This window comes from Asticcacaulis sp. W401b, assembly GCF_046503825.1.
Taxonomy (GTDB): Bacteria; Pseudomonadota; Alphaproteobacteria; order Caulobacterales; family Caulobacteraceae; genus Asticcacaulis.
Map to the genome: position 1 here is coordinate 285,626 of NZ_JBKFEE010000002.1, position 56,641 is coordinate 342,266.

The 56,641-nt window shown below is 60.3% G+C and carries 53 protein-coding genes and 1 pseudogene (2 of these 54 cut by a window edge); 29 read left to right on the forward strand and 25 right to left on the reverse strand.

Annotated elements, in window-relative coordinates; translation table 11 throughout:
- Together ACK8OE_RS06025 and ACK8OE_RS06030 are read right to left on the reverse strand one after the other, a co-directional pair.
- Window positions 1–40, reverse strand: partial view of a CDP-alcohol phosphatidyltransferase family protein gene (locus ACK8OE_RS06025; RefSeq protein WP_290794026.1) — the beginning only. Its footprint begins 536 nt before the window's first position; only the first 40 of its 576 coding nucleotides appear in the window; the start codon lies at window positions 38–40; the stop codon falls past the left edge of the window.
- The gene (locus tag ACK8OE_RS06030) at window positions 37–1,368 is read right to left on the reverse strand and encodes a hypothetical protein (RefSeq protein ID WP_410271806.1); all 1,332 of its coding nucleotides are present in this window, start codon (window positions 1,366–1,368) and stop codon (window positions 37–39) included. The genes ACK8OE_RS06025 and ACK8OE_RS06030 overlap by 4 nt, the downstream gene beginning before the upstream one ends.
- Before the next feature lie 258 nt (window positions 1,369–1,626).
- Here ACK8OE_RS06030 and hpf point away from each other — a divergent pair, with 258 nt between their 5' ends.
- A complete protein-coding gene (hpf, locus tag ACK8OE_RS06035; protein WP_013477652.1) occupies window positions 1,627–2,250 on the forward strand; it encodes a ribosome hibernation-promoting factor, HPF/YfiA family in 624 nt (207 codons plus the stop codon).
- Between the two features lie 265 nt (window positions 2,251–2,515).
- Complete coding sequence (locus tag ACK8OE_RS06040) at window positions 2,516–2,989, forward strand: PTS sugar transporter subunit IIA (RefSeq protein WP_410271807.1); 474 nt, start codon at window positions 2,516–2,518, stop codon at window positions 2,987–2,989.
- A 9-nt stretch (window positions 2,990–2,998) separates the two neighbouring features.
- Here the strand turns inward: ACK8OE_RS06040 and ACK8OE_RS06045 are convergent, their stop codons facing one another.
- Together ACK8OE_RS06045 and ACK8OE_RS06050 are read right to left on the reverse strand one after the other, a co-directional pair.
- The gene (locus ACK8OE_RS06045) at window positions 2,999–4,534 is read right to left on the reverse strand and encodes an acetyl-CoA hydrolase/transferase family protein (RefSeq protein ID WP_410271808.1); all 1,536 of its coding nucleotides are present in this window, start codon (window positions 4,532–4,534) and stop codon (window positions 2,999–3,001) included.
- 96 nt (window positions 4,535–4,630) lie between these two features.
- The gene (locus tag ACK8OE_RS06050) at window positions 4,631–5,056 is read right to left on the reverse strand and encodes an Hsp20 family protein (RefSeq protein ID WP_410271809.1); all 426 of its coding nucleotides are present in this window, start codon (window positions 5,054–5,056) and stop codon (window positions 4,631–4,633) included.
- A gap of 105 nt (window positions 5,057–5,161) precedes the next feature.
- Here ACK8OE_RS06050 and ACK8OE_RS06055 point away from each other — a divergent pair, with 105 nt between their 5' ends.
- The gene (locus ACK8OE_RS06055; RefSeq protein WP_410271810.1) at window positions 5,162–5,629 is read left to right on the forward strand and encodes a hypothetical protein; all 468 of its coding nucleotides are present in this window, start codon (window positions 5,162–5,164) and stop codon (window positions 5,627–5,629) included.
- Between the two features lie 113 nt (window positions 5,630–5,742).
- Here the strand turns inward: ACK8OE_RS06055 and rimO are convergent, their stop codons facing one another.
- Window positions 5,743–7,155 carry a 30S ribosomal protein S12 methylthiotransferase RimO gene (gene rimO / locus ACK8OE_RS06060; RefSeq protein ID WP_410271811.1) on the reverse strand — a complete coding sequence of 471 codons (1,413 nt, stop codon included), beginning with the start codon at window positions 7,153–7,155 and terminating at the stop codon, window positions 5,743–5,745.
- 91 nt (window positions 7,156–7,246) lie between these two features.
- Between rimO and fsa the strand changes: the two genes are divergently transcribed.
- The 4 genes from fsa (at window position 7,247) to ACK8OE_RS06080 (ending at window position 9,917) form a co-directional block, all read left to right on the forward strand.
- Window positions 7,247–7,900, forward strand: coding sequence for a fructose-6-phosphate aldolase (gene fsa, locus ACK8OE_RS06065; protein WP_126421968.1), 654 nt, complete (start codon window positions 7,247–7,249; stop codon window positions 7,898–7,900).
- Window positions 7,900–8,436: a ribosome maturation factor RimM gene (rimM, locus tag ACK8OE_RS06070; RefSeq protein WP_410271812.1), complete on the forward strand. Its 537-nt coding sequence runs from the start codon at window positions 7,900–7,902 to the stop codon at window positions 8,434–8,436. The genes fsa and rimM overlap by 1 nt, the downstream gene beginning before the upstream one ends.
- Window positions 8,437–8,605: 169 nt before the next feature.
- On the forward strand, window positions 8,606–9,178 hold the full coding sequence (locus ACK8OE_RS06075) for a PadR family transcriptional regulator (RefSeq protein ID WP_410271813.1): 573 nt from the start codon (window positions 8,606–8,608) through the stop codon (window positions 9,176–9,178).
- Between the two features lies 1 nt (window position 9,179).
- Complete coding sequence (locus tag ACK8OE_RS06080) at window positions 9,180–9,917, forward strand: siderophore-interacting protein (protein ID WP_410271814.1); 738 nt, start codon at window positions 9,180–9,182, stop codon at window positions 9,915–9,917.
- A 118-nt stretch (window positions 9,918–10,035) separates the two neighbouring features.
- Here ACK8OE_RS06080 and ACK8OE_RS06085 read toward each other — a convergent pair whose 3' ends face one another.
- Entirely contained in the window at window positions 10,036–10,785 is a 750-nt protein-coding gene (locus ACK8OE_RS06085) for an SDR family NAD(P)-dependent oxidoreductase (RefSeq protein WP_410271815.1), read from the reverse strand.
- 110 nt (window positions 10,786–10,895) lie between these two features.
- On the opposite strand from ACK8OE_RS06085, the gene ACK8OE_RS06090 reads away from it, so the two are divergent.
- Complete coding sequence (locus tag ACK8OE_RS06090) at window positions 10,896–11,789, forward strand: LysR family transcriptional regulator (protein WP_410271816.1); 894 nt, start codon at window positions 10,896–10,898, stop codon at window positions 11,787–11,789.
- A 122-nt stretch (window positions 11,790–11,911) separates the two neighbouring features.
- The gene (locus tag ACK8OE_RS06095; protein WP_410271817.1) at window positions 11,912–12,454 is read left to right on the forward strand and encodes a CC0125/CC1285 family lipoprotein; all 543 of its coding nucleotides are present in this window, start codon (window positions 11,912–11,914) and stop codon (window positions 12,452–12,454) included.
- A gap of 30 nt (window positions 12,455–12,484) precedes the next feature.
- Here the strand turns inward: ACK8OE_RS06095 and ACK8OE_RS06100 are convergent, their stop codons facing one another.
- Window positions 12,485–13,240: a DUF6065 family protein gene (locus ACK8OE_RS06100; RefSeq protein WP_410271818.1), complete on the reverse strand. Its 756-nt coding sequence runs from the start codon at window positions 13,238–13,240 to the stop codon at window positions 12,485–12,487.
- Between the two features lie 29 nt (window positions 13,241–13,269).
- On the opposite strand from ACK8OE_RS06100, the gene ACK8OE_RS06105 reads away from it, so the two are divergent.
- From ACK8OE_RS06105 to ACK8OE_RS06115, 3 genes are all read left to right on the forward strand, one after another.
- On the forward strand, window positions 13,270–13,779 hold the full coding sequence (locus ACK8OE_RS06105) for a prolyl-tRNA synthetase associated domain-containing protein (RefSeq protein WP_410271819.1): 510 nt from the start codon (window positions 13,270–13,272) through the stop codon (window positions 13,777–13,779).
- The gene (locus tag ACK8OE_RS06110; protein ID WP_410271820.1) at window positions 13,780–14,862 is read left to right on the forward strand and encodes an ROK family transcriptional regulator; all 1,083 of its coding nucleotides are present in this window, start codon (window positions 13,780–13,782) and stop codon (window positions 14,860–14,862) included.
- 128 nt (window positions 14,863–14,990) lie between these two features.
- Complete coding sequence (locus ACK8OE_RS06115) at window positions 14,991–16,694, forward strand: family 78 glycoside hydrolase catalytic domain (protein ID WP_410271821.1); 1,704 nt, start codon at window positions 14,991–14,993, stop codon at window positions 16,692–16,694.
- A 64-nt stretch (window positions 16,695–16,758) separates the two neighbouring features.
- Here ACK8OE_RS06115 and ACK8OE_RS06120 read toward each other — a convergent pair whose 3' ends face one another.
- Window positions 16,759–18,402, reverse strand: coding sequence for an IS1634 family transposase (locus tag ACK8OE_RS06120; RefSeq protein WP_410271822.1), 1,644 nt, complete (start codon window positions 18,400–18,402; stop codon window positions 16,759–16,761).
- Window positions 18,403–18,567: 165 nt separating this feature from the next.
- Between ACK8OE_RS06120 and ACK8OE_RS06125 the strand changes: the two genes are divergently transcribed.
- Window positions 18,568–20,088 (forward strand): family 78 glycoside hydrolase catalytic domain, encoded by a 1,521-nt coding sequence (locus ACK8OE_RS06125; protein WP_410272027.1) that lies wholly within the window; start codon window positions 18,568–18,570, stop codon window positions 20,086–20,088.
- Window positions 20,089–20,179: 91 nt separating this feature from the next.
- On the opposite strand, the gene ACK8OE_RS06130 is transcribed toward ACK8OE_RS06125, so the two are convergent.
- From ACK8OE_RS06130 to glmS, 3 genes are all read right to left on the reverse strand, one after another.
- A complete protein-coding gene (locus ACK8OE_RS06130) occupies window positions 20,180–21,331 on the reverse strand; it encodes a GNAT family N-acetyltransferase (protein ID WP_410271823.1) in 1,152 nt (383 codons plus the stop codon).
- 117 nt (window positions 21,332–21,448) lie between these two features.
- Entirely contained in the window at window positions 21,449–23,101 is a 1,653-nt protein-coding gene (locus ACK8OE_RS06135) for an ankyrin repeat domain-containing protein (protein ID WP_410271824.1), read from the reverse strand.
- A gap of 60 nt (window positions 23,102–23,161) precedes the next feature.
- On the reverse strand, window positions 23,162–25,000 hold the full coding sequence (gene glmS, locus ACK8OE_RS06140; protein ID WP_410271825.1) for a glutamine--fructose-6-phosphate transaminase (isomerizing): 1,839 nt from the start codon (window positions 24,998–25,000) through the stop codon (window positions 23,162–23,164).
- A gap of 226 nt (window positions 25,001–25,226) precedes the next feature.
- Here glmS and glmM point away from each other — a divergent pair, with 226 nt between their 5' ends.
- Window positions 25,227–26,852, forward strand: a complete 1,626-nt coding sequence (gene glmM / locus ACK8OE_RS06145) for a phosphoglucosamine mutase (protein ID WP_290794074.1) — start codon at window positions 25,227–25,229, stop codon at window positions 26,850–26,852.
- Between the two features lie 216 nt (window positions 26,853–27,068).
- Here the strand turns inward: glmM and rpsP are convergent, their stop codons facing one another.
- Window positions 27,069–27,503 (reverse strand): 30S ribosomal protein S16, encoded by a 435-nt coding sequence (rpsP, locus tag ACK8OE_RS06150; protein ID WP_298327095.1) that lies wholly within the window; start codon window positions 27,501–27,503, stop codon window positions 27,069–27,071.
- 39 nt (window positions 27,504–27,542) lie between these two features.
- Entirely contained in the window at window positions 27,543–29,117 is a 1,575-nt protein-coding gene (ffh, locus tag ACK8OE_RS06155; protein ID WP_290794077.1) for a signal recognition particle protein, read from the reverse strand.
- 384 nt (window positions 29,118–29,501) lie between these two features.
- On the opposite strand from ffh, the gene ACK8OE_RS06160 reads away from it, so the two are divergent.
- Window positions 29,502–31,400 (forward strand): methyl-accepting chemotaxis protein, encoded by a 1,899-nt coding sequence (locus tag ACK8OE_RS06160; protein WP_410271826.1) that lies wholly within the window; start codon window positions 29,502–29,504, stop codon window positions 31,398–31,400.
- Here ACK8OE_RS06160 and ACK8OE_RS06165 read toward each other — a convergent pair.
- The 3 genes from ACK8OE_RS06165 to ACK8OE_RS06175 form a co-directional block, all read right to left on the reverse strand.
- On the reverse strand, window positions 31,397–32,623 hold the full coding sequence (locus ACK8OE_RS06165; protein WP_410271827.1) for a glycosyltransferase: 1,227 nt from the start codon (window positions 32,621–32,623) through the stop codon (window positions 31,397–31,399). The two genes, ACK8OE_RS06160 and ACK8OE_RS06165, sit on opposite strands and share 4 nt — an antisense overlap.
- Before the next feature lie 30 nt (window positions 32,624–32,653).
- Window positions 32,654–32,881, reverse strand: coding sequence for a hypothetical protein (locus ACK8OE_RS06170; RefSeq protein WP_290794081.1), 228 nt, complete (start codon window positions 32,879–32,881; stop codon window positions 32,654–32,656).
- Window positions 32,882–33,242: 361 nt separating this feature from the next.
- Window positions 33,243–34,442: an LL-diaminopimelate aminotransferase gene (locus tag ACK8OE_RS06175; protein ID WP_410272028.1), complete on the reverse strand. Its 1,200-nt coding sequence runs from the start codon at window positions 34,440–34,442 to the stop codon at window positions 33,243–33,245.
- Window positions 34,443–34,823: 381 nt separating this feature from the next.
- Between ACK8OE_RS06175 and ACK8OE_RS06180 the strand changes: the two genes are divergently transcribed.
- On the forward strand, window positions 34,824–35,600 hold the full coding sequence (locus tag ACK8OE_RS06180; protein ID WP_410271828.1) for a metallophosphoesterase: 777 nt from the start codon (window positions 34,824–34,826) through the stop codon (window positions 35,598–35,600).
- A 5-nt stretch (window positions 35,601–35,605) separates the two neighbouring features.
- Here ACK8OE_RS06180 and ACK8OE_RS06185 read toward each other — a convergent pair whose 3' ends face one another.
- On the reverse strand, window positions 35,606–36,175 hold the full coding sequence (locus ACK8OE_RS06185) for a GNAT family N-acetyltransferase (RefSeq protein WP_410271829.1): 570 nt from the start codon (window positions 36,173–36,175) through the stop codon (window positions 35,606–35,608).
- A gap of 143 nt (window positions 36,176–36,318) precedes the next feature.
- Between ACK8OE_RS06185 and ACK8OE_RS06190 the strand changes: the two genes are divergently transcribed.
- Window positions 36,319–36,849 (forward strand): hypothetical protein, encoded by a 531-nt coding sequence (locus tag ACK8OE_RS06190; protein WP_410271830.1) that lies wholly within the window; start codon window positions 36,319–36,321, stop codon window positions 36,847–36,849.
- Between the two features lie 169 nt (window positions 36,850–37,018).
- On the opposite strand, the gene mdh is transcribed toward ACK8OE_RS06190, so the two are convergent.
- On the reverse strand, window positions 37,019–37,981 hold the full coding sequence (gene mdh, locus ACK8OE_RS06195; protein ID WP_126421986.1) for a malate dehydrogenase: 963 nt from the start codon (window positions 37,979–37,981) through the stop codon (window positions 37,019–37,021).
- Between the two features lie 183 nt (window positions 37,982–38,164).
- On the opposite strand from mdh, the gene ACK8OE_RS06200 reads away from it, so the two are divergent.
- Complete coding sequence (locus ACK8OE_RS06200; RefSeq protein WP_410271831.1) at window positions 38,165–38,593, forward strand: HIT domain-containing protein; 429 nt, start codon at window positions 38,165–38,167, stop codon at window positions 38,591–38,593.
- Here the strand turns inward: ACK8OE_RS06200 and ACK8OE_RS06205 are convergent.
- Window positions 38,577–40,100, reverse strand: coding sequence for a hypothetical protein (locus tag ACK8OE_RS06205; RefSeq protein ID WP_410271832.1), 1,524 nt, complete (start codon window positions 40,098–40,100; stop codon window positions 38,577–38,579). The two genes, ACK8OE_RS06200 and ACK8OE_RS06205, sit on opposite strands and share 17 nt — an antisense overlap.
- Window positions 40,101–40,490: 390 nt before the next feature.
- Here ACK8OE_RS06205 and sdhC point away from each other — a divergent pair, with 390 nt between their 5' ends.
- From sdhC to creD, 7 genes are all read left to right on the forward strand, one after another.
- Window positions 40,491–40,922, forward strand: a complete 432-nt coding sequence (gene sdhC, locus ACK8OE_RS06210) for a succinate dehydrogenase, cytochrome b556 subunit (RefSeq protein ID WP_410271833.1) — start codon at window positions 40,491–40,493, stop codon at window positions 40,920–40,922.
- Window positions 40,922–41,296: a succinate dehydrogenase, hydrophobic membrane anchor protein gene (sdhD, locus tag ACK8OE_RS06215; RefSeq protein WP_410271834.1), complete on the forward strand. Its 375-nt coding sequence runs from the start codon at window positions 40,922–40,924 to the stop codon at window positions 41,294–41,296. Before sdhC ends, sdhD begins: the two co-directional genes overlap by 1 nt.
- A 3-nt stretch (window positions 41,297–41,299) precedes the next feature.
- A complete protein-coding gene (sdhA, locus tag ACK8OE_RS06220; protein WP_013477744.1) occupies window positions 41,300–43,084 on the forward strand; it encodes a succinate dehydrogenase flavoprotein subunit in 1,785 nt (594 codons plus the stop codon).
- A gap of 14 nt (window positions 43,085–43,098) precedes the next feature.
- Window positions 43,099–43,872, forward strand: coding sequence for a succinate dehydrogenase iron-sulfur subunit (locus ACK8OE_RS06225; protein ID WP_410271835.1), 774 nt, complete (start codon window positions 43,099–43,101; stop codon window positions 43,870–43,872).
- A 204-nt stretch (window positions 43,873–44,076) separates the two neighbouring features.
- Entirely contained in the window at window positions 44,077–44,397 is a 321-nt protein-coding gene (locus ACK8OE_RS06230) for a 2Fe-2S iron-sulfur cluster-binding protein (protein WP_126421976.1), read from the forward strand.
- Between the two features lie 146 nt (window positions 44,398–44,543).
- Window positions 44,544–45,698: an HPP family protein gene (locus tag ACK8OE_RS06235; RefSeq protein WP_410271836.1), complete on the forward strand. Its 1,155-nt coding sequence runs from the start codon at window positions 44,544–44,546 to the stop codon at window positions 45,696–45,698.
- A 56-nt stretch (window positions 45,699–45,754) separates the two neighbouring features.
- A complete protein-coding gene (gene creD / locus ACK8OE_RS06240; protein ID WP_410271837.1) occupies window positions 45,755–47,131 on the forward strand; it encodes a cell envelope integrity protein CreD in 1,377 nt (458 codons plus the stop codon).
- 144 nt (window positions 47,132–47,275) lie between these two features.
- Here the strand turns inward: creD and ACK8OE_RS06245 are convergent, their stop codons facing one another.
- The 3 genes from ACK8OE_RS06245 to ACK8OE_RS06255 all read right to left on the reverse strand — a co-directional run bounded on the left by ACK8OE_RS06245 (window position 47,276) and on the right by ACK8OE_RS06255 (window position 50,895).
- Window positions 47,276–49,849, reverse strand: a complete 2,574-nt coding sequence (locus ACK8OE_RS06245; RefSeq protein ID WP_410271838.1) for an ATP-binding protein — start codon at window positions 49,847–49,849, stop codon at window positions 47,276–47,278.
- An 81-nt stretch (window positions 49,850–49,930) separates the two neighbouring features.
- Window positions 49,931–50,593, reverse strand: coding sequence for an SdpI family protein (locus ACK8OE_RS06250; protein WP_410271839.1), 663 nt, complete (start codon window positions 50,591–50,593; stop codon window positions 49,931–49,933).
- Window positions 50,590–50,895: an autorepressor SdpR family transcription factor gene (locus ACK8OE_RS06255; protein ID WP_410271840.1), complete on the reverse strand. Its 306-nt coding sequence runs from the start codon at window positions 50,893–50,895 to the stop codon at window positions 50,590–50,592. The genes ACK8OE_RS06250 and ACK8OE_RS06255 overlap by 4 nt, the downstream gene beginning before the upstream one ends.
- 138 nt (window positions 50,896–51,033) lie before the next feature.
- Between ACK8OE_RS06255 and ACK8OE_RS06260 the strand changes: the two genes are divergently transcribed.
- On the forward strand, window positions 51,034–51,603 hold the full coding sequence (locus ACK8OE_RS06260) for a hypothetical protein (protein WP_410271841.1): 570 nt from the start codon (window positions 51,034–51,036) through the stop codon (window positions 51,601–51,603).
- Between the two features lie 45 nt (window positions 51,604–51,648).
- Window positions 51,649–52,026: pseudogene (locus ACK8OE_RS06265) on the forward strand (GxxExxY protein).
- A gap of 33 nt (window positions 52,027–52,059) precedes the next feature.
- Here ACK8OE_RS06265 and ACK8OE_RS06270 read toward each other — a convergent pair.
- Together ACK8OE_RS06270 and ACK8OE_RS06275 are read right to left on the reverse strand one after the other, a co-directional pair.
- A complete protein-coding gene (locus ACK8OE_RS06270; protein ID WP_126421925.1) occupies window positions 52,060–52,629 on the reverse strand; it encodes an ActR/PrrA/RegA family redox response regulator transcription factor in 570 nt (189 codons plus the stop codon).
- Window positions 52,630–52,665: 36 nt separating this feature from the next.
- Window positions 52,666–54,108 carry an ActS/PrrB/RegB family redox-sensitive histidine kinase gene (locus tag ACK8OE_RS06275; RefSeq protein WP_410271842.1) on the reverse strand — a complete coding sequence of 481 codons (1,443 nt, stop codon included), beginning with the start codon at window positions 54,106–54,108 and terminating at the stop codon, window positions 52,666–52,668.
- A gap of 106 nt (window positions 54,109–54,214) precedes the next feature.
- On the opposite strand from ACK8OE_RS06275, the gene ACK8OE_RS06280 reads away from it, so the two are divergent.
- Window positions 54,215–54,826 carry an SCO family protein gene (locus ACK8OE_RS06280; protein ID WP_410271843.1) on the forward strand — a complete coding sequence of 204 codons (612 nt, stop codon included), beginning with the start codon at window positions 54,215–54,217 and terminating at the stop codon, window positions 54,824–54,826.
- Between the two features lie 7 nt (window positions 54,827–54,833).
- Here the strand turns inward: ACK8OE_RS06280 and ACK8OE_RS06285 are convergent, their stop codons facing one another.
- Complete coding sequence (locus ACK8OE_RS06285) at window positions 54,834–55,424, reverse strand: YdeI/OmpD-associated family protein (RefSeq protein ID WP_410271844.1); 591 nt, start codon at window positions 55,422–55,424, stop codon at window positions 54,834–54,836.
- A 176-nt stretch (window positions 55,425–55,600) separates the two neighbouring features.
- Here ACK8OE_RS06285 and ACK8OE_RS06290 point away from each other — a divergent pair, with 176 nt between their 5' ends.
- On the forward strand, window positions 55,601–56,641 hold the 5' portion of the coding sequence (locus ACK8OE_RS06290) for a polyhydroxyalkanoate depolymerase (protein ID WP_126421919.1). Its footprint extends 210 nt past the window's final position; 1,041 of the gene's 1,251 nt are visible here — the first part of the coding sequence; the start codon lies at window positions 55,601–55,603; its stop codon lies beyond the right edge, outside the window.

Genomic DNA, 56,641 nt, shown 5'->3' on the forward strand with positions numbered 1-56,641 from the left:
GGACGATCCTCAGTCCGGTAAACAGGTTCGCGATTTTCACAAGGGCCTCTCCGTCTCTGTAATCAGTTGCGCCGCCGTTTCGCCACAGGCGGCCAGAACCGCCGTCTGCTCTGCGCTCATGTGCAGGTTCATGCCGCCTTCATTGCGTTTCAACCGGATGCGGATCATGCGACTGGCGCGGGTGGCGGTCAGCAGGCGGCGACGAATATCGGCTTCGCGCATGGAGGCCAGCAGATTCCACACATAGGCCAGCAGGTTGGGCATCGGATCGGCAGCTATGCGGTTCCCTTCTTGCGCTTCGCTCAACAGACCGACACGACGCGCTTCGTCATCGCCGTCGCGCAGGCTGTCGAAATCTATACCCCAGGTCGGCGCGTCGTCGGTGTCAAAGACGTCAAACGGAAAGTTATTGGCGACACCGCCATCGCTCAGATAGAGGCGCACCCCGCCTTCGGCCTGCGCATAGACGGGAATTTGCGACATCAGGCCGGGACAGGCGAGGCTCATACGCACGGCGACAAGCACGGGCAGCGCCTCAGGCGGCGGCAGAGGCCAGCGCAGGGCGGGGCGTTGGGGTTGCAGCGCGCCAAGCACCTCATACGGAAACAGCCCGGCCCATTCTTTTGGGTCAAACCACAGGGGCGTGTCCAGTTCCGGCAACATGTGCACACGGACGCGCGACAGGTCGGTGGTGACGATGTGCAGCCGGATATGCTGTGCGCTCAGATCACCGAAGGTCAGGGGGGCATCTGCGCCAGAGATGGTTTGCATCGCCTGATGCAGCCAGTCCGTGACGCCCGGCTGATCGCCGCTGCCCAAGCCTGTGCACAGCCCGAAATGGCGGCGGCACACAAGCCTGGCCAGACCGAAGGCGTAAACCATAACCGCCAGAAGCACGAAGACCAGAAAGACGAGCCCGGTTGCCACGACGTGGGCCGCCGCGTGTCCGCCTCCCTGGCTCCATTGGGCGTATTTGGCAGCCCCGCACACCCCAATCAGCAGGGCAACCGATAATGGAAATCCCATGGCCCAAAGGGCCTGCCCCCAGCGCGGTCGCCCAGAACCCGGTGCCAGATGCAACAAGGCGCGCAGTACGGCCCCTGCCGCCCCTTTGGCGTGCAGAAGGCGCGGCAGTTGCGCGGGCAAGGCGGCGCAGGCCGTTTCCAGCCGCGCAAAGCCCGCCGCATCCCCCCGTCTGCGGGCATATTCGGCGGCAGCGCCCAGGGATGCGGCTATGGCCCCGGCTGAGGCTCCCGCCAAACCCGACAGGGCGAAATTCTGTGCCAGTCGCGGCAACAGAGCTGCATAGATCAGGCCGGAGGCGACCCCACCCTTCAGTACCAGATTGATGCGCTTGACCATCCCCATACCCCAACCCCGAGAGGGTTGTACCCCGTATATCCCCCAATCCGTTCGCGGCATAGTTAAACGTAATTAACTCAAAAAATTCAAGGCGAAGGCTGCGATTTACGGTCGCAGTCCCTACACATTTTCTTGATTTTTCATCTGGACCCAGAAGCGTACAGTCGAAGGCGGACCCACGGTCCGTAAACACGGCTGGGGCTCAAGGTCGCCCGCCCTCCAGTGTGGCGACGTCTTTGCAGATTAAAGGAGCGAGTTATCGCCATGCAAATACAGGTTACCGGGAAAAAAGTTGAATTGGGTGCTGCGCTTCAGGAGCGCATCGAAACCGAACTCAATGCGGGTATCACCAAATATTTTGATCGCGGCGGCGCGTCCGCCGAAGTAACGATCTCCAAGCAGGGCCATCAGTTCAAGGCCGACTGCTGGGTGCGCCTTGCCTCCGGTCAGACCCTTGTCGCCCATGCCTTTGGCGGCGACGCCCACGCGGCCTTTGATGGCACGCTCGATCATATGGAAAAGCGTATCCGCCGCTATAAGCGCCGCCTGAAGGACCACTATCCGACCAATACGCCGACCAAGCACGAAATGGCCCCGCTGACCGTCATTCAGGGCAGCGACCTCATCGACGATGAGCCTGAGCTGGACGATGGCATGGACCACGACAGCCCGCCACAGCCGATGATCATTGCCGAAACCGAAGCGGCCATCCGCACGCTGAGCGTCTCTCAGGCGGTGGCTGAGCTTGAGCTTTCCAACTATCCGGTCATCATGTTCCGCAATGCGGGGCATGGCGGGCTGTCGGTGCTTTACCGTCGCCCCGACGGCAATATCGGCTGGATCGATCCGGAACGCACCAAACCGAAACTCAACGGTAAGGCGCATTGAAGCGCATTCCGAAAAGTGGGTCCCACTTTTCGGATAAAATGCGCGCCAAAGCGAAATAACCAGAGCATGTTTCGATTGGATTCAATCGAAACATGCTCTGGCTGGACGCTGTGCCGCGAAAATTTCATAAACAGGCCAAAGAGCCGAAGTTGACTTGAGTGGGTGCTGTCTGTAAGGGCTGGCGCGGTCGCGTACCGCCGTTTGAGCGGCGGATGACCGCGCATGGCTCTATCGGTCCTGTGCCCGCAAACTTGATGGATATGGTATGTTCCTCACCGAAGTGCTTGACCGGAACAGCGTCGCCGGGCCGGTAAGCGCCAATTCCAAGCGCAATGCCTTGCAGATCGTCGCTGATGTGGCGGAACGGACGCTTGGGGCCCATGGGCTTGAGGCCGATACCATCCTTCAGGGCCTGCTGGAGCGCGAAAAGCTGAGTTCGACCGGCGTGGGTCAGGGCGTGGCCGTGCCCCATGCGGCCTTGCCGGGTCTGACCCGTATGCACGGCGTCTTTATCCGTCTGGAAACCCCGGTCAGCTATGAGGCCATCGACGATGTGCCGGTCGATCTGATCTTCGCCCTGTTTGCGCCGGAAGAGGCGGGTTCCGAACATCTGCGGGCTCTGGCCAAGGTGTCGCGCATCCTGCGTCAGAAAGAGCTGCGCGAGCAACTGCGTCAGGTCGATACGGCGGATGCGCTCTATGCGCTGCTCAACCGCACCGAAACCAGCCACGCGGCCTAAGTCACGGGATTAAGGGCGCATATGGCCGGTGCGGACGTAGCGTTCGTGCCAGCTCAAGGCCTCAGACAGCAGGTGCGGGGTCTGTCCGCCGCGCTCGCGGCAGGCGCGCTCGAAATAGTCGCTCAGCAGGTCGCGGTAATCGGCATGGGCGCAGTGGGCGATGACCTGCCGCGCCCGTTCGCGTGGTGCCAGACCGCGCAGATCGGCCAGTCCGTTTTCCGTCACCAGTATATCGACATCGTGCTCCGTATGATCGACGTGGCTGGCCATAGGCACGACGGCGGAGATGGCCCCGTCCTTGGCCTGAGACTTGGCGACAAAGATCGACAGATAGGCATTGCGGGCAAAATCGCCTGAGCCGCCGATGCCGTTCATCATGTGCGTGCCGCCGACATGGGTCGAGTTGACATTGCCGTACAGATCGAATTCCAGCGCCGTATTGATGGCGATGATGCCGAGGCGGCGGATGACTTCCGGATGGTTGGAAATTTCCTGCGGCCGCAGGATGATGCGGTCGCGATAGGTGTCGATGTGATTGAAGACGCGCTCGGCCCAGGGCGCGCTGAGCGTCACCGAACAGCCGGAGGCATAGAGCAGCTTGCCGGAATCGATCAGCTCAAAGGTCGAATCCTGCAAGACCTCGGAATACATGCGCAAATTATGGAAGTCCGAGCGGTTCAGCTCGCTCAAGACCGCATTGGCGATGACGCCGATGCCGGCCTGAATGGGGTTGAGCGACGGCGGCAGACGACCCTGCCTGACTTCGTTTTGCAGAAAATCGACCAGATGCGCACCAATGGCGGTGGTCGCCGGATCGGGCGTCGCGACGCGGGCCGGGCTGTCGGTCTCATGCGTAATGACTATGGCGGCGATCTTGGCGGGGTCGATGGGGATATAGGGCGTGCCGACGCGGCTGTCGCAGGTGACGACCGGCAGGGGCGTGCGTGATGGGCGTTTGGCCGGGATGTAGATGTCGTGCATCCCTTCCATGGCCGCCGAATAGGTGAGGTTCAGCTCGATGATCACCTTGGGCGCCAGTATGGCGAAGGACGCGCTGTTGCCAACCGAGGTGGAGGGCACGATGCCGCCGTCTTCGGTGATGGCCACGGCCTCGATTACCGCCACATCCACCGGGCCGACCTGCCGCGAACGCAGGGCTTCGACCGTTTCGGACAGGTGCTGATCGATGAACATCACCTCGCCGCGATTGATGGCGGCGCGCAGGGTGTCATCCACCTGAAACGGCATCCGCCGCGCCAGCAGTCCGGCCTCATAGAGGAGCTTATCGGTGTTGTGCCCCAGCGACGCCCCGGTAATGACCGTCAGCTTCATCGGGTGGGTTTTGGCGCGCTCAGCCAGAGCCATAGGCACGGCCTTCGCGTCACCGGCACGGGTGAAACCGCTCAGGCCGATGGTCATGCCGTCGTGGATCAGGCTGGCGGCCTGATCCGGCGTGGCGATGCGCGTCAGCAGCTCTGGGCAGCGAATACGCGCAAGGATTTCGCTATCCAGCGCGGGGGCAGGGGTGGCAATCGGGCCGTTCATCAACGCACACTCCGGGTTGTCCGGAAGTAATGACCCGGTGGGTCACGCCCGCGCAAGGCGTTTTTCGCTGGTGCGACTATATGCGCATAGGTGAAATTATCTCGCTGTAATGGGGATGATGCGCACGTCTTCTGGCGCGTGGGGTCGTTTAAGGTCGATATGCAGCAGGCCGTATTCAATTACCGCGCCCTCGACCTCGAACCCTTCGCCGACGACGAAGCTGCGCGTAAAGCCGCGCTGGGCGATGCCACGATGGATAAATTCGTGCTGCGTGGCCTCTGACGGCGCCTTGCCCGGCTCCTTAAACGCCTGAAGCGTCAGTTGCGATCCTTGCAGGCTGAGGCGCAGCGTATCGGGGGTGAAGCCGGCCACCGCCACGGTCAGGCGCAGGTGATTGGCCGAAAGCGCTTCGACATTATAGGGCGGGTAGTTGTCAGAGGCGCGGCTGACGCGTTCGATCAGGCTGCGGGTCTCATCGAACCCCAGCAGGAACGGGCTGTCGAACACTATAAACCGGGACATCGTTTCCTCCGCGTTTTCGATATGCGTGCTTGTTCACGCCCCCGCAAGATGCTGAGGCTAAAATGCGGGTGGAATGCGGCGTCACTTCGGGATATGGCATCAGGTATGAAGTCTGACGAAACGCCTGAAACACCGGTGATAGAGGTGCGCTGGAGCGCCACCCTGCTCAACACCTATACCATTGTCCTGATGCTGATCGCGCCCTTCTGGGCGGCGCTGATGGTGACGCAGGGCAAGGGGATCGGTCTGGTCCTGCTGGGTCTGTTGTTGTTTGGGATGATCAGTCTGAGCGTGCTGAACAAGCCGCTATTCAGTTATGATTCTGAGCGCCGCGAATTTACCGCGCCGGACGGCAAGGTTCTACGCCTCGATCAGATCGACAGCATCGAGATGGACGCCCACGACCTCTACTTCATCCCGAAGTCCCACAGTCAGGACGGCTGGCACCTGTCGCAACGTTGCTGGGTGCTGGCCCCGCGCCGCACGCTGAAGGCCCTGGCGGCACAGCAGGGCTGGCCGCTGAAGGACATTGCCCATCCCATTTCGCGGTTTGGCTTCTGGCTAGTGCCCTGAAATCTCTGGATTTTAGAGCGATGTGCGGAAAAGTGTGAGCGGTTTTCCGCAAAAACATCGCGACAAAACAAAGTTTAGAGCGAAATGACGTTTCCACCTAAAGTCATTTCGCTCTAAATCCGCGAAATCAGGCGGTGCGTGCGGCCTGCCGGGCGTGCCGTTGGCACGCGGTTGAGCTTGATCAGCCCTTCCGGCTCGCCCCACAGGTCGTAGGCATCGGCGCGCGTCACTTTGGCCTTGGCATAGTCCCCGGCGTTCAGGCCCGTAAAGCCTTTCAGGTAGATGTGGCCGTCGATTTCCGGCGCATCGCCCTTGGTGCGGGCCACAGCCACACCATCACTGCGGATCTCGTCCACCAGCACATCGACCACCTGACCGACCTTGTTTTGCAGCTTTTGCGCCGAAATGCGCGAGGCGACGGCCATAAAGCGCGCCAGACGGTCCTGCTTCACCTCTTCCGGCACGTGGTCGGGCAGGTCGCGCGCGGCTGCACCTTCGACGTTTTCGTAGGCAAAGGCCCCGACGCGGTCGATTTGCGCCGCTTCCAGCCAGTCGAGCAGCAGGTTGAAATCGGCCTCGGTCTCACCGGGGAAACCGACTACAAAGGTCGAACGCAGGGTCAGGTCGGGGCAGATTTCGCGCCAGCTTAAGATGCGGTCCAGCGTCTTGTCCTGATTGCCGGGGCGGCGCATGGCCTTCAACACTTTCGGGCTGGCGTGCTGGAACGGAATGTCCAGATAGGGCAGGATCTTGCCTTCGGCCATCAGCGGGATGACGCTGTTCACGTGCGGATAGGGATAGACATAGTGCATCCGCACCCAGATGCCCAGTTCACCCAGTCCCCGCGACAGGTCCTCGAACGAGGCCTTGTAGTAGTCGTTGCGCCAGCGGCCTTCGGCATAGCGGATATCGAGCCCATAGGCCGAGGTGTCCTGCGACACGACCAGCAGCTCCTTGACACCATTGGCGGCCAGAACCTCGGCTTCGCGCAAGACCTCATCGACCGGGCGCGAGGCCAGATCGCCGCGCAGAGAGGGGATGATGCAGAAGGAACAGCGGTGGTCGCAACCTTCGGAAATCTTCAGATAGGCATAGTGTTTGGGCGTCAGTCGCACGCCCGGGTCATTCTCCGGCACTAGCGGACGGAACGGGTCCGGTTTGGCCGGGACGATGCGGCGCACCGCCTCCATCACCTCTTCGTACTGATGCGCGCCGGTAACGGCGGCAACATTGGGGAAGCGTTCGCGGATCAGGTCCGCCTCGGCCCCCAGACAGCCGGTCACAACCACCTTGCCGTTTTCGGCCAGAGCCTCGCCGATGGCGTTCAGGCTTTCGTCGCGCGCCGAATCGAGAAAGCCGCAGGTATTGACCACCACCACATCGGCCCCGGCATATTCGCCGGCCGTGGCATAGCCTTCGCCTTTCAGGCGCGTCAGTATGCGTTCGGAATCGACCAGCGCCTTGGGGCAGCCAAGCGAGACAAAACCAACCTTGGGGGCGTCAGAAGCGGCGGGGGCGTTACTCATGCAAAAAAACTTGAACTTGCTCTGTTATACGGATTAATGCGGCCTCATACACGCAAATGCCGCTAAACACAAAGACGCCCAAGGAAAAACCATGCTGATCTTTGCCGACACCGCCGACACCGCGCTTCTGGCCGAACTCAATGAGACAGGCCTGATCGATGGCGTGACCACCAACCCCACCCTGATCGCCAAGTCGGGCCGCAATATCCTTGAGGTCACCAAGGAAATCTGCGCCATGATCGATGGTCCGGTTTCGGCCGAAGTCGCGGCTACGGAATTCGCACAGATGGTGGCTGAGGGCGAAAAGCTGGCCAAGATCGCCGACAATGTGGTGATCAAGGTGCCGCTGACCGTCGATGGCCTGAAAGCCACGCGCGTCTTTTCCGATCAGGGCCTGATGACCAATGTCACCCTGTGTTTCTCGGTGACGCAGGCGCTTTTGGCCGCCAAGGCCGGGGCCACCTTCGTGTCGCCCTTCGTCGGGCGTCTGGATGACCGCGGCGAAGACGGAATGCAGCTCATCCGCGACATCCGCACCGTGTTCGACAACTATGAATTCGAAACGGCCATTCTGGCCGCGTCCCTGCGCAACACCACCCACGTCGCTCAGGCCGCCATTGCCGGGGCCGATTGCGCCACCCTGCCGCCGGCGGTCATCAAGGCCATGTTCCAGCACGACCTGACCGACAAGGGTCTGGAAACCTTCCTCGCTGACTGGGCCAGCACGGGTCAAAGCATCCTCTGATGACGGAACTGGTTTTCGTGGCCCAGGTCGCCGCCAGCTTCGGCGTGCGCGGCGAATTCAAGCTGATCAGCCATATGGACGATCCGCTGAGCGTACTGGAATATAACCCCCTGTATAACCCGCGCGGCGAACCCGCGCTGGTTATCACGGCGGCGCGCGTTCATAAGGGCGCTCTGGTCGTCAAGGCCGAAGGTATCGCCGACAAGGACAAGGCCGACGCGCTCAAAGGGCTGAAACTCTACGTCCGCCGCGAAGACCTGCCCGAAGTCGAGGACGAGGACGATTTCTACATCACCGACCTGATCGGTCTTGAGGTGCGTGGCACCGATGGATCGGTGATCGGACGGCTGAAAGGCGTTGAGGATTTTGGCGCGGGCGATCTGCTCGATATCCAGCCCAAAGGCGGCGCCAGCTATTTCCTGATGTTCACCCGCGAAAACGTGCCTGAGGTGAATATCGGCGCAGGCTATGTGGTGATCGCGCCGCCGGATGAGGTGATCGTTCCGGCAGAGCCAGACCCTCAGACCGATCATTGATAAGCCATAAGTTGGATGCTTTTTCAGGCCTGTTCGTTGACGCGGACGGGCCTGAAATTTTATCGACCTATTTCAAACATAATTCAGATATATCTAAATACATATCAGAGACACACGGAACTCATCGTGATCCTGATAGGTTATAGACACTCAGAAAGGTATCTGACTCATGAGGGACTTTCCCTTTGGACGTGGGCGGGGCGGTGGTCATCATCGCGGCTGGCCCGAAGAGGGCCGTGGCGGCCCGTTTGGTGAGCGCGGGCCCGGTCGGCACGGCCGGGGTGGACGTGGCGGTCGCGGCTTCGGTCATGGCGGCCTGCGGCTGGTGCTGCTCCGGCTGATCAGCGATAAGCCCAGCCACGGCTATGAACTGATCCGCGCCATCGACGACCATTTCAACGGTCAGTACGCGCCGTCGCCCGGCATTGTCTATCCGGCCCTGAGCTGGCTGGAAGATGGCGGCTTCATCACCATCACCCCCGATGCCGAAGGCCGCAAGGTCGCCACCATCACCGAAGCGGGCACGGCCTTTCTGGCTGAGCGCGCCGAAGAGGTGGAACGCCTGTTTGCCGAGGCCCCGCAAAGCGCGCCGGAAGGTCCGGACTTCGGGCCGATCTTTCGCGCCATGGACAATCTCAAGGCGGCTCTGCGCAACCGCGCGGCGCGACCACTGACGCAGGACGAACTGCACGCCATTGTTGATGGCATCGACGATCTGGCCCGCCGTATCGAGAGGTCGTGAGATGGCCGAAGACAATCGCACACCCCTGCGCGTTCGCTTCGAACTGCGCCGCCGCGAACTGCGGGTGGCTGAGCGTCACCTGCTGACGCCGCATATGCTGCGTCTGGTCCTCAGTGGCGATCTGGAGGGGTTTCAGTCACTGGGCTTCGATGATCATGTGAAGCTCTTGTTTCCCGATCCGCAGGGCGGAGAAACGCCGGTCATGCGCGACTACACGCCGCGCGCCTTTGATGTGAGCGAGGGGCGGTTGACCCTCGACTTTGCCCTGCATGACCCGGCGGGACCGGCCACCCAATGGGCGTTACAAGCGAAGATCGGCGATACGCTCCACATTGGCGGCCCGCGCGGTTCGCAGGTGTGGCCGGATGCGTTCGACCATTATCTCCTGATCGGAGATGAAACAGCCTTGCCGGCCATCGGCCGCCGTCTGGAAAGCGCCCCGGCGGGTCAGGCGATAACCGTGCTGGCCATGGTCGAAAATGCGGCTGAGCGTCAGGCGTGGGTCACTCAGGCCAGGGCGGATATTCACTGGCTTTATCGTGCGGAAGCCGATGATGTGCTGAGCGCCATCGACGCTCTGACCCTGCCTTCCGATCCGCTGGTGTGGATCGCCGGAGAGGCGCAGTGGGCCCGAACGGTGCGGGCGCATCTGCACGACAAAGGCCTCAATCCGAAAGGGATCAAGGCCTCTGGCTACTGGCTGAAGGGCGAAGCGGGCGCGCATCAGGCTCTCGATTAAAGCGATGTGCGGAAACGGAGTTCGGCGAAGCCAAAAGTGTGAGCGGTTTTCCGCAAAAACATCGCGATAAAACAAAAATTTAGAGCGAAATGGCGTTTCCACTTAAAGTCATTTTGCTCTAGAGGAACATGCCGCCCGATACCTCGATCCGCTGCGCATTGATCCAACGGCTGCCGGGCGACAGAATGGCCGCGACGACACCCCCAATATCGTCGGGCAGACCCACACGACCCAGCGCCGTATTCGACGCCACAAAGGCATTCAGTCCCGCATTGTCACGCACAGCCCCGCCGCCGAAATCCGTTTCTATCGCCCCCGGAGCGAGGATATTGACGGCAATGCCGCGGGCTCCCAATTCCTTGGCCTGATAACGCGTCAGCACCTCCATCGCCCCCTTTATCGACGCATAGGCGGCGTAGCCCGGCAGGGCGAAGCGCGCCAGACCTGAGGAGACATTGAGGATGCGCCCACCGTCGCGCATCAGGGGCAGTAGAGCCTGCGTAAGGAAGAACGGGCCTTTGAAGTGCACATTCACCAGTTCGTCGAACTGCGCTTCGGTGGTGTCGGTAAAACTGGCATGAACACCGGTGCCGGCATTGTTGACGAGATAGTCGAAGCGGTCTTCGCCCCAGACGGTCAGGGTTTCCTGAACCTTTGCCACGAAGGGGGCGAATCCTGTCGTATTGCCAACGTCCAGCGGCAAGCCCACGGCGCGGCGGTCCATGGCTTCGATCTCAGCCACAAGGCTCTGAGCCTCTGTGAGGTTTGAGCGATAGGTGAAAATGACGTCCACTCCGTCGCGGGCCAGATGCAGGGCGGCGTTGCGGCCAAGGCCCCGGCTGCCGCCGGTGATGAGTGCGATGGTCATGTAATCTCTCCTGTATGAAAATGGATGACCGATATTTAGTTGACCCGTGAAGCAGGATAAATTCGCGAATTTTGACTAGACTGTTCAAATAAATGAACAATAATGCGCTTATGCTGCGATTAGATGCCCTGCTGATGTTCACCCGCGTGGCGGAATTGTCGTCTTTCACTCAGGCGGCCGAAACGCTTGGCCTGCCTAAGGCCACGGTATCAACGGCGGTGCAAACGCTTGAGGCGCATCTGGGGACGCAGCTCCTCTATCGCACCACGCGACGGGTTCAGCTCACGCACGATGGTCAGCTTTTTTATGAGCGCGCCAAGGACCTGCTGGCTGATGCCGAAGACCTGTCGGGCCTGTTTCAGACGCGTGCGGTAAGTGGGCGCATCCGCGTCGATATGCCGATACCCGTGGCGAAGAACCTTGTCCTGCCCAACTTACCCGCGCTGCTTGAGCGCCATCCGGCCTTGCGCGTTGAACTGTCTTCGACGGATCGCATCGTCGATATTGTTCGCGAAGGCTTTGACTGTGTCATCCGGGTGGGGGCCCTGAGCGATTCCGGTCTGACGGTCCGTTCGCTGGGTAAGCTCTGCATGGGTAATTTTGCCAGCCCTGCCTATCTGGCGCGATGGGGTAGGCCGCGCACGCTGGAGGATCTGAAGGGGCACCGGCTGGTCCATTATGTGACCCAGATGGGGGCGCGCCCGGACGGCTTTGACTATTTCGACGGTAGCCAGTGGCAGACCATTACTATGGAGGGCATGGTGACGGTCAACAATTCAGAAGCCTATCGTCACGCGGCACTGGCGGGTCTGGGTATCGTTCAGGCCCCACATGTCGGCATGATAGAACATGTGGTGCAGGGGCAGCTGATTGAACTATTGCCCGACCATGTGGCTGAGGCCCTGCCAGTATCGCTGATCTACCCGCAGCGACGTCATCTGGCGCGCCGGGTGAGGGTGTTTATAGATTGGGTCGCAACCCTGATGAAAACCTACACGGATTGAAAGGCGTGCCAGATCCGTAACGACCTGTGTGGCGTATTAAAGCCACATTGACGTTTGATAGTGGAGGCTCAATACTCCCTCGCCAATCGGGGCTTTTTCACAGGGAGTTGAGTGTTAAGACCATGCGTAAGATGATGATTGGTGCGGCACTTGGCGTCTCTCTGGTAACGCTCGCCGCCTGCGCGACCCCCACCCCTTATCAGCCTGTGACCGGTGACCCGTCTTCGTCTCTGGCGCGCGGCTATTCCGACCAGCGGATCGAAGCCAATCGCTACCGCCTGAAATTCTCCGGCAACTCCTCGACCTCGCGTGAGACGGTCGAGGACTATATGCTGTACCGCGCCGCCGAACTGGCGCTGGAAAACGGCTATGACTGGTTCAGTCTGGTGGGCCGCAACACCAAGGAAGACCGCACGACGACCACCACCTATCGCGATCCGTTCCCGCGTCTTTATGGCGGGTTCTACTACCGCTATTATCGCGGTGGCTGGGGCTCCTGGGGCGCGTGGGAAGAGGATCAGACGACCTTCTATCGCTATGAAACCTCGGCCGAAGTCATCTTCGGCAAGGGCGAAAAGCCGAGCGATCCCAATGCCTATGACGCGCGCGAGGTGAAACAGAATCTCGACCCGCGTATTGTGCGACCGACCACGGATCGCCGCTGAACTATAAAGGGAGCCGAGAGGCTCCCTTTTTTATTTCGGTTCCTCGATGCCTTCGTAGCGCACAGGGTTCACGCGGCGGCGGTTCATATGCTCCAGCGGGGCTTCCGACTGATCCGGCAGTTCGCCCTTGTGGTAAAACTTCTGCCAGGCCTGTTTGATGGCCGCCGGGTCGCGGTTGACGAGGCTCTCATTAAATTTCGCGCGGCTTTCTGACCACGCCTTGAACTGTTCCAGCAGGTCCGGGTCGGCCTCGATCGGCTTGACCACCGGCTGCACCTCATCCGTTTTGCGATGCTCGATGACATTGATGAAGCAGAAGGGTTCGCCCTTCTGGAAATGCACGACGCCCGGCCGCGTGAAGCGCCAGTTCATCGTAAAGGGAAACGGCAGCCAGTCGGTTTCGATCAGGCCTGTCAGGGGCGCGATACCGTCCTTGACGTGGTTGGGCGCGCCCGTGGCCCACAGCGCAAACCCCGGCGGCGTGCGGAAGAGATAACCCGTATGGAAGGTGACGATGCCCTGGCTGAAATGGCTCTGCACAAAGTGTTCGACGTGCACGCCGGGGCGGTCACCGGTGATGATGATGTCGCTGGCCAGCTTACCGCCGTTCCATTCCATCGTAATGTCTTCGGGAACCAGCAGTTCCCAGCCGGTCGAATTGGCCATGGTGAGCGGCAGGCAGCGATAGGGGAAGCGGTTGGAAAACGCATCCATCCAGTCGCGATCGGTGCGGCCGGGGATGATTTCACGCGGGCCGGCCTGAACGACAAAACATTCCAATTCCATTACGCTTCGGGCTCCTGTAAACGCGACGAATGACCGAAAACAGCTTTTATACGCAAAGCACCCTGCTTCAAGCCCTAAACGGCTGGGGCCTGTTGCCGCGGACCACTGAACATGAGGCGGTGTTTCGCGTCGGTGAAGGCGAAGGGATCAAGGATACTCTCCCCGGTGCCCACAGCAAAAACCTGTTCCTGAAGGACGATAAGGGGCAATTGTGGCTGATCAGCGCCGAGCAGCAGACGCAGATCAATCTAAAAGCCCTGCCGAAAGTCATCGGGTCCGGGCGTCTGAGCTTCGGTTCTGAGGAACGCCTGTATCAGGCGCTGGGCGTGCGACCGGGTTCGGTGACGGCGCTGGCCCTGATCAACGACCCGGAGCACAAGGTCAGATTTATTCTTGATCAGCGGTTGTATGACGCTGAGATCGTCAACTTCCACCCGCTGATCAATACGGCGACCACGGCGCTCGATCAGGCCGATTTCCGGCGTTTTCTGGACAAGCTGGGCCGCAAATACCGGGTTATCGACTTTTCGGACGTGTAGATGTTTCCCCACCTGACCCACGGCCATCGCAAGGTGCTTGAGGCGCTGGTCCGCCACGGGACGGCAGCGCGTGCCGAGCTGGCCGAGGCGTCGGGCTATACGCGACCGGCCGTGACCAATCTGGTGCGCGACCTGATGGATTGGGGACTGGTCGAGGAAGATAACGGGGCCTATGTGCACACCGGACGCCGGGGTCAGCCGCAAAAGCCGGTGTCGCTGCGGTCGGGCGCGGCCTATGCCTTCGGTATCGGCTTTACAGCCGGAGCGCTCGATCTGGTGGCGATGGATCTGGGCGGTCGGGTGGTCGGCCGCACGCGCACGCCGCTGGTCGAACCGACGCCGCGCGCCGTGCTGGAGGCCGTGCAGCAGCAACTGGAAAGCGCCTATGGCAAGAGCCACGTAGTGCGCTGGCGGCAACTGGGCTTCGGTATTGGGGTGCCGGTGGACCTGCCACCCGAACAGGCGCAGGCGTGGACTCTGGCCTATCGCCGCGAGGAGCTGATCAGCTATTTCGCCAACAATCTTGAAGGGCCGGCCTTTATCGAAGCCGAACCTCTGGCCTGCGGCATAGGTGAGCGCGTCTTTGGCATTGGCGCGCGCTATCAGACCTATCTGATCGTGCATATCGGGCTTGAGATCGGTGGGGCGCTGTTTATCGAAGGGCGCCCGTTCCGGGGAGGGCAGGGTATGTCGGGGGCGGGACAGATCGGGCAGTTTTTCAGCGAGGCGGAGTCTCCGGATGGCCGCGACCTGATGAAGGCTCTGACCACCGCCGGGTTCGGGGTGGGCGACCTTAGCGATCTCGATATCCTGCCCGAAACGGCGCAGGGCGTCATTGATGACTGGACACACAGCGCGGCCGCGCGTCTGTCGGCGGGTCTGGCCAAACTCAGCCCGTTCCTCAGCCCCGATGCCATCATCCTGACGGGCCGCCTCAGCCCCTCAATCCTCAAAGCGCTGGCCGAGGCGATGCAGTTGGGCGAGGGCGCGCCGGTGGTCGAAGCCTCGCGGCTGGGTGCGTTTCAAACCGCCATCGGCGCGGCGGCCCTGCCGGTGTTTTGTAACCTGCTTCCGCAGGGGTAAGTCCGTAAGCCTTATCGGAACTTCGGAACAGGGTCGAGTTGTCCACCCCAAAGTCAATGGGCCTTGCCTGACGACAACAGAACCCAGTATGCAAACAAAATAACATTGGAAAATAAAGGAAACGCGCCATGTTGACACGTCGGGGAGCACTCTCAGGTGCATTGAACGGCGCGGGTCTGGCCACTGCTGCACTCGCCGTTCCAGCGTCTGCGGCTGAAAAGCGAGATAGCTTACGCCTGACGCGGTTGAAAGCCAATCTGTGTGACAACCCGTTAGGTGTAGAAAATCAGGATGTTCGCCTCTCATGGCAGTGCGCCTCCGCGCGGCGGGGAACGATGCAGATCGCCTGGCGGATAGAGGTCGCGTCAAGTGACGCAAACCTTCGGGCCGGCCTTGCCGATCTCTGGGACAGCGGCCGTGTTGAAAGCGATCAGACGTTTGATGTCATTTACGCGGGAAAGCCACTCGGCTCGCGCCAGAGGGCGGTCTGGCGGGTTACGGTGTGGGACTGTCACGGACGTGTCGCGACAAGCGCACCCGCCTTCTGGGAGATGGCACTGCTGTCACCAGATGACTGGCAGGCCCAATGGCTGGCAGCGGAAGATGCCGATATGCGCGGGGATCGTGAAGCCGGTCTCTATTGGGTTACGGCTGATGCGCCATCGAAAGCTCCGTCCTGTCAGGTCCGGCTGGTCTTTGGTCTCGAGACGGATGCCGAAACAACCCTGATGACGATTTCCTCGACCTCTTACGAGGCTCGAATTGATGGCAGCCTGATTGATCTGCCGCCTCGGCCTGCCAATGCTTGGGGGCCGCGAGGTGTGGTCGAAACCGTACGGACACTCAAAGCTGGAACGCATGTTCTGACCCTAAGTCTGAAAGGGGAAAAACCCCAGTGTGCCATGTTGGTGCGCGCCCGGTTGCGCGACGGTCGGGTTGTCCGTTTTGACGATCTAACCGCCCGTGCATCCTCAGAGCAACCTGAAGGCTGGACCCGGCCGGATTTTGATGCGTCGGCATGGCGAACGGTGAAGCGTTCGGCGCGTGAAGATCAACCTTTGCAGGGTAAAGGCGCTTTTTTGATGCGCCGCGATTTTTCAGCCACGGATGCGGTGGCTCAGGCTCGGCTGTATGTGACGGCCTTGGGCGCCTACGAGGCCTATATCAATGGCAAGCGGGTCGGAGATGCCCTGCTGGCCCCCGAATCCATGGACTTCTCCAAACGCATCCTTTACCGCGTCTTTGATGTGACAAAGATGGTCGGACGCGGGGCAAATGTTATCGGTGCCATGGTCGCCGATGGCTGGTATGGCAGTTATACGTCACCTCAGGGTCGTTTTGCTTTTGGCAATCCGCCCCTGCGCTTTATGGCTCAGTTGGAACTGACCTACTCAAGCGGTAGGGTTGAGCGCGTCGTCACGGATCAGAGCTGGATGATCAGTGCCTCTCCTATCCTCAAGTCAGATATATATGACGGCGAAGACTATGATGCGCGTCGTGAGCAGCCCGGTTGGGCCGCGCCGGGGTTTCACCCGGACGCGAATTGGTCGCCTGTGGCGATTGCCCCGTCGGTGACCGGAAAGCTTCAGCCGACCGTGAGCCCGCCAATACGACGCATGGGCCTGTTGAAGGCGAAATCCCTTAAAGCTGTTAACGGGAGCTGGGTGGTTGATTTTGGCCAGAACTTTGCGGGCTGGGCGAAAATAAGAGTAAACGGTATCGCCGGGCAAAAGGTGACCCTGAAGTTTGCCGAAATACTCAAACCTGACGGCAGTGTTGATCAGACCAATCTGACCCTACTTAAACACCGTTTTTGGGAAAGATTTGTATAAACAATGGGATATTGGCACTGATTTCGGTGTTTGCACTACATTTTAAGGGTTTGCGGAGGCTGTGTCAGGCGGCCTCAGATTTCAGGTTCGGGGGCAGTGCAATGCCGGCCGCCTGGAAGATGGTTCCGACCTGGCCCCGAACGCTGGTGCGGCCGGTGATACGCTTGCCATCCTTTTCGATGGTGGCCTCCTGAAGGCGATCAAGATCGCGTAGCAGGTCCTGCCATTCGAGCTTCACGCCCTTTGCGGCGCAGAGGTCCGCCAGTTCCTTCTGCAGCAGCAGAGCCAGGAAGGAACAGAAGATGTGCCCGCGGATAGCTTCGTCGGATGAGTGATAGATCGGCCGGGTTTTCATGACCGCCTTGGCGCGGCGGAACAGTTCCTCGACCTTCAGAAGGTCACGATAGCGCAGGACGGCCAGCAGCGGATTAATCTTGGTATTGGTGCGCAGGACGAAGATGCCGTCATAACGGGCCTCCTCTGCAAGCTTGCCGGCATCGATCTCGAAGGCCGGCTTATCATCGCCGCGGTCAGTGACCTTCAGGTATCGGCGATAGCCCTTGTTGCCGACCAGGGCCTTGTCCCCGCGCTTCAACTGGGTCTGCAGGCCCTCGACGATCGCTTGGCGATCCATCCGGTCCTTCTCGGCTTCAGCCTCATTGCGACAGACGATGTAGCGCTCGCCTTCAGCCATGACCTCCTTGATAAACAGTTGTGTCTCGCCCTGAGTGCGTTCGATCAGCAGGGGGACAAAGGGCTGGGTGTCGTCCATCACCGTATCGCGCACGATCTTGCTTGAGCGCTCGCGCGCCCCCAGGATATATTCGAGCTTGCGCGCCTCCAGGGCGGCAATGGTCGCCTTCGAGATCATGCCGCGATCGGCTACCACACAGACACGTCCAATGCCGAAGCGCTTTTGCAACCGGTCGACGATCGGAAGGAGCACGGTGCTGTCGGCGGTATTGCCAGGCATCATCTCCGAACAGATCGGACGGCCAGTGCCATCGATGACCACGGCCAGAACCACCTGCTTCAGATCGGGGCGATAATCCTTGGAATGGCCATGCGCGCCGAGGCTGTCGCCGCCTTCGCCATAGAAGGACAGGGTCGTCGTATCCATGAAGACCAGGGACAGATCTGTAAACAGATCGCGGCGTCGATCGAACAGGGTCTCCTCGATCACGTCCTTCACACAGCGTGGTGCCAGGGCTCCCTCCGCCTTTTCCTCGATCTCTTCCCCCAACCACGCCACCGCACGATAGAGGTGATGCAGTTGCAGGCCGTCTATGCCGTCGATCTTGTAGTCGCTCATCCACTTCTCGCAGGACCGATCCGAACCGGAGACGAACAGGCGGTGCAGAACACTGACGAACACGGCACGTTCAACGGCGAACTCAAAGGCGCGTTTGGCCAGTTGGTCGCGAAGGACGTCGCCAATGCCCAGGCGCTCCCACAACCGGCCGAATAACAATGGGCCGCCGATGCGCGTCGAAGCCAACTCACCGTTATCGATCTCGGATAAGACAAGGTTACGGTCCGAATGTTGAGCCATGGACGCGATCAGGCGATCGAGATCGCCTGACAGCAGTAACTGGTCTTTGCGTCCAAGGGGGCGAATTAGACGCTGACGCACCTTGCCATTCTCGCGGTAGGTCTCCGCGAGATAGAGATATCGATGCCCGCGGGCGACCTTTTCAACGACAAACATGATTCCGTTGTCACCTGAGAATCGCCGGAAATCAATACAAATAAGGGCATTGATGAAAATATGTTTTCACTACACATTATGACGGGGCCAAAACGCGGCTCAATAAATACAACCACTTACGCGAAATGTTCACCGCATGTTCCGCCTGCGCTGTTTAAGTAGGGTCTGAGAGCCGCACTTGCCACAGATACCTATGTGCTGAAGGGCGACCCGGCGGGTGAAGTCTGGGAGCCGCGCTTCACCTATCATGGCTTTCGATATGTCGAAATCTCCGGCTTATCAAACGCGCCGACGCCTGATGACGTTATGGGCGTCGTCATCCACAGCGACACATCAAGAACCGGGCATCTGCGCATCGGCCATCCAATTATTCAGACCCTTTGGCAAAACAGCCTGTGGAGTCAGAAGTCGAATTTTATGGGTATTCCTACGGACTGTCCTCAGCGCGACGAACGCTTGGGATGGATGGGGGATGCGCATGTCTTTTGGGACGCGGCGGCCTTCAATATGGATGTCGGCACCTTTACGCAGCGCTGGATGGCTGACGTCCGTGATGCCCAGTGGCCGAATGGGGCTTTTGCCTTTATCTCGCCTAACAGCATGCGCGATACTGCCCCAAACGAGGCCTCACCCGGGTGGGCGGATGCCGGTGTCATCCTGCCCTGGACCACGTGGCAACGGTACGGCGACACTGAGGTTATCAACCAGAACTGGGAGGCTATGTCCGCCTATACTGGCTATATCGCCACTCTTAGCGATGACGGCATTTGGAGTAAGGGCCACGGATGGGATTTCGGAGACTGGCTGGCGCTCGATTCTCGCTGGCCCGGCGATCATACGACGCCACCCGACCTGATCGGGACGGCCATGTGGAAGCATTCGACGCTGGCCATGATGGATATGGCGAAGGCGACAAAACGGCAGAAGGCTTTAGAGGACTACACGCGTCTGGCGGATAAGATCGACGCGGCCTTTGCCAAAGCCTTTGTCCATTCGGACGGGACCGTCGGCAATGGCTCCCAGACGGGTTACATTCTGGCGCTGCGCTATAATCTTGTGCCGCCGCAATTGCGGGCCGAAGTGGCCGGAAGGCTGCATGATAATATTGTAAGTCGGGGCCGCTTATTGACTACGGGCTTCCTTGGCACACCCCACAGCCTCGACGTACTGGCCGACAATGGCTATGCGTCACTGGTGTATGACCTGTTGCTACGTACAGAATACCCTTCCTGGGGCTATATGGTCATGAAGGGGGCGACAACGACCTGGGAGCGTTGGAATGGAGATGCTGGCGACATCTCAATGAACTCCTTCAACCACTACGCGCTTGGGGCGGTTATTGGTTTTGTCTATCGCCGCATTGCCGGAATTGACCCGATCGAACCGGGCTTCCGTCGTTTCCGCTTCAATCCGGTACTTGATCGCCGCGTCGCTTCCGGAGGCGCGCAGTATGATGCCGTATCCGGGCGTATTTCAACCGACTGGACCCTGAATCCGGAGGGTCAATTCAGGCTCAAGCTCAGTGTGCCGCCCAACACCCGCGCCGAAGTTCATTTACCTGCTACGAATCAAACGAATATACGCGAAAACGGCAAGCCTCTCGCGTCACAGTCATTGGGCATTGTTAATGGCCGAATGGTTATCGAGGTCGGACCGGGAGACTATGATTTCGCCGTAAGGGCGTGAAGCCTTCAGTCTTCAATGTCCCAAAAATCTTGTTAGTTGCGCCTTTCATCAAAGACTTCAGGCGTCCTGCACAGAGTCCTTGATAAACCCATCACATCGCTTCAGCGACCAGCATGGCTGCGGCCATGGCCCCCAGAAGGCTCAGGAAGGTCACAAACCCCACACGTGTCCGCGTCACGAGGCGGCGGCCCAGTTGCCAAACGGCGCGGACCTGACCGGCAAGGTGCACTTCGCAAGCGCGCATGATCATCAGTCGCGGCTTGAGGAAGGGATCAAAGCGCGCAGGCAGCTCTATGGACTTTTGACTGACCACATAGCCGGCATAGCAGGGCGTTTTGTGCGTGGTCATGGACAGCTTGTAAGGCTCATCCGCGCAGCCGAAATCGACGCGCTTGATGCTCTCAGACGCGGCAGCCTTCAGGATATCGAGCGACAAAAGGATACCGGGGCTGTGGCGCGCGGCGCTGCGATCGTAGGCGGGGAACCACAGGTGCAGGTCGTCTGAGGTACACAGGCCGATCTCGGCGGCGATAATGTCCGTGCCATCCCGATAAACGCCCGCCATCAGGCGCAGATCGCTATCCTGGCGCTGCGCCAGTGCGTATAGAACTTCGCGCGTCCAGCCGCAGGCGAACACATCGTGCAGGCCGGTGCGGGCGTACTGATGGCGCTTTCGCGTAATCACCCAATCGATAACGACCGCGGACGCCGCTTCCCACGAAAAGCTCAGTTGCGGATAGGTGGCGTCCAGATTGCGGCGGCAGCGTTCAGCGTTACGGAAGAACTTTTTCTGCTGACTGCGCTGTTCAGTATAATAGCCGTCAAACCCGCCCGACAGATCGGCATACAGCCGCTCACGTACCTCGCCTGCGGTGAAGGCGCTGTCTGCGCCTAACCAGCCAGCCACTTCGAAACGGTGCAGGTCCAGCGCCCGCAACACGGCGCGCAGGTCAATGCTGACATCGGGCAGGGAGATCAGGCTATGGAAATCGGTCAGGGGGGCGCCCAGCGGCTGCGCCACCCGCCCGCGCATCTGAAGCGGCAGAAAGCCCACGGTGCGGCTATGGCGCTGGAGGCGGATAAGGCGCGCCAGAGGCACGACCGGGAACAGCGCTTCGACATAGGCCAGCGTGCAATAGGGGCTGTCGAGGGCCGGATTGAGAGACACGGCCTCGGCCCACAGATGACGATCTGCGTCGGATAGCTGCGCGGGGGTCGTTATCTCTACGCTCAGCCCGTTCATATCGTCTCCCGCACCACGCTCCGCGTCCTTTTGCGTCAAACCTGACACAAAAGGGTTAGCATTCCGATTACAGGGGCGAAAGACCGGGGGCTCTGTGGCCAGGGAGATAAACGGACCCTAATCTTTTTCGTCCGGAGTTGTGAGCAGGATATCCGCATAACCATGCTCAGTCAGCCAGCGGCCAACCTTCAGCCAACCATTACGGTTCACATTGAAACGCAGATAGTCTGCGGTTCTGTTGATGCGTGGATCGGCTCCTTTTTCCAACATCAGAAGGGCCGTGTCCTCAAGAAAGGCCATCATCAGCGGCGTGCTTCCGTCATCGGCAATCGCATTCAATTCTGCGCCATTTTCAATCAGGTAGGCTATAAAATCAGGCGTCAGGGCTATTTCGTGCAGAATAGTCTGTCCCTTTGTATCCCGGCCGTTGATATCCGCCCCTTTTGCCAGCAATAATTTCAGGACAGAGATTTTATCTTCGTCTTTGGCGTTTGAACGTCTGACGTATAGAACGGCATCCGAAGAGATGTCCGGATTATAGGGCAAAATCATTTCGACAAGCGCCAAACAACCCGACTCTACGGCACCCAAAAAAGCATCATTGACCTTGTTATGATCCGTTTTACCGCTCGTTTTCAATGCGCCCAAACCGATCAGCCGATACGCGACGGGTTCCCGACCAGCGGTTAGGCTCATGTCCAGAAGAGATCGCGCCTTGTCGGCATCTTTGTCGTAGAGGACGTGGTCGAGGGGTGTGCCAAGGTCCATCAATGACAGAATGACCGCATTTTCAACGCGGGGGTTCGCCGCTGTTTCGATCAGGAATTGACCCGCTTTCACAGACTGAAAATCGAAGCCATTGATCTTGAGTTGTTCAAGAGTCTCAAGGCCAGGTATTTCCCAAAAATTCAAATTGGCCGCCTGCATAACCTCCTGATGCAGTGTCTCCAGTGCCCTCGGTTTACCGGAATCGTTGTTTGAATAGTCTGTTACGGATTTTTTCTGTCCACCCAAAACTATAGAGAGCGACAGGCTTGAAGAGGCATGGGTGATTGCGTTGGGCGATTTCCTGTATGTATCGCGCAGAGACCAGAAATCTGCCGCTTTCGCCTTTTCAAGCAGGGCCCGAACGCTTGACGCCTCCACCTTGTAGGCCTGTGGACCCAGCGGGTCATTCCTGCGAAAAGATTGATACACCGCACGTCCGTCGCCATGCAATTCCACCCGATAGGGGCTGTAACTGGCAAACCACGGGCGGTTCTCCTGAACGATGACAAGCTGATCCGGGTCGCCTTTCGGGGCAGGTCGATACTGACGCGGTTGTTCTTCTTCATTAATGTTGAACGCAATAGCCACGCGACTGGGTTTGCCTTCGTAAAAATAGGGATCAAAGCGCCAGTTACCGACGTCTTCTAGGAATGCCCGTCGCTGAGGGGTCATGACCGGGTCCTGAGCCCTGTAAGGTGGCGTAATCGTAGCGCAGGCGACACGTCCGTCTTCCGAAACAATGACGGACAGCTCAAACCCATACATTTTCAACCCGTTGTACGGGTAGATGAGGGGAGAGATCGCAAAGTGCGCCCTCAAAGGCGCTTCTTTTATGAGGAAGCTAGGAGCCTGCTTTTCCTCTTCCATGGAAAAGGTAATCGGCGGTTTCGGTAATCCCTCAGTGGCATTTTTTTCACAGGCTGGAGGCGTTGCGAATGCTGAAGATGGCGTCAGTAACGCAGTCAACGTGCCAATCAGTCCAATGACGGACAAGAGTTGCATGGCTATCCCCCTTATACCCTCGCTAAAATCTAGCAGAGGTCGTATCAGAGGGCTACCGCCTCATTCCACCGTCACCGACTTGGCGAGGTTGCGCGGCTGATCTACGTCCGTGCCCTTATGCACGGCGGTATGGTAGGCCAGAAGCTGGATCGGCACCGCATAGACCAGAGGCGCAACGAAGGGGTCACAGGTCGGGCCCTTGACGATTTTCAGCGTTTTGGCGGCGTCACCGGACAGGGCCGGGACCTTTTGCGGGGCGTCTGTGATCATCACCACGCGGCCACCACGCGCGGCGACTTCCTGCACGTTGGAGGCTGTCTTTTCAAACAGTTCGTCGTCCGGCGCGATGACCACCACCGGCGTGTTTTCGTCGATCAGGGCGATGGGGCCGTGCTTAAGTTCGCCGGCCGCGTAGCCCTCGGCGTGGATATAGGAGATTTCCTTGAGTTTCAGCGCGCCTTCCAGCGCCAGCGGATACATGGCCCCGCGCCCCAGATAGATGACGTCGCGCGCCTTCGACAGTTCGTAGGTGATGCGCTGCACGTCCGGGTCCATCAGCAGGGCCTCGGCGATCAGGCCGGAGGTTTCCAGCAGGCATTGCACCAGACGCGCCTCTTCGGTGGCGTCGATACGGCCGCGTTGCGCGGCGGCCGCGACGGCCAGAGACAGGAGCGCGGCGACCTGCGCCGTGAAGGCCTTGGTCGAGGCCACGCCGATTTCCGGCCCGGCGTGGGTGGGCCACATCAGGTCGGCTTCGCGCGCCATGGTCGAGGTGTGCACATTGACGAGGGCGGCGGTTTTCAGACCTTCGGCCTTGCACCAGCGCAGCGCCGCCAGGGTGTCGGCGGTTTCGCCCGATTGCGACACGGCCAGACCCAGCGTGCCGGGCGTCATGGCCGGGGTGCGGTAGCGGAATTCAGAGGCCACTTCGACATCGACGGGCAGGCCCGCGACCTTTTCAAAGGCGTATTTGGCTATGCAGCCGGCATAATAGGCGGTGCCGCAAGCGATGATCTGGATGCGCGCGACGCTGTTGAAGTCGATGGCGGCCTTGATGTCGGCGCGCGCTGACTTGGCCACCGGATCGAGATAGGCCGAGAGGGTGCGCTGCACGCTTTCGGGCTGCTCGTGCACTTCCTTTTCCATGAAGTGACGATAGGCCCCCTTTTCCACCAGCGCCGCCGAAGCCGAAACGGTGGTGATGGGGCGGTTGACGCGGAAACCCCTGGCGTCATGGATGTCGGCGGCGTCCTGGGTGAGCACCACCCAGTCGCCTTCTTCCAGATAGGTGACGCGGTTGGTGAAGGGCCCGACCGCCAGCGCGTCGGAGCCCAGGAACATTTCACCCTCGCCCCAGCCGACGACCAGAGGTGAGCCACGACGCGCGCCAAACAGGGTGCGGTCTTCGCCTTCGACGATAATCGCCAGCGCATAGGCCCCGTTTAGGCGGTCCAGAACGGCCTTGAAGGCGTCCTTGGCCTTGAGCCCGCTTTTCAGCGTCGCATCAAACAGATGCGCGATCACTTCGGTGTCGGTGTCGGAGCTGAACACATGGCCAGCGGCGATTAACTCGGCCTTCAGCTCGGCAAAATTCTCGATAATGCCATTGTGCACGACGGTGACCGGGCCGGAGGTGTGCGGGTGGGCATTGGCCACCGTCGGCGCGCCGTGCGTGGCCCAGCGCGTATGGCCGATACCGACCTGCCCCGACAGCGGCGTCTCTTCAACCACGGCCTCCAGTTGGCGGATCTTGCCTGCCGCGCGTCGGCGTTGCGTGCCTGCCTCTGTGACGACCGCGATACCGGCGGAATCATAGCCGCGATATTCGAGGCGACGCAGGCTTTCGATCAGGCGTGGGGCCGCTTCGGACAGGCCGATAACACCGATAATGCCGCACATGGACAAGGCTCCATAACAAGGGGGAGGGGCTATTTGCGTGTTTTGAGTAGCAGACAGATTTTTAAAATGCTATGAAATTATTTCACAACGCGTTAAACCCTTTGCCTTAAAAGGGTCACGAAAGCCGTATTTTAAGATGTTTGCGTCCAAAACACGGTAAATTTGCCATTAACACATTGCGTTTCGGTCTGTAACCGGACGCCAATCCCGATACAGAGTCTGGCCAATGAGTGAAAACAAGTGGGAAAAGCTACAGGCGGCGCTGGGGGCCACGGGCATTTCCATCAAGGACGTGGCCGAGGCGGCAGGCATTGCGCCGTCATCGTTGTTTCGCGCTTTGAGCGGTCAGACCAAGGCCCCGCGCGCCGAAACCGTCGATAAGCTGGAGGCGGCGTTTGTCGCCCTGACGACCGCCCGCATGGCCAGTTTTCGTGACACCCTGGCCCTCTATGGCTTCAACCCGATCAAAAACCCTAACGACCTGATGGCTTCGCACATGAGCACCCTGAACCGCACCCGCAAATATTTCGGCACCGATGGCATCCGGGGCCGCGTCAACAGCTTCCCCATGACCGCCGAAGTCGCCTATCGTGTCGGCATGGCGGCGGGCAAGATGTTCATGTCTTCGGACAATCGCCGGCATCTGGCGGTGATCGGCAAGGATACGCGCCTGTCAGGCTATATGATCGAACCGGCGTTGGTGGCCGGGTTTACGTCGGTCGGCATGGACGTGCGCCTGTTCGGCCCGCTGCCGACACCGGGTGTGGCTATGATGACGCGTTCGATGCGCGCCGATCTGGGGGTGATGATCTCGGCCTCGCACAACCCCTATTATGATAATGGCATCAAGCTGTTTGGACCGGATGGCTACAAGCTGTCGGACGAGGTGGAACTGGCCATCGAAGCGCGCATGGACGGCAATATTCTGGACGGTATTGCCGATCCGCAATATCTCGGTCGCGTGCAGCGCGTCGATGATGCGCAGTATCGTTATGTCGAAATCGCCAAGGCGACCTTCCCCAAGAACCTGCTGCTCAAAGGGCTGCGCATCGTTATCGACTGCGCCAATGGCGCGGCCTATAAGGTGGCCCCGACCACGCTTTATGAGCTGGGCGCGGAAATCTTTTGCCTGGGCGTGTCGCCCGACGGCATGAATATCAACGAAAAGTGCGGCTCGACCCAGCCGCAGGCCATGGCCGAAAAGGTCAAGGAGCTGCGCGCCGATATCGGTATTGCGCTCGATGGTGACGCCGATCGTCTGGTTATCTGCGATGAAAAGGGCACGATTGTCGATGGCGATCAGATTATGGCCATCATCGCCACCAGTCTGGCGGCCAAGGGTCAGTTGAAGGGCGGGGGTCTGGTGGCCACGGTGATGTCGAATCTGGGCCTTGAACGCCTGATGGCCTCGAAGGGCCTGACGCTGGAGCGCACCAAGGTCGGCGACCGCTATGTGATGGAAAAGATGCGCGAAGGCGGCTTCAATCTGGGCGGTGAACAGTCAGGCCACGTCATCATGCTGGACCACGCAACGACGGGTGACGGCCTGATCGCCGCGCTTCAGGTGCTGGCCGTGCTGGTCGAAAGCGGCCGCCCGATGAGCGAGCTGGCGCGTCAGTTTGAGCCGGTGCCGCAGTTGCTGAAGAATGTGCGCTTTACCGGCGACAGCCCGTTGAACCGCGAAGACGTCAAACAGGCCATTGCCGATGGCGAAGCGACACTGAAAGGCACGGGTCGCGTGCTGGTGCGCCCATCGGGCACCGAACCGCTGATCCGAGTGATGGCCGAAGGCGACGACGCGGCTCAGGTGCGCGCCGTGGTCGATCAGATCATCGGGGCCATAGCGGGGTGAGCAATCGAACGATCCGGGGGATCGTTCGATATGCGCAAGACGCCGTAGGCACGGCGCAGCGAGCGCGATCCAAGACCCCCACCGCCACATCTCGCCGCCTTTGGCGGCTCGTGCGGTCCTCCTCCCCAACGCGTTGGTGAGGTATAAGGCGTGCAAAAACAAAAAAGGCCGGAGCGCGAAGCTCCGGCCTTTCTTATTTCAGTCGCCAAGAAGCGATTAGCCTTCCGAAGCTTCCTCAGCGGGGGCGTCTTCAGCGGCCGGAGCGGCAGCAGCGGCTTCGGCTTCGGCCTTGGCAGCGGCTTCGGCGTCCAGACGGTCCTGCTCGCGCTGAGCGCGCTCGGCGGCGCGTTCCTGAGCCTTCTTGCCCGGCGTACCCTTTTGCGGGTTGTTGCCGTGTTCCCACTTCACGAGACCTTCCTTCGACAGGAAGCGCGCGACGCGGTCGGTCGGCTGAGCGCCCTTCTTGAGCCAGTCGGCGATGACTTCGGTCTTCAGGGTGACGCGGTTGGCATCGTCCTTCGACAGCATCGGGTTATACGAACCGACCTTGGCGATGAACTTACCGTCGCGCGGAGCGGCGGCGTCAGCGATGACGATGTGGTAGTACGGGCGCTTCTTGGAGCCACCGCGGGCCAGACGAATTTTCAGCATGATAAGATCCTTTGATAGGCTGAGTTTCGAGTGAGGGGGTTATTTCTTTTTGGGGTCAAACGGGTTAGCCCCGCCCAGCCCCGGAAGCGAATTGCCGAGCCCCGGCAGGCCGGGCAGGCCATTAGGAAGACCATTGGGCATGTTGGGAAGTTTGCCCGCGCCGAGCTGCTTCAGGCGCTCGAAATCGGCGCCCATATTGTCGCCGATGGCGGGGTTGTTTTCGAGCTTTTTGCCCATCTGCTGCATCTGGGCCATGTTGGGCATGTTCCCCAGCCCCAGCATCTTGGCCATATTGCCCATGCCCTTGCCGCCGTTACGGGCCATCATCTTGAAGACGTCGGCCATCTGACGGTGCTGTTTCAAAAGGCGGTTGATTTCCGCCACATCGACCCCGGCCCCGGCGGCGATACGGCGCTTACGCGACGCATTGAGCAGGTCAGGCTTTTTGCGCTCCAGCTTGGTCATCGAGGAGATGATGGCGATCTGACGGTCGAACATCTTGTCCGAGATGTTCATCTCGTCCATCTGCTTCTTGACCTTCTGCACGCCGGGCAGCAGGCCCATAATGCCGGTCATGCCGCCCATGCGCTTCATCTGACCGAGCTGATCGGCAAGGTCGTTAAGGTCGAACTGCCCCTTGGACAGCTTCTTGGCCATCTGCTCGGCCTTGGCCGCGTCAAGCTCCTGCGCCGCCTTTTCGACCAGGGCCACCACGTCGCCCTGACCCAGAATACGGCCGGCGATACGGCGGGCGTCGAAGACATCCAGCGCATCGACCTTTTCACCCGAACCGGTGAACTTGATCGGCAGACCGGTGACGGCGCGCATGGACAGCATAGCCCCGCCGCGTCCGTCGCCGTCCACGCGGGTGAGGATCAGGCCGGTCAGCGGCAGGCGGGCATGGAAGGCTTCGGCTGTGCGTACCGCGTCCTGACCGGTCAGCGAGTCGGCCACCAGGAAGGTTTCGACCGGGTTCGAGAGGCTGGCGATCTCGGCCGCTTCGGCCATCAGGGCTTCGTCCAGCGTCGTGCGACCAGCGGTGTCGAGGATCAGGACGTCATAGCCCTGAAGCTTGGCCGATTGCAGGGCGCGGCGGGTGATTTCCACCGCGCTTTGACCGGCGATAATCGGCAGCACATCGACGCCCACCTGTTCGCCCAGCAGTTTCAACTGCTCCATGGCGGCCGGGCGGCGGGTATCGAGCGAGGCCATCATGACCTTCTTGCGCTCAAACTTCGACAGGCGCAGCGCCAGCTTGGCCGAGGTGGTGGTCTTACCCGACCCTTGCAGACCGGCCATCAGGATGACGGCGGGCGGCACGGCGGCGAGATCGATCGGGGTCGGCTCCTCGCCGCCCAGCATGTCGATCAGGCCGTCATAGACGATCTTTACCACCTGATCGGCGGGTTTGACCGCCTTGATGATGGCTTCCCCGGCGGCCAGTTCGCGCGCCTTGGTCATGAACTGACGCACGACCGGCAGGGCGACGTCGGCGTCGAGCAGGGCGACGCGGACTTCGCGCAGGGCTTCGTCAACGTCCTTTTCCGAAAGGACGCCGCGGCCACCCAGACGGTCGAACAGACCGGATAAGCGCTCGTTCAGCGAGTCGAACATGCTTCTATTGCCCTATAAATCGGTATCGGGACCGTGCCTTTCGCAAAACAAAAAGACCCCGAGAACGCAACGCGTCGTCGGGGAGCCTCCGGTCCCCGTCCGATAGAAATGATCGGGGTCGTGACCTGAGAGGTTTGGTGTGCAAAAGGCGTGGGTCGCCTGAATGTTGCGTTCCTATGGAGTTTGGCGCAACGAGAGTCAAGGCATATCTGGTGGCAGCGGGAGGGGTTCCATAGAGATATGTGACGCTCAAATGAATTTTTTGCAACTGCACAACAAAGGAGTCGAACAACAACCAAGGATTAACCAGCGCCGACAGACACTACCATTATCCAACCTTTTAAACCTCTGTATCGTCCCATCCTTGGCCCTGAAAAGTTAGTCATGCATTTTATTCATAGAATCACCGATTTTCTGAATACACGGCTGAGTATCGCCGGTCGGTTGAGCCTTCTGACGATGTTGCTGTGCATTCCGTCTCTGTGGCTGGGCGTAATGCTATACAACACCCATGTCCAGCAGACTCGCTCGACTGAGAAGGAAGAACGCGGTGCGGAATATATGAATGGGTTGTGGCGGGCGGCGATAGAGGGTCTGCGCGACACACCACTATCGGATCAGACGACAGCTCGTCTGAAACAGGCAGCGGCTTCCTCCCAGGATATCTCCCCTCTGGATGCCGAGGCCTTGTCGCGTTTCAAGCCCAAAGATGTGTATCTGACCGTGAACGAACTCATGGACGTGGTGGTTGATAGTTCCGGGCTGATTCTCGACCCCGAACTCGACAGCTTTTACGTCATGGATGCGGTTATGGTCGGGCTGCCTGAAGCGGTATCCTCGGCAAGGACGGTGTACGAAAAGCGCGAAGCAGACCGCACTGGAACAGATTATCTTCTTACCGCTATTTCGTTCAGCAATGCCGTCAAACGTGTCGGGGCGTCTCTGGAACGTTCAGGCCAATACAGAATTTCAGGTAGTCTTCCGGAAATCTATGCGGGCAGGCTTCAGGCGATGAATGCCGCTGCAGATCAGTTTTCGGCTAACCCTTCCAAAGAGAACTGGGACGGTTTGCTCAAGTCCCTAGATGACGTATTTGAGGCGGGGGCCTCCGATTTTCAAGACCTGATGGCGGCACGTATCGTTCGGTTGCAAAAAGAGATGTGGCGCAATATCGGACTGGCGCTGCTGGTTGCCGCAGGAGCGCTGATCATCGCTACGAGCATTGCCATAGGGCTTTCACACCGGCTCAAGCGGCTGACCCAAGTGATGCGTCAGTTGAGCAAGGGTGAGACGGACACGGATATTCCTTATCAAACCGATCGTCACGAAACGGGAACCGTTGCCCACACCCTTAACCTGTTCCGGGAGCAGATTATCGAAAGTGAGTATTTGCGCACGCAGCAGGACGCCAACACAAAAGAAGCGGCTGAGCATCGTCGCCGCCTCGTGTTGAGTACGGCGGACAGTTTTGAAAACACCATCATGGTTGTGGTCGATCAACTTCAGAAAACCGCAGAGGCGCTGGGCGGTCAGGCGGAGCATCTGAACGACGATGCCGAAACATCCTCTAAGCAAACTCAGGTCGTGGCCCGCGCCATGACCGAGGCGAGCAACAATGTGCAGTCTGTGGCCAGCGCGACAGAGGAAATGGCCGCATCGGCCAAGGCCATAAGCCAACAGGCAGAACTAGCCTCGGTTGCGGCAGACAGGACCGCTGAACAGGCCGAACGAACGGGAGAGGTTGTTAAGGCCCTTATCGAATCGGCGGCCCGTATCGGGGACGCTGTAGCCCTCATTGGCAAGATAACGTCGCAAACCAATCTTCTGGCGCTGAATGCTACGATTGAGGCCGCGCGCGCCGGTGAGGCTGGCAAGGGCTTTGCGGTCGTTGCCACAGAGGTCAAGGCGCTGGCGCAACAGACTGCACAGGTCAATCAGGAAATAGGAGCCCATGTTTCTGAGGTACAGGCCATCGGGCAGCAGGCGGCTTCCACCCTGACCAGTATCGCTGATATGGTTTTCGACGTTAAGGCCCAGTCACAGGCTATCTCGGAAGCCGCCTATCAGCAAACCTCGGCAGTGGGTGAAATTTCACGTTCAACGGCACAGATAGCCACCTCAACCGGACACATTACGGTGTCGATAGAAGAGGTGGGTCGGGCGACGGATCGCACAGGCAAAAGCGCACAAACCACCCTTGCCGAGGCACGGCGCCTAGCGGATCAGGCCCATAACTTGCGTGCCGAAGCTCTCGGCTTCCTGAAGAATATCCGCGCCGCTTAACTTAGATATGTATTGAATAGCTGGGCTCTCAGCGCCTCGGCGGACCAGCGGGCGCTTAGCCGTGCAGGCGTGGCGCGGGCGGCCGCCATTTTTGAAGTGCGGGCTGTGGGGTCGGACACCAGACGGCGCAGACTGTCTGCTGCTGCCTGTATATCGGGTTCGGCCCACACCTGCGCCGGGTTGCGCGGCAAGGCGCTGTAGGGGCCGTCCGGATCATCGAGCGGCACCGGACGCGCCGGGACCGGATAGCCATTGTCCGGGGTGAGGAAATCATTGCCCGTACCTTCGGTGGCGATCACGGCGACACCGGCGTTCATCGCTTCCAGCAGACCGAGGCCGAACCCTTCGGCCCGATGCAGGGACAGGAAAATATCGACCGAGGCCATCAGCCGGTACATGTCTTCGTCGCTCAGGCGTTCGGATAACAGGCGAATATCCGGACGGTTAGCGATCCGTTCGCTTAGTCGGGTCTGTGTGACAGTATCCAGAGACGAGGCTTTCAGCGTCAGGGCCGCATGAACCGCGGGCTCCGGAAACGCCGTCAACCACGCTTCAATCGACGCCCACGGGTTCTTCCGCGCAGGCGATGAATTGACATCGAACAGGCTCAAGACTTCACAGCGATCCGGGCTGAGGCCGAAACGCGCGCGGTCGGCCTGCGGCGGCGAGGAGAGCAGGGGGTGAGGCATGACGCGCAGCCGCCCGCACAGATCGTCCAGACCCTCGGCGCGCAAGGCCGCCGCCAGCGCTTCGGCCACATAGGCACTGGGCGTCCATACCTCGTGCAGCCAGCGCACCAGACGCGCCCACTGCGGCGGGGCGAGCGGCGTTTCCCATGCCCAGTAGCCGATGCGGTAGCGGTCGCGCCATTGATCAGACCGGTGCGTCATCAGCGCCACCAGAGCTTCCGGCGCATTGGCATGGATCAACCAGACGCCGCCCTTGCCGGGCAGAACCGCCTTCTGATCGAGGATATGACGGAAACAGGGGCGCAGATCGTGGCGTATGACCGCGTAGCCGGCGGCTTCGAACGCATCGGCGGTCAGGCGTCCCCCCCGGCCTATGCCCTGACTTTCATTGAAAAAACCGGAGACAACCAGAGGGCCTGACGACAGTCTGTCTGCACGCGGCCAGTGACCCATGCGCGTCAGAGCGATGGCTTCCAGACCACCATGAATTAGCGGCAGACGATATTTGAGAGGCAGGCGGCGCAGGATTGACATGCGCTCTGCTTAACCTATGGCGGCTACGGCTTAAAGCCCCAGCCAGCGGCGACGTTGCTGCCAATAGGTTTCAAACTGATCAGCGAGGCTCTGGTCGGCGAAGTTCACCACCTTGACCATGCCGGTTTCCTTGGTGTCGGAATGGATCGAAATGGAGTCGGCATCCTGCAGCGAGGCAGCCTCGACAAACTTGAAGAAAGCACCGAAAAAGGCGTCTTGTTCAGAGGGGCTGGCTATGTCGAATTGCAAGCTGATCACGACTAAAATCCCTTTTCCGCAAACCGTATGTAAAAAATTAGGCCTTGTAACCGGCCCTTATAAAAACATGTGCAGTGCACAATACGTAAATAAAACCCTAAAATACCGGGGGAGTCAAATAAGGCTGAGGTAAAAACTTGACGTGTGGCGTCAAGGCTTCATTCGGCTCATGCACGAGTCCGCTATGAAGTATGGGGGAAAAACGCCATTGTTTTCCCTCTTTAAGCGAATTTCACGTCTCCGTGAACGGATAAACCGCCTATAGCGGAATGATGCCTTTCGGAATCATTCCGCTCAAGCCGCCATTGAGGCGGCGGCCAAGGTGGCGAAGCCACCGCCCGGCGAGGGACTAAACAACAGGTTATTCAGCGGCCTGCGCTTTGTGACCGGGTTGCAGCAGCTTTTTGATGTTACGTGCCGCTTGCCGGATGCGGTGTTCGTTCTCGACCAGACCGATACGCACATAGCCTTCGCCATATTCACCGAAGCCAAGGCCCGGTGCGACGGCAACGTGGGCTTCTTCGATCAGCAGCTTGGCAAATTCGATCGAGCCTAAATGTTTGAACTTATCGGGAATCTCGGCCCAGGCGAACATCGACGCCGGGGGCGGCGGGATATCCCACCCGGCGCGCTTCATGGATTCGACCAGCACGTCGCGGCGCGACTTATAGGTGTTGCGGATTTCCTCAACATTGTCCTGCGGGCCGTTGAGCGCGGCGGCGGCGGCCACCTGCATCGGCGTGAAGCCGCCGTAATCGAGATAGGACTTCACGCGGGCCAGTGCGGCGCAGATGTCCGAATTGCCGACGACCATGCCGACGCGCCAGCCAGCCATGGCATAGGTCTTCGATAGCGAATTGATTTCGACCGAGCGCTTGATGGCCCCTTCCACCTGCAGGATGGAGGGCGGCGGGTTGTTTTCGAAATAGATTTCCGAATAGGCGATGTCGGACAGCACGATCAGGTCGTGCTTTTCGGCGATACGGATGACTTCCTTGTAGAAATCCAGATCAACCCACTGCGCCGTCGGGTTCGACGGATAGGAGACGATCAGCACCGACGGCGTGGGTACGGAGTGCTTCACCGCGCGCTCAATGCCCGACAGATATTGCTCCGGCGACAGGGCCGGGACGTGACGGATAACGCCACCGGCCATCAGGAAGCCGAAGGCGTGGATTGGATAGGCCGGGTTGGGGCAGATGACCGTATCGCCGGGGCCGGTAATGGCCATGGCGAGGTTGGCAAAGCCTTCCTTGGAGCCCAGTGTCGCCACGACTTCGGTATCGGGATTGAGCTTCACGCCGTAGCGGCGCTCATAGTAGCCCGCCATAGCTTTGCGCAGACCCTGCACGCCCTTGGACACCGAATAGCCGTGTGTCTTGGGTTTTTGGACCGTCTCGACCAGCTTGTCCACGATATGCGGGGCCGTATCCATGTCGGGATTGCCCATACCAAAGTCGATCACATCAGTGCCGGCTGCGCGCAGACGGGCCTTCACCTTGTTGACTTCTTCGAAGACATAAGGCGGCAGACGCCGGATACGGTAAAAATCGCGCATGATTGCACCTGAGAAAAGAACGTGACCGGAGGCGGTCTGAGAGGGGTTGATCGGGGTGAAAGACAAAAAGCCCGCAAGGTCGAAACGGACCTGCGGGCCAGACCATATGACTCATCAAACGTCGATTGTCATCCCATGAAAGGCGCCTTTTTCGGAAATTTTTGCGTTCTGTGAAAAATAATTTTGCGAACACCACATTAAAGTGATCCCTAAAGGGGTGCCATGCGGACAAAAAGATCAATCTGGCGGTGGGTTTTAGGGGCCAGTTTGGGCATTGGTGCCGTTATGGCGGTTATCGGATTCTAGTCTGAGCCGCGCAGCTTGGTGGTGTCGGAATTCGAAGTAATCACATCTGGTTGGCCACAGGACACGGCACCTCTGCGTGTGGCCGTACTGTCTGATATCCACGTTGATGCGCTTCATATGCCGCCTGAGCGGGTACGTCGCATTGCCGAGCAGGTTCGCGCGCTCAGACCGGATGTAATTTTGCTGGCCGGAGACTATGTCGGCGGCCACGGGCTCGAGGCCGGCCCTCCGCGTGCGGCGCGCTCACGCCGAAGTACGCAAGACAATGCCTTGCATGAAGAGGGCCTGAGGGCGCTGGATGATTTGAATGCGCCCTTGGGCGTTTACGCGGTGATGGGCAATCACGACTGCTGGTGGGATTGCCAGCGGGTGCGAGAGATATTGGCCGATACGCGGATACATTTTCTCGAAAATCAGGCGGCGCGGGTTATCCGCCCCGGCGGAGATGTGTGGATAGCAGGTCTCGAAGATGGTCAGACGCAAAGACCAGATTTTCAGATGGCCACAAAGACGATTCCGCAAGGTGCCGCCACCATCGCTCTTGTCCATAATCCCGGCCTGTTTGACTGGGCGTCCAATGTATTGCCGTTACAAATATCCGGGCACAGTCACGTAGGTCAGGTACGTTTCCCCCTTATCGGTGCACCGGTACGTGTCACCCGACATACCGAGGACACGGCGGATGGCTGGACTTCAGCGGGTGAGCGATTGCTGATCGTGACACGTGGCTTAGGGGAATCGGGTATGCCCGTGCGTTTTGGTGCACCCCCTCAGATCATGTTGCTTACTATTAGTCCGGGGCAACACTCGATGGTGAAGCCCGTGGCGACATATGCGCCTAAGACGAAGCGGTGAGACACTCAGGAAAACCGCTGGCGGTTTTCGGCCCATTCGGCGGGGGTCTGCCCCCAGATATCGACCGCCACATCGGCATAAGGGGGCGGCAGGCGGCCCGGTCCGCGGTTGGATGACCCCAGAGCCTGCGCCACGCGCTGAGAGCCGATATTGTCGGGCGCGATGGTGTGGATCAAGTCATCCCAGCCCAGAACCTCGAACACATAGTCGATGCAGGCGGCCGCCGCTTCGGTGGCGTAGCCCTTGCCCTGTGCCGAAGACAACAGGCCCCAGCCGACTTCGCGGGCGGGCCACTGATAGGGATAGAGAGGCCCGATGCGTCCCACCCACTCACCGGTTGCCTTTTCCAGAACGCTGAACATGTGAAAGCCGTCGAGCGCCCACGCCCCGGCGATGGCGCGCGTCACCCGCCAGGTCACGGCATCCGGCGTAACGCCGCCCAGATGCGTCATGACCTTCTCGTCGGACTGAAAGGCACAAAAGGCCGGAAAATCCTCAGCCACGGGTGGGCGGAGGATCAGGCGCGGCGTGTCAAGCGTCGGGCCAAGCGGCGAGGTGGTGGGCAAACGGGTCATGCTCCCGACTTAACCCCAGCAACCGGCCCTTGCCAGTGACAAATCGGTTATCTGGAGCGGTCGTTTCTACGGATTTCTCTTCCTGACAGCCAGAACGCATAAACCGTTCCCGAAAATTGCTGAGTTGCGGGAATCGTTATTTAATGCGCGCTATGCGTTATTGGCCGCCCCTCATTGTCAATGGCGTTGAAGTCGCTCTTTCGCACCTTGAACCCTTTGTGTTTCGGTGCGCAGCACGAGATGTGCTCGAACCTGTAGAGTTGAACGTTCGTTTCAATGATCATTGCTTTTCCAAGACCTATGATCCGACATTTCATACGCTCGCCGATGTCATACGCCCCAGCCATGCAGCAAAAACCGAGAGGCGCGTTTTTTGCCCTGATCGCTATGCACTCAGCCTTCACCTGCGGCGCATCATAGAAACATTGGGCGATAAGCGCGTGGCTTCAACCCGCGAAGGTAATCTGGTGCGTATGGAACTGGAAGACGGGCAGACCTATGCTATCTTCTTCACCTTACGCCGTACGAGAGGTCGTCGCATCGACTTGTTTGTGGTCAGTGCCTATCCGGTGGCGACGGGTAAGACGCCTGCTGATACCGGGGAAATGCGCTTTGATCTGGCGCTGGCCAAGGTGCTTCGCGGGGAAAAGCCAAAATTTCCCAATCGCAGATAAATAAAAAGGGCCTCCGAAGAGGCCCTTTCTGCATCTGGCAACCCTTTGATTATCCGGCTTTGCACCGAACCCTTGCGGGCGGGGGAAACTGTCTCAGCCAGTCTGTTTTCCGTTTGCCCAATGTACACGTTATGCGTACAAAAGTCAAGGAAAACCGCTTTTCCGAGGCTTAGGCCAGCGACGGGTCGATCGCCTTACAGGCTTCGATCAGGCCCTTCACGCTGTCCACCGACTTGGCGAACATGGCCTTTTCTTCGTCGTTCGTGGTGAACTCGATGACCTTTTCCGCACCGTCCTTACCGATCAGCACCGGCACCCCGACATAAAGGTCGTTCAGGCCATACTGACCCGTCAGGTAGGCGGCGCACGGCAGGACGCGCTTCTTGTCCTTCAGGTAGGAGGTGGCCATGGCGATGGCCGATTCCGCCGGGGCGTAGAAGGCCGAGCCGGTCTTCAAGAGGGCGACGATTTCGCCGCCACCGCCACGGGTGCGCTTCACGATGGCGTCCAGCTCATCCTGCGACAGGAAGCCGGCCTTCACGGCGTCCGGCAGAGGCAGGCCGCCAACGGTCGAGTGACGCACCATCGGGACCATGTCGTCACCGTGGCCGCCCAGCGTCCAAGCGTGGATGTCTTCGACCGAGATACCGGTCTTTTCAGCCAGGAAGTAGGCAAAGCGCGCCGAGTCGAGCACGCCCGCCATGCCGATGACCTTCGAGGTCGGCAGGCCGGAGAACTTTTGCAGCGCCCACACCATGGCGTCGAGCGGGTTGGTGATGCAGATGACAAAGGCATTCGGGGCGTATTGCTTGATGCCTTCGCCGACGGCCTTCATGACCTTCAGGTTGATACCCAGCAGGTCGTCGCGGCTCATGCCCGGCTTGCGCGGCACGCCGGCGGTGACGATGCAGACGTCGGCACCGGCGATATCGGCATAGTCGTTGGCGCCTTTAAGCGCGACGTCCTTACCGAACACGGCCGAGGCTTCGGCGATGTCCAGAGCCTTACCCTGCGGCACACCTTCGGTGATGTCGAACAGGACGACATCGCCCAGTTCCTCACGCGCGGCGATATGGGCCAGCGTGCCCCCGATCATACCCGAACCGATCAAAGCAATTTTGGCGCGTGCCATAAGCATTCCCTTTTCCATCTGAACCCACAGGGGGTGACAAAGATTAACGGCCCTCTAAACCCGTTAACGAGGCTTCGCAAGACCATGCGCTGCAACATTATGAAATGTGATGCGCAAATCCCGCAGGGGCTATACAGAGGAGGCCTTAATATTTTGCCTTATTCGCCTGCGAAAGACCGACCAATGGCTGAGTTTACCGTTGATCCGCGCATCGAAGCCGCCTCCGTCTGGATTGGCGAGCTGAGCCTGTGTCAGGTGCGTCTGCAAAAGGACGCGCGCTTCCCTTGGCTGGTGCTCCTGCCGCGCCGGGCGGGCCTGACGGAACTGACTGAGCTGAGCGAGGCCGAGCACGCCCAGCTACGCGCTGATTTGCATGTGGCCGAACAGATGGTGCGCCGCGCGGCGGAGGTGATGGGGCAGCCGGTCAGCAAGCTCAACATCGCCAATCTCGGCAATATTGTCGCGCAACTGCATATCCATCTGATTGCCCGCCACCCGCAGGACGCGGCCTGGCCCGGCCCGGTCTGGGGGTATGGCACGCCGGAAGCCTTTGCCCCGGCCCAGAAGGCAGAGGTGGTAGAGGCGCTCAAATCCCTTATTGTGCCTGCATGACCACCGGGGTGGCGGTGCCGGCGGGGTCGATCATCTGACCACGCCAGCGACCGTCGGGTTCGCGGCGCAGATCGAGGCGATAGCGCCCTCGGGAGGAGCCCGACTGATAGTCGAGCGTCAGGCGGTCATCGGCTTGCATGGCGCTTTCGATCAGGCCGGAGCGGTTAAGACCCACCCCGCCTTGCAGTGAGCGCCACGCCCCATCCACCTGAGCGCCGCCGCCGCGCAGGGCCAGCGACACCAGCTTGTCCCCCGTGAGCGACGACACCAGCCAGTTGCCTTCCAGATCGCCCGCCCGGCTCTGGCGCGCCAGAAGCCCGGAACGGATGCTGGAATCGTAGCGCATCTCCGCACCGGTCTTCTGGCCTTCGTAATCGCGGGCGTAGGCATCGACCGTCACCGCGGCCAGATTGCGCGGTGCAGCGGGCGTATCGACGGGTTTGCGCACCGCTTCGGGCACGCTCAGAGTCGGGGCATCGGCGGGGGTGGGTGAGGGGGTGACCGGCAGGGAGGTCGCCGCCACGACCTCGGCGGCCTTGTCCGGCGTCGGCGGGCTGACCGTGCGCGGCTCGACCTTTTCGGCGGTCAGGGTGGCATTGAGGTCAGCCTTGGGGGCGGGCGCGGTTTCGGGCTTTACCGTCGCCTGATAGGGGATGGGGGCCGTCGGAAGGTCCAGCTTGTCTTCGGTCTTCGGCGCAGGCTTTACGGTTTCCGATGAGGCCACAGGCGTGGGCGTTGGATTATGGGGTGCGGACTGACCGTCCACCTTGATCCTGGCACCGAACAGATCATCGACCGCCTTACCGGCGTCCGTGGTCAGCGCTGACGCGGCCTTCGTGGCCGGGGTTGTCGCAGGCCTGGGCTTTGGGGCTTGCGTCGTCTGAGCTACGGTCTTGTCCGCCGGTTTGGGGGCGGGGGTCCTGGCAACGGTTTTTGCAGGGGCGCTCAGGGTGCCGCTCGTGCGGCTGTCGTACTTGTCGCTCTTGTCCGGCATGACATAGGGCGTCCCCTTGGCCGAAGCTGTCGCGGTAACCTTTTCGCCGTCCTTGGCAGTGTCCGTCTTTTTGGCGATTTTGGAGGCCGTCGATTTTTTCGCTTCGGCGTCGGCTGTTTGCGTCGGCTTCAATTTGCCGCTCGGCTTACCGCTCTGGGCCGCCTTGCTCTTTTTCGAGTCCGTCTCGTCCTTCTCAGCGGTCTTTGTTTTCGCTGAGACCTTTGACTTTGCCGACGGCTTTTCGTTCTCGCTGACCTTGGCCGTGCCCGTCTTGCTCTTGGCGCTGCCCTGCGTTTTGGCCGCGTCCGCTGATTTGGCCGATTTGGGCGTCACCTTCGTCTCGGTCTTTGTCTTTGTCTCACCTTTGGCGGCAGAAGCGGCCTCATCGGCGCGAGCCGTGACACGCGCGGTGGCGGCGGCTGTACCGGCCTGAGCGGACGCCACCGGCAGGGTGAGGGCCGAAGAAAGAAGCAGAACCTTGAGAAGGGGATGGCGCATAGGCAAACGGGTCACGCTGAAAAACACCTGAACTACACTCTCTAACGCAGGGGAGACGGAAGTCTGTTCGCCAAAAAGGCGAAATCATCCCCCCTTACCCAAATCTAAGCGACCAACCGAGGCCGAAATGCGGCAATATGTCACGATGGCGCGTTTGTGAACCGCTCACAATATCGCTAACGCACGATCTGGTTTTCTCTTTTTCGGGCGACATACGTGTCTGAAAAGCCTTCGCGGGCGCAAAAAACACCCCCCTGACCATGCGCTATGTTGACACAGGGACGTCAGGGTCTAAAAAGCCCCCGAAGACGCGGAAACTTAACCTTTTCCGTGCATCCACAAGTGGGGCCTGCGCGTACAAGCCTCGCATTGCACACACCGGGTATATCAGGGCCACGCAAGCACATGTCAAAGCCTCCGTCCACCGAAGCGGCCTATCGTCCGCTCTCTCCGCACCTTCAGGTGTGGAAATTCCACATCACCATGTTCACCTCGATCCTGCACCGGGCGACCGGCATTGCCTCGGTCGTGGGCGCGGTCATGGTCGCGGCGTGGCTTCTGGCCATCGGCCTGACGGCATCGGGCCTCTGCCCTGAGGCCTACACGCTGTTCCTGTCGTTTGCGGCGTCGCCCTTCGGCCTGTTCGTGTGGTTCGGCCTGACGCTGGCGGGCTTTATCCACCTGACAGGTGGTCTGCGCCACCTGATCTGGGACATGGGTCTGGGCTTCAGGATTTCGTCGGCCAATGCGCTGGCCTGGTGGTCACTGCTGGGCGGTATTGCCCTGACGCTGGCCTTCTGGGCCGTTCTGTTCGCTACGGGCAAGGTGGTGCTGTGATGGTTGACTCCTATCTGAAACAACGCTCGGCCAAGGACTGGAAAAAGTCCGAAAAGCACGGCGCGGGTGAATGGCTGGCGGAACGCTGGACCTCGGTCGCCCTGCTTTTCCTGACCCTGTGGGCTGCCTGGAGCGCTTTCGGTCTGGCCAATCAGGGCTATGAGGCGGCGCTGGCCTTCGTAAAGGTGCCGCTCAATGCCGGGCTTCTGGCCGCGACCTTCGTGATCACCATGTGGCACACCTATATGGGCCTGAACGCCAATGTTCTGGACTACTTCCCGAACTCACGCGCGCTGCGCCTTCTCAACCTCCTCTTCTGTCTGGCTGTTCTCGCTGTGGCGCTGGGCGGCATCTATCTGGCTTTTAAGGCGTAACCCATGACCTACAAGATCATTGAACACGAATATGACGTGGTGGTCGTAGGGGCCGGTGGCGCAGGCCTTCGCGCCGCTCTGGGCTGCGGTCAGTCGGGCCTCAAGACGGCCTGTATCACCAAGGTCTTCCCGACCCGCTCGCACACGGTTGCTGCGCAAGGTGGCGTCGCCGCTTCGCTCGGCAATATGGGCGAAGACAAGTGGCAGTGGCACATGTACGACACCGTCAAGGGGTCGGACTGGCTGGGCGATCAGGACGCCATCGAATACCTCGTCCGCAACGCGCCGGACGCCGTCTATGAGCTGGAACACTGGGGCGTGCCCTTCTCGCGTACCGAAGACGGCAAGATCTATCAGCGTCCGTTCGGCGGCATGACCAAGAATTTCGGCGAGGGCCCGGTGCAGCGCACCTGCGCCGCTGCCGACCGAACCGGTCACGCCATGCTGCACACTCTGTATGGTCAGTCGCTGAAAGAAGACGTTGAATTTTTCATCGAATATTTCGCGCTCGACCTGATCATGGATGACGGCGTCTGCCGTGGCGTCACCTGCTGGAAGCTGGACGACGGCACCATCCACGTCTTCCGCGCGCACCTGGTCATCCTCGCCACTGGCGGCTATGGCCGCGCCTACTTCTCGGCGACTTCGGCCCATACCTGCACCGGCGACGGTGGTGGCATGGTGTTGCGCGCCGGCCTGCCGTTGCAAGACCTTGAGTTCGTGCAGTTCCACCCGACCGGCATCTACGGTTCGGGCTGTCTGATCACCGAAGGCGCGCGGGGCGAAGGCGGTTACCTGACCAATTCGGCGGGCGAACGCTTCATGGAACGCTACGCCCCTTCGGCCAAGGACCTCGCTTCGCGCGACGTCGTTTCGCGCTCCATGACCATGGAAATCCGTGAAGGCCGCGGTGTTGGCCCGCACAAGGACCACATCTTCCTGCACCTCGACCACCTGCCGCCCGACCTGCTGCACAAGCGCCTGCCGGGTATCTCGGAATCGGCGAAAATCTTTGCCGGCGTCGATGTGACCAAGGAGCCGATCCCGGTCATCCCGACCGTCCACTACAATATGGGCGGCATTCCGACCAACTATCACGGCGAAGTCGTGACGCTTAAGGACGGCAACCCGGACGCCGTGGTCCCCGGCCTGATGGCTGTCGGCGAAGCGGCCTGCGTCTCGGTGCACGGGGCCAACCGCCTCGGCTCCAACTCGCTGATCGACCTCGTGGTGTTTGGCCGCGCGGCGGGCAAGCGCGCACCGGAACTGGTCAAGGCCGGTACGCCGCACAAGGACATCGGCAAGTCGGCGGTCGAAGCGCACCTGTCGCGTCTCGACAAGTTCCGCAACGCCAATGGTCAGGCCCCGACCGCCGATCTGCGCCTCAAAATGCAGCGCGCCATGCAGGAAGACGCTGCCGTCTTCCGCACCGGTGAGACGCTGGAACAGGGCGTGCGTCGTCTGGACGAAATCTTCAAGGCGTCCAAAGACATCGGCATCAAGGATCGCGGCATGATCTGGAACACCGATCTGCTCGAAGCCCTCGAATACGACAACCTGATCGCTCAGGCCGTCATCACCGTCAATTCGGCGCTGAACCGTAAGGAATCGCGCGGCGCGCACGCCCGTGAGGACTACCCGAACCGTGATGACGAAAACTGGATGAAGCACACCCTGATGTGGCTCGACACCGAAACGGGTCAGGTCACCACGGATTATCGTCCGGTCCACACCTACACGATGACCAACGAAATCGCCTATATCGCGCCCAAGGCGCGGGTCTATTAAGGGGAGAATGGAACATGGTTGAACTGGCTCTCCCCAAGCGCTCTCAGATCAAGAACGGCAAGCGTTACAAGGCGCCGTCGGGCTCGAAGAATGTACGCGTGTACAAGATCTACCGCTTCGATCCGGATTCGGGCGAAAACCCGCGCTGGGACAAGTATGAGGTCGATGCCAAGGCGCACGGGCCGATGGTGCTCGACGCCCTCATCTACATCAAGAACAATGTCGATTCGACGCTGAGCTTCCGTCGCTCGTGCCGCGAAGGTATCTGCGGTTCGTGCGCCATGAATATCGGTGGCCGCAACACCCTGGCCTGTACCAAGGGCCATGAGGAATATAACGGCGAAATCACCATTTCGCCGCTGCCGCACATGCCGGTGGTCAAGGACCTCGTGCCGGACCTGTCGGGCTTCTATGCGCAATACGCCTCGATCGAGCCGTACCTGCAATCGACGACGCCCGACCCGGACAAGGAGCGCCTGCAAAGCCCGGCCAACCGCGACAAGCTGGATGGGCTCTATGAGTGCATCCTGTGCGCCTGCTGCTCGACCTCCTGCCCCAGCTACTGGTGGAATCAGGACAAGTATCTGGGCCCGGCGGCCCTGCTTCAGGCCTATCGCTGGATCGCCGACTCGCGCGACGATCACACCAAGAAGCGTCTGGAATCGCTGGAAGACCCCTTCAAGCTGTACCGCTGCCACACCATCATGAACTGTGCGCAGGTCTGCCCCAAGGGCCTCAATCCGGCCAAGGCCATCGCTGAAATCAAGAAGATGATGCCGACGAAGTAATCATGGGGGAAACAGCGTTTCCCCCATGTGCCCCTTCCTATATCGAAAAAATTTGCTAGAGACGGCTCGTCGCAAATTTTTGCTTTCTATTTCGAGAGCCGAGGCTTTTGCTTCGGCTCTCGGGTTTAGTTTGGTCGCGATGTTTTTGCGAAAAACCGATTACACTTTTTCGCACATCGCTCTGTGCATTTGAAATGGCCCCCTATGCCCAAGATCACCTATATCGAATCCAACGGCAAAACCCACGAGATCGAGGTCAAGACTGGCAACTCGGTCATGGAAGGGGCGATCAAGCACAATATTCCCGGTATCGACGCTGACTGCGGCGGAGCCTGTGCCTGCGCCACCTGCCACGTCTATGTCGATCCGCAGTGGTTTGACAAAACCGGCGGCCCGTCGGTGATGGAAGAATCCATGCTCGACTTCGCGCAGGATGTTGAGCCGACCTCGCGCCTGTCGTGTCAGATCCGCGTCACCGAGGCGCTGGACGGCTTGATCGTGCGCCTGCCCGAAAGCCAGCACTGATTTTCCGGTCAGAGTAAAATTGGCCACGAAAAACACGAAAAGACACAAAAATCAGAGCGCTTGAAGTATAAGCGTCCCAAGGGCATGACGTATACTCACCTTCGTGAGTGAGGTATCCTCCGTGTGCTTCTCAGCGAAGACCTTTCGTGATTTTCGTAGCCAAATCCATGACACCAGCGCTCAAACTCTGGCTCGATGCCCTTAAGCCCAAACCGCTGCCGGTTTCGGGGCTGGAGCGGATGCGCAGCGGTCTGGGGGCGTGTCTCGGCATCGGTTTCACTGCCCTGATCAGCCTGCTGATCGCCACGCCGCTGGGCCTGTCGCCGTGGCTGGTGGCCCCGCTTGGGGCTTCGGCCGTGCTGGTTTTTGCGGTGCCGGCCTCACCTCTGGCGCAACCGTGGTCGGTTATCGGTGGCAATACGGTGTCGGCGATCATCGGTCTGATCTGCGCCCATATGATCCCCGATCCGGTGATCGCGGCCTCATTGGCTGTGTCCTTGGCGATCCTCGCCATGTTTGCCACGCGCAGCCTGCACCCGCCCGGCGGGGCCATGGCCTTGCTGGTCGTACTCACCCACACGACCAGCCCGTGGTTCGCCCTGTTCCCCGCCTTCACCAATTCGCTGTTGTTGGTCAGCGCCGGGATTGTCTTCAACACCCTCACCCGCCGCAACTATCCGCACATCGTGGCACCGGCTCTGAAGACCGAGGACAACAGCCTCAAGCGCGTCAGCGCCGAAGACATCGCGGCCGCCCTGAGCCAGATGGACACGCTGATCGACATCGCGCCCGATGATCTGGAAAAGCTGCTGGCCCTGTCCGAACGCCATGCGTATCAGCGGCTGATGGACCATATCCGGGCCAAAGACATCATGACGCTAAATCCTATTCATGTGGAATTTGGCACGCCTCTGGAAGACACCTGGGCCTTGATTCAGAAACACAGGCTGAAATTGCTGCCGGTGACGGACAAGGCCGGGCGGGTCATCGGCGTCATTACAGCGGACGATATGCTGCGTCAGGCGGGCGGCGCACCTGCCGACATGCGTGAAAATCTCAAGGCCCTCGTCAAACGCACCCCGTCGCCCTATTCCTCAAAGCCGGAGGTCGCCGGGCAACTAATGTCCGGCGATTTCAAGACCGCCGACCACGGGGCGGATGTCGCCACTCTGGTGCCCCTGTTTGCCGATACGGGCCTGCATCATCTGCTGGTACTGGACGACACCCGGCGTCTGTGCGGCATCATCAGCGCATCGGACCTGATGCGCGCCGTTTATCACGTTCAGAAAGACGCCGCCTGAAAAACGCCGTAATCTGCGCGGATATGAACATTGTTCAAATTTAACGGAGCGGATTCATGGACGACTTTCCCACCCCGACCCCTAGGCCGCAGAAAGGCCGATCCAAGGGCACAAAATTCCTTGTGGTCTGCGCGCTCGCGGTGCTGATGGCCATTCCGGCCCTGCTGGTGTTTGCGCTGTTGATGGAGCGCACCAACCGGGCCGAAGGCGTGGCGCGCGAAATCGGCGACCAGATGGGTGGCGAACAGGTCTTTCTCGGCCCGGTGATCCAGATTCCCTATGTCATCCCAACGCGAACCTCCACCGATGAAAAGGGCAATCGCGTCGTGCTGGCGCAGGAAAGCGGCAATCTGATTGTCTTTCCGCAAACGGGTAAGGCCAATGCCGCCACCAAAAGCGACGTGCGTTCGCGCTCCATCTTCCGCGTGCCGGTCTATACGGCGGACCTGAGCTTCGATGCCGCCTTCGACCTGAAAGACGTGCAGGCCGCCCGGCCCGGCGCGGTGCTGATGTGGGATAAGGCGCAACTGGTCACCGGGGCCACGGATTCCCGCGGCGCGCGCAAGGACATCGTGGCGCAGATCAACGGCGCGTCGGTTATGCTGGCGCCCTCCGGGCCCGGCGTCACGGGGTTCAGCCCCGACGGCACCGATTTCGACTTGTTTGCCGCCCCGCTGAGCCTGAGCGATACTGCAACGCCGCTCAATATCAAGGTGGGCATGACCTTCACCGGCACGCGCAAGCTGGGCATCCTCGCCTACGGCAAGTCGTCGGAAGCCACCATTACCGGCGACTGGAAATACCCCTCCTTTGGCGGTGGCTTCCTGCCCGCGACGCGGCAAACCGATGAGGCGGCGCGCCAGGGCGGTTTCAGCGCCCAATGGTCGGTGCCGTTTATCGCACGGGGCCTGCCCGCGGTCATCGACCAGAGCCAGATGATGACGCTCGGTAAATCCGAACTGTCGGTGACCTTTGTCGAGCCAACCAACCCGTATCAGAGCGTCGGCCGCTCGCTGAAATACGCCCTGCTGTTCGTGGGTCTTGTCTTCCTGACCTACTTCCTGTTTGAAAGCACCTCTAAGAAGGAGCTGCACCCGGCGCAGTATATTCTGGTTGGGCTGGCGCAGATCACCTTCTACCTGCTGCTGTTGTCTTTTGCCGAACGGATCGGCTTTGACGCGGCCTTTGTGGTGGCGGCCGGGGCAACCGTGACGCTGATCGCCGGCTATGCGGGGCTGATCTTCCATTCCCGCTGGCGCTTTATGGCAGCCTTTGCCGTGTTTAGCGCGCTCTATGCCCTGATCTACGTGCTGATGCGCATGGAAGACTACGCGCTGCTGGTGGGCGCCTGCTCGGCCTTCCTCGTCATCGCTGCCGTGATGGTGCTGACGCGCAATATCAACTGGTACGGCAACCGGGCCGAGGGGGAGTAAGGCTCATGGTGCCTCCCGGATTTTAAAGCGATGTGCGGAAAAGTGTGAGCGGTTTTCCGAAAAAACATCGCTACAAAACAAAAACTTAGAGCGAAATGGCGATTCCTCTTAAAGTCATTTCGCTCTAGGGGAGGCACTTTCCAATTACGCCATGCCCAGAATGCGCCGGGCCTGCGCTAGGGTCTCAGCCGTCAGGCCCAGAGGATTGGGTTCTTCGGCTGGGGTTTCCGGCGCTTTTTCCGGCTCCGCTTCGGCTGCGGTGACGACTGGGGCCGCAGGGGTTTCAAGCAGGGGGGCGGGCGTGGCCACAACCACCGGGGCAATCTCAGGCGCAGGTGCCGGCGTTTGCATCACCGCTGCCTTCGCCTCGTTGCTTTCAAAACCGACGCCCATCTGATGCGGCAGGTGCAGGGCAAAGGTGGCGCCGCTTTGTGGCTCGGATTCCAGTGTGATCCAGCCGTCGTGCAGTTCGACCAGCGCCTTGACCAAGGCCAGCCCCAGACCTGGCCCGCCGCGCTCGCGCCCGACGAAGCGGTCAAAGATGTGCGCCTGCGTGTGGTAGGGGATGCCGCGGCCCGTATAGCCGATCTCCAGCGTCAGGGTGTCGCCTTCCTTACGGCTGCGGATGGTGATCTGCCCTTCCTGCGCGGCGTTGCGCAAGGCGTAGTCCAGCAGGTGATCCAGTACCTGCCCCAGACGCTGCTGATCGGCGCGTATCAGGGCGCGGGTGTCGAGCCCCACATAGTCGAAGCGGATGCCCTTGGCGCTGAGCGTGTCGGCCTGACGGCCCAGAGCGGCGGCCACGGTGCGCGACAGGTTGAAATCTGACGGCGACAGCGACATTTCACCGGCGTCGATCTGGGCCATGTCGAGCACGTCGTCGATGGAGCGCGCCAGTTCCTGCGACGCGGCCTGAATGGCATTGAGGAAGCCCCGGCGGCGGATTTCGGCGGGGTCAGCCTCGGCGGCATTGGCCTGCCGTTGCAGCAGGTCGGCATAGCCGACAATGGTGGTCAGGGGCGTGCGCAGTTCATAGGAGACGTTGGCGACGAAATCGCGCTTCAGCCGCACCGACTCGGTCAGGGCCACTTCGCGTTGTTCGATGGCTTCTTCCAGCGCGCGGCGGTCGGTAATGTCGCTGAACGCCACCAGAGTCGCCCCGTCGGGCAGGGGCTGCGTCCGCCACTGCGCCAGACGCCCGTCGGAGGTGCGTACTTCACCCAACTGCGGCGCGCGGGCCAGCGGGTCGATATCGGTGACGCGCGCTTTCAGTTCGGCCCAGAAGCCGCGATCATGCACCAGCGGCAGACACAGGGCCGTCAACTGCCCGAAGTCGGAATTGAGCGCCAGTTCGTCGGGCGACAGGTTCCAGAAGGCATCAAACGCCGCATTGCGCAGACGCAGACGACCATCCGAGCCAAACACCGACACAGCATCGGTCAGTTGATCCAGCGTGGCGCGCTGCACCTGTATCAGCGAATTGAACTGCGCCTTGAGCGTCAGCTCCCCGGTCTTGTCCGAGAACAGCAGCAACAGCCCGCCCAGCGGGTGCGGCTGACGCACAACGCGCAGCGACCGGCCATTGGGCAGCGACCACATCTCGTCTGGTGCGGCCTCGCTCAGACCGTAAAATTCCAGCTCTTGCGCCTTCCACGTCACGAAGTCCGAGGTTTCGGGCAGCTTACGCTTTTGCCGCAGCCGGTCGAGCAACTCGCCGTGCGTCGGACGCTCGGCCAGCCACGCCGGCTCCAGATCCCACAGGGTTTCAAAGGCGCGGTTATGGAAGGTCAGGCGCTTTTCCGGGCCGAAAATGGCCACGGCGTCTTCGAGGTGATCCAGCGTGTCGTCATGCGCCTTAGCATGGCGTTTGAGCGCCTCACGACTCTCTTCGGATTCGGTGACGTCAAGGGCATAAGCGCAGACATAGGCGTCGCCCAGAGGCTCGGCCACCACCTGAAAAGCGCGGCGCTGGCCGTGGATGGTCAGCCAGCGGAAACCTTCGCGGCGCATGTGCTGCTCGGCGGCTTCGACCACCAGCGCCTCGGCAGAGCGGTCTAGCCCCAGTTGTTCGGCGCGCGCCTGCTCGACATTTTCCGCATCGACGGCTTTCAACCAGGCGGCATTGGCCCACACCAGTTGTCCGTCGCGCACCACCCAGCACGGCGCGGGGATCAGGTCCGCCATACGGGCAAACGGGCCAGACGACAGGGATGTATGCTCGCTGGCAATCGCCAGACGCACCCACGCCGTCGCGCCTGTGGCCCGCCCTTCGACCAGCAGGGTCAGCCCGGCGGTCTTGGCTCCGACGAGGCTGCGCGGGGCTTCGGTAAACACTTCAAAGCGGCAGGGGCGGCCTTCGGCGATCAGGCGTTTCAGGGCCTCGGCGGCTTCCTTGGATGACCCGGCCAGTCCTTCAATGACGCGCGGCGCGACCTCTTCGGAAAAGGGGATGCGGAAGGCGTCGGCGATGGTTTTCAACGTTTCATCGCCCCAGACGAGGCGCACGGTTTCGCCTTCGATGGCGACAAAGGCCTCATCAAAGGCCAGTGTGGCGGCGTCCAGTTCGCCCAGCACTGTGTGCTGTACGTCAAGGCGGGATTTGTAGCCTTCGCTGAGCTTCGTCAGGCGCGCCTTAAGACGCCAGGCCAGAACCGTGGTCGAAAAGGCCAGCGCAGTCGCGCCAGCAGCGGCGGCAAAGGCAATGGTGGCAACGGTCATACGGCGGCCCGGATCGAATCACTGAAAGGCCCATACTAATGCAAAGCGATTCGCCTCCCAAATGAATATGGTAACTCGGAGTCAAGTAAGTTTTAGCGCCCGCGCGTAGATATAGGAGGCGACGACCACAATCAGGGCCGACCCGATCCCGGCGCTCAGAAAGACCCAGTGCAGATAAGCCGTTGGCATCATCAGCGCCGCGCCGAGCATGATCACGCCCGCCAGCATCATCACCGGTCCGGCCAGTCGATGCGTCTTGTGCCACACCCGCTCGTCTGAAAGGGTCCACGGTGTGCGCACCCCCACCAGATAGTTACGCTGCGCCTTGGGCATGAAATTGCCGATCAGGATAAACAGCAGGCCCGGTCCCAGCAGCAGGGGTTGCACGGACAAGGCCCAACCGAGCGCGTGGCCGACGATAAACAGATGCCCGAACGCCAGAAGCGCCACAGTGCCGATCCAGCTTACGGCATAGACCGAAGCCGAGCGTTCCAGCTTACCCGATTTGGGCTGCATATAGGGCAGGACCCACAGCAGCAGCGTAATGGCGGCCAGTGTCAACGGCATAACCATCAGCGCCTGATCCCGCGGCATAAAGCCAATAGCGGTGCCTGAAAGGTCGAAGTGTGTGCCCACCGGACCTTCCGGAATCTGCGGCCGCGCCCACAGGCTCAGGCCCGTGGTGACCGCGATCATCAGCAGGCTGAACAGTTTGGAAACCGGCCATTTTGCGTCTTGGGTCATGCCTTGTCCTCCGTGGCGCGCGGCAGAGGTGCCGGGGCGTCCTGACCGATGCGAAAGGCGCTCATCAGCGACATCACTGCCTCTTCGAGTACCGACAGGTTGAGACGGTAGATCAGGGTCGTGCCTTGCCGCGTCACATCGACCAATCCAGCGGCTTTCAGCGTCGCCAGATGCCCCGACAGGGTCGGTTTGGACACGCTGACCCGCTCGGCAATCTCGCCGGCGCTCATCTCGCGTTCGCGCAGCATTTCAAGGATGTGCCGCCGCGTCGGGTCGCTCAGGGATTTATAGACTTCGGACATAAACGCCTCTTGATTTGTTATTTTGGCAAATACCAAATTATAAGAACACTGTCAAATACACATATAATCCCCTCACTGTGTATTCTTTTTGTTCCGGTCAGGCTTTTGTTAAGGGGCGCAAACCTATAGGATAGGGCCATGCCCGCTATAGCCTATCCCATCGCGCACAACGCGCTCGACGTCGTCCTCAACTGGGGTGGGGGCGGGCTTGTGGCGGCTGAGCGCGAACGCGCGGCGAAGGAAGCCTGCGGCAAGGACGTGACCTTTGTGCGTGAAACGCTCGATCCGGGCTTTCCGAGCGAGGAGGCGGCGCGGGCGCAGTATGAAACCCTGCTGAGCGAACCGTTTGCGACGCTGATCTGCACCTTTGAACGGGTTCAGAAGCCGCGCCGGGTTGAGCCGCAGATGCGCGATGGCCGCCGCTGGCCTAAGCCCGAAGCGGCTCCCGTGGCGCAATGGAAGCTGTGCGTCAGCTACTGGAAGATCGGGACGGTGCGCCCTGCGCCCAAACCCTCATCCGCCATTACCCCGCATCTTCAGGCGCGCGCCGTGCGTAAAAAGGCGCTGGATGTGCCGCTGACCCCTGAGGAGGTGCAGGCGCTGGCCCATGCGCCGCTGATGGCCTATCGCCCGCAAAAGGCGCTGGACATGGGCCTGTTCGAATTCGTCCTGCCGGAAAACCCCGATATCATAATCGCCGATGAGTAAGTTTTAGCCACGAAAAACACGAAAAGGCACGAAAAGGGGGGAAGCGTGCAGGAACTGCTTTTCAGAGACGAAGTCTTTGCTATTCAGGGTGCCGTTTTCGAAGTCAGCCGCCATATGGGCACAGGCTTTCTGGAAGCCGTTTATCAGGAGTGTCTGGCCAGAGAATTTGCCAGACGAGACATTCCTTTTACCGCCCAGAAAATACTGAACCTCGCCTATTAGGGCGAGGTTCTTACTCAGCATTATCAACCCGATTTTGTCTGTTACGATCAGATTATCGTAGAGCTGAAATGCGTTTCGGCGATTACCGATGCGCATCGGGCTCAAATACTTAATTACCTGAAAGCAACGGACTTACGACTGGGTTTGCTTGTAAATTTCGGCCGTCATCCCAAGGCGCAAATTGAACGATTTGCGTTCTGATTTCGAGCCTTTTCGTGTTTTTCGTGGCCAAACCTACTTCGGGGCTTTTTTGGCCAGAATGCGCTGTAAAGTCCGCCGGTGCATGTTCAGGCGGCGGGCGGTTTCCGAGACATTCTGATTGCACAGGGCATAGACGCGCTGAATATGCTCCCAGCGCACGCGGTCGGCCGACATCGGGTTTTCGGGCGGGGCCGGGGCGTGGTCTTCGACCGCCAGTAGCGCCTTAACGACGTCATCGGCATCAGCGGGTTTCGACAGATAATCCACCGCGCCCGACTTCACTGCAGCGACCGCCGTGGCGATATTGCCGTAGCCGGTCAGCATGATGGCGCGGGCATCGGGGCGCTTGGCGTGCAGGGCCTCGACCGCTTTCAGGCCATTGCCGTCTTCAAGGCGCATATCCATCACGCCAAAAGCCGGCGGGCTGGCCTCGATGACTTTCAAGGCTTCGGCCACGCTTTCGACCGCCGTGACGGTGAAGCCGCGGGATTCCAGGGCGCGGGCCAGACGCTGACGAAACGGCGCATCGTCGTCCAGCAGCAGCAGGGTGCGGTCGGTCAGGGCGGCGATCTTCTGCTCGATGGCGGTTTTCACATCATCCATAACAAGCTCCTTATTCTACGGGTCATTCTCAGGTGGTTAATCTCTGGATAGCGGTGCGATGTCACCGCCAAAATCTCGGGATACGATCACGTCTATCTGCTCGCGTCGCCACAGGGCGCGCACATAGGCGCCGCTGGTCTCGCGATTGCCGTAGGTGACGCTGGCCCCCGTATGCTCCAGCAGGGTCTTGGCGATAAAGAAGCCCAGACCCATGCCACCGTGCATAGATGTCTCCGGCCGCGAGTCGTGGCCGCGTGTCGAAATATAGGGGTCGCCGACGCGCGACAGGATGTCCGGCGCAAAGCCGGGACCATCGTCTTCGATAGACAGGGTGACATAGGCCTTGCGGATACGCACGCGGACCCAGACGGCGCTGCGCGCAAAATCGACGGCGTTTTCGACGAAGGCCCCCAAGGCATGCAGCCATTCCGGTCGGCGCTTGATCGACACATATTGTCCGGGGTCTTCGCCGTCGGGCACCTCGTCCATACTGATTTCGATATGGATGGCCTTGCCTTCGTTGCGGAAGGGCTGCACCGCCTCTTCGAAAAACACGCGCAGCGGCATCTGGTCGTGGACCTGATCGCGGGTTTCAGGGCGGCGGGCGAGGTTTTTGAGGATGTCGCGGCAGCGCTGGCTTTGCGAGACCAGAAGTTCGGCGTCTTCATAAAGCGCTGTGCCGGGCGTCAGGCTGCGCAGCATTTCACGCGCCACCACCTGAATGGTGCCTAAGGGCGTGCCCAGCTCATGCGCCGCCGCCGCTGCCAGTCCGCCCAGTGCCGACAGGCGGTGTTCCTTTTCCAGAACCGCCTGCGTCGCCGCCAGGGCCTGCGCCATGCGCTTGGATTCCAGCGCCGCCTGCCACGTATAGCCCGCTGTGAAGATGATGCCGATGATGATGGCGGCCAGAAAGCCCAGACGATAGATTTGCGGCAGGTGAAACGCCTGTCCTTCCGGCCAAGGCAGGGGCAGCGACCAGAAGGCCATGGCGCAGGTAGCCAGCACCGCCACCGCTACCACGCCGAAGCCGTAGCGCGTCGGCAGGTTGGCCGCCGCCACGGTCGCCGGCGCAATCAGCATCAGGCAGAAGGGGTTGTCTAGCCCGCCTGTCACGGCCAGCAGGGCCGCCAGTTGCACGCAGTCAAAGCTCAGTTGCAGGGCCGCGTCCCAGTCGTCGAGACGCTGCCGCCGGTCATTGAACATCAAAAGCAGGTTGAGCCACAGGCTGGCGGCAATCATGGCCAGACAGGGCCACAGGTTCAGTTCATGACCAAAACCCAGCGACACCACGGCGATCATTACGCTCTGGCCCAATATGGCCAGCCAGCGCAGACCGACCAGCGTGCGCAGCCTCAGGCCATCGGCTCCATGCGACAGGGGCACGGGCGAAAAGTCGGCCCAGGAAAAGGGCGTGCGATCTTTTGCCGCAGCCGGGGGCGCGGTGAAGGAAGTCAGGAAGCTGATAATCCGTTGGCGCACGTTGCGGGTTCGCCTATAGAACTTGCGGGTATGGCCCCTTTATGCGCCTTCGTGCCGCATGACTATGTGACACATTTGCGCATCTGAGACTGAGGATAGGCATAGGATGAATCGCACACGTCTGACAATCATTGCGGTATTGGTGATCGGCCTCGGCGCGCTGGCGGTCGCCATGTGGAGTTCGATGCTGGGGCAAAAGCCGGTGGCGAGCCGCACGATCGACTCGGCCTACAGCATCGGGGGGCCGTTCGCCCTGATGGATCAGTACGGCAAGCCGCAGACGGAAGCGATTTTGAAGGGCAAATGGACCGCGGTGTTTTTTGGCTTCACCTACTGCCCCGATATCTGCCCGCTGACCCTGCAATCGCTGGATCAGACGCGCAAAAAGCTGGGTAAGGACGGCGAAAACCTGCAATTCGTCTTCATCACGGTCGATCCGGAACGCGACACCCCCGAAGTGATGAAGGCCTATCTGGATTCCGGCGGCTTCCCGAAAGGGGTTATCGGCCTGACCGGCACACAGGAACAGATTGCGGCGGCCGCCCGCGCCTATCGCGCCACCTACAACAAGGTTGGCGAAGGCAAGGACTACACGATGAACCACACCTCGGTGGTCTATCTGATGAACCCGCGCGGCGAATTTGCCGAACCGCTGGCGCATGGCCTGCCGCCCGAAAAGGCTGCAGAGGTGATCCGGCAGGCGATGAAGGCGTACTGAGGCGTTTCTAGTCGTCCAGACCCAGCCCGTCCATGATCTGCTGGAGGCACCTTTCGATACGTGCGTCCCGCGTTTTCGACTGTTTGGCTGACGAAAAGTGCAGCAGGTAGGCGCGCTGACGCCCCGGTGTCAGGCGCTCGAACGCTTCTTTCAGGGCCGCGTCACCTTCAAGACGCGCGCGAAACTCATCGGGCATCGCAAAGGCGTCGGTCTTTTTGAAATCGACCTTCAATCCGGCCTGTTCCACCGCAATCGCGGCTTCGACATAGGCTTTCAGCGTGGCGGCCTTATCCGTGATCTGATCGACACCGGTAAAGCGAATCTGGCGCGCCGACTGCACATTTTCGGTCTGCTGGATCAATAGCCCCTGCGGATCGGGCATCAGCGCGCCCTTCATAAACAGCAGGGCGCAATAGTCCTTAAAGCCGTGCATCAGCACCACATTGGCTTTGCCCAGCGTGTAGCAGGGCTGCCCCCATTTCAGCTCTTCGCCCAGCGGGGCCTGACGCAGGATAGCGCGCAAGGCTTCAAACTCAGCGCGCCAGCGCTCGGCGCGCTGCATAAAGGCGTCCACCTTGGGGTTGGGTGCGCTGTCCATCCGCTGTGTCTCCCTGTTTACGTAACGATAGCATCGTCGCAAACCCGGCCCAAGGGGCGACATTCGCCACCTTCACGGCTTTTTGTTTCGCAGATGCGAAGAGAAGACTCGTAACCTATTGGCAGCATCCTTATGTTAGCCTTGTTCCTCACGACAGACGACACGAGTTTTTTGCGATGCTGTACCTGCTGCATGAGATGGCCTATTATTCCGCCGGTCCCTGGCGCGCTGTGGCGCAGGCCAGCCGCGACTTCTGGGGCAATAAGGCCAATCCGATTGCCGAAACCGAGTTCGGGCGCAAGATGTACGCCTCCGCTGAGCTGTTCAGCACGGTGACCCGTCGCTATGGCAAGCCTGACTGGCGTCTCGATACGGTCGAAATCAACGGCACGCCGGTGCGGGTTCAGGTGGTTGAGGACTGGGCCTCGCCGTGGTGCAAGCTGATCCGTTTTCAGCGCGACCCGACCGATCTGCGGCGTGCCGGGGTCAAAAAACCTGCCCCTGCTGTGCTGGTGGTCGCGCCCCTGTCCGGCCACTACGCCACCCTGCTGCGCGGTACGGTGCAGGAATTCCTGCTCGATCACGACGTCTATGTTACCGACTGGGTCAATGCGCGTCAGGTGCCGGTGCTGGAGGGGCGTTTCGACTTCTACAGCTTTATCGACCATGTGCGCGACATGTTGCGGGCCATCGGCGCGCGGGCGCACGTCGTCGCCGTCTGTCAGCCGGGGCCGCCGGTGCTGGCCGCCGCCTGCCTGATGTCGGAAGACAAGGACCCGCTGCGTCCGGCCTCCATGACCTTTATGGGCTCGCCGATTGACGCCCGCTATAATCCGACCGTGACCAATGATCTGGCGCAGGAAAAGCCCTTCACCTGGTTCAAGTCGAACATGGTCCACACCGTGCCGCCGCCCTATCCGGGCGTAGGCCGCCGCGTCTATCCGGGCTTCGTGCAGCTCTATTCCTTTATGAGCATGAACGAGGAACGGCATAAGGACGCACACTGGGCCTATTTCAACTCGCTGGTCGATGATGACGGCGACGGTATCGAAAAGCACCTCGAATTTTATGATGAGTACCTGTCGGTGCTCGACCTGACCGAAGAATTTTACCTTCAGACCATCGACCTGGTGTTCCAGAAGTTCGCCCTGCCCAAGGGGGAGCTGATCCATCATGGCCGCCCGGTCCGCCTTGAGGCCGTGACCGATATCGCCCTG

Coding starts and splice junctions, on each gene's coding strand:
- ACK8OE_RS06030 (WP_410271806.1), bottom strand. CDS start 1,368: ATGGGGATGGTCAAGCGCATCAATCTGGTACTGAAGGGTGGGGTCGCC.
- hpf (WP_013477652.1), top strand. CDS start 1,627: ATGCAAATACAGGTTACCGGGAAAAAAGTTGAATTGGGTGCTGCGCTT.
- ACK8OE_RS06040 (WP_410271807.1), top strand. CDS start 2,516: ATGTTCCTCACCGAAGTGCTTGACCGGAACAGCGTCGCCGGGCCGGTA.
- ACK8OE_RS06045 (WP_410271808.1), bottom strand. CDS start 4,534: ATGAACGGCCCGATTGCCACCCCTGCCCCCGCGCTGGATAGCGAAATC.
- ACK8OE_RS06050 (WP_410271809.1), bottom strand. CDS start 5,056: ATGTCCCGGTTTATAGTGTTCGACAGCCCGTTCCTGCTGGGGTTCGAT.
- ACK8OE_RS06055 (WP_410271810.1), top strand. CDS start 5,162: ATGAAGTCTGACGAAACGCCTGAAACACCGGTGATAGAGGTGCGCTGG.
- rimO (WP_410271811.1), bottom strand. CDS start 7,155: ATGAGTAACGCCCCCGCCGCTTCTGACGCCCCCAAGGTTGGTTTTGTC.
- fsa (WP_126421968.1), top strand. CDS start 7,247: ATGCTGATCTTTGCCGACACCGCCGACACCGCGCTTCTGGCCGAACTC.
- rimM (WP_410271812.1), top strand. CDS start 7,900: ATGACGGAACTGGTTTTCGTGGCCCAGGTCGCCGCCAGCTTCGGCGTG.
- ACK8OE_RS06075 (WP_410271813.1), top strand. CDS start 8,606: ATGAGGGACTTTCCCTTTGGACGTGGGCGGGGCGGTGGTCATCATCGC.
- ACK8OE_RS06080 (WP_410271814.1), top strand. CDS start 9,180: ATGGCCGAAGACAATCGCACACCCCTGCGCGTTCGCTTCGAACTGCGC.
- ACK8OE_RS06085 (WP_410271815.1), bottom strand. CDS start 10,785: ATGACCATCGCACTCATCACCGGCGGCAGCCGGGGCCTTGGCCGCAAC.
- ACK8OE_RS06090 (WP_410271816.1), top strand. CDS start 10,896: ATGCTGCGATTAGATGCCCTGCTGATGTTCACCCGCGTGGCGGAATTG.
- ACK8OE_RS06095 (WP_410271817.1), top strand. CDS start 11,912: ATGCGTAAGATGATGATTGGTGCGGCACTTGGCGTCTCTCTGGTAACG.
- ACK8OE_RS06100 (WP_410271818.1), bottom strand. CDS start 13,240: ATGGAATTGGAATGTTTTGTCGTTCAGGCCGGCCCGCGTGAAATCATC.
- ACK8OE_RS06105 (WP_410271819.1), top strand. CDS start 13,270: ATGACCGAAAACAGCTTTTATACGCAAAGCACCCTGCTTCAAGCCCTA.
- ACK8OE_RS06110 (WP_410271820.1), top strand. CDS start 13,780: ATGTTTCCCCACCTGACCCACGGCCATCGCAAGGTGCTTGAGGCGCTG.
- ACK8OE_RS06115 (WP_410271821.1), top strand. CDS start 14,991: ATGTTGACACGTCGGGGAGCACTCTCAGGTGCATTGAACGGCGCGGGT.
- ACK8OE_RS06120 (WP_410271822.1), bottom strand. CDS start 18,402: ATGTTTGTCGTTGAAAAGGTCGCCCGCGGGCATCGATATCTCTATCTC.
- ACK8OE_RS06130 (WP_410271823.1), bottom strand. CDS start 21,331: ATGAACGGGCTGAGCGTAGAGATAACGACCCCCGCGCAGCTATCCGAC.
- ACK8OE_RS06135 (WP_410271824.1), bottom strand. CDS start 23,101: ATGCAACTCTTGTCCGTCATTGGACTGATTGGCACGTTGACTGCGTTA.
- glmS (WP_410271825.1), bottom strand. CDS start 25,000: ATGTGCGGCATTATCGGTGTTATCGGCCTGTCCGAAGCGGCCCCACGC.
- glmM (WP_290794074.1), top strand. CDS start 25,227: ATGAGTGAAAACAAGTGGGAAAAGCTACAGGCGGCGCTGGGGGCCACG.
- rpsP (WP_298327095.1), bottom strand. CDS start 27,503: ATGCTGAAAATTCGTCTGGCCCGCGGTGGCTCCAAGAAGCGCCCGTAC.
- ffh (WP_290794077.1), bottom strand. CDS start 29,117: ATGTTCGACTCGCTGAACGAGCGCTTATCCGGTCTGTTCGACCGTCTG.
- ACK8OE_RS06160 (WP_410271826.1), top strand. CDS start 29,502: ATGCATTTTATTCATAGAATCACCGATTTTCTGAATACACGGCTGAGT.
- ACK8OE_RS06165 (WP_410271827.1), bottom strand. CDS start 32,623: ATGTCAATCCTGCGCCGCCTGCCTCTCAAATATCGTCTGCCGCTAATT.
- ACK8OE_RS06185 (WP_410271829.1), bottom strand. CDS start 36,175: ATGACCCGTTTGCCCACCACCTCGCCGCTTGGCCCGACGCTTGACACG.
- ACK8OE_RS06190 (WP_410271830.1), top strand. CDS start 36,319: ATGCGCGCTATGCGTTATTGGCCGCCCCTCATTGTCAATGGCGTTGAA.
- mdh (WP_126421986.1), bottom strand. CDS start 37,981: ATGGCACGCGCCAAAATTGCTTTGATCGGTTCGGGTATGATCGGGGGC.
- ACK8OE_RS06200 (WP_410271831.1), top strand. CDS start 38,165: ATGGCTGAGTTTACCGTTGATCCGCGCATCGAAGCCGCCTCCGTCTGG.
- sdhC (WP_410271833.1), top strand. CDS start 40,491: ATGTCAAAGCCTCCGTCCACCGAAGCGGCCTATCGTCCGCTCTCTCCG.
- sdhD (WP_410271834.1), top strand. CDS start 40,922: ATGGTTGACTCCTATCTGAAACAACGCTCGGCCAAGGACTGGAAAAAG.
- sdhA (WP_013477744.1), top strand. CDS start 41,300: ATGACCTACAAGATCATTGAACACGAATATGACGTGGTGGTCGTAGGG.
- ACK8OE_RS06225 (WP_410271835.1), top strand. CDS start 43,099: ATGGTTGAACTGGCTCTCCCCAAGCGCTCTCAGATCAAGAACGGCAAG.
- ACK8OE_RS06230 (WP_126421976.1), top strand. CDS start 44,077: ATGCCCAAGATCACCTATATCGAATCCAACGGCAAAACCCACGAGATC.
- creD (WP_410271837.1), top strand. CDS start 45,755: ATGGACGACTTTCCCACCCCGACCCCTAGGCCGCAGAAAGGCCGATCC.
- ACK8OE_RS06245 (WP_410271838.1), bottom strand. CDS start 49,849: ATGACCGTTGCCACCATTGCCTTTGCCGCCGCTGCTGGCGCGACTGCG.
- ACK8OE_RS06250 (WP_410271839.1), bottom strand. CDS start 50,593: ATGACCCAAGACGCAAAATGGCCGGTTTCCAAACTGTTCAGCCTGCTG.
- ACK8OE_RS06255 (WP_410271840.1), bottom strand. CDS start 50,895: ATGTCCGAAGTCTATAAATCCCTGAGCGACCCGACGCGGCGGCACATC.
- ACK8OE_RS06260 (WP_410271841.1), top strand. CDS start 51,034: ATGCCCGCTATAGCCTATCCCATCGCGCACAACGCGCTCGACGTCGTC.
- ACK8OE_RS06270 (WP_126421925.1), bottom strand. CDS start 52,629: ATGGATGATGTGAAAACCGCCATCGAGCAGAAGATCGCCGCCCTGACC.
- ACK8OE_RS06280 (WP_410271843.1), top strand. CDS start 54,215: ATGAATCGCACACGTCTGACAATCATTGCGGTATTGGTGATCGGCCTC.
- ACK8OE_RS06285 (WP_410271844.1), bottom strand. CDS start 55,424: ATGGACAGCGCACCCAACCCCAAGGTGGACGCCTTTATGCAGCGCGCC.